Origin of the sequence: Arthrobacter sp. NPDC093139, assembly GCF_044754165.1 — a bacterium.
GTDB lineage: Bacteria > Actinomycetota > Actinomycetes > Actinomycetales > Micrococcaceae > Arthrobacter.
On sequence record NZ_JBIVOO010000002.1, the window covers coordinates 1 to 56,660 of the forward strand.

57 protein-coding genes are annotated in these 56,660 nt (G+C 65.2%); 21 read left to right on the forward strand and 36 right to left on the reverse strand.

The window, feature by feature from the left end:
- The coding region (locus tag ACIP90_RS03035; RefSeq protein ID WP_400576791.1) for an integrase core domain-containing protein at positions 1–229 on the forward strand (229 nt) is incomplete at its 5' end.
- Positions 230–251: 22 nt separating this feature from the next.
- Here the strand turns inward: ACIP90_RS03035 and ACIP90_RS03040 are convergent.
- Complete coding sequence (locus tag ACIP90_RS03040; RefSeq protein ID WP_400576794.1) at positions 252–1,994, reverse strand: alpha-glucosidase; 1,743 nt, start codon at positions 1,992–1,994, stop codon at positions 252–254.
- 240 nt (positions 1,995–2,234) lie between these two features.
- Here ACIP90_RS03040 and ACIP90_RS03045 point away from each other — a divergent pair, with 240 nt between their 5' ends.
- Positions 2,235–2,471: a hypothetical protein gene (locus ACIP90_RS03045; RefSeq protein ID WP_400576795.1), complete on the forward strand. Its 237-nt coding sequence runs from the start codon at positions 2,235–2,237 to the stop codon at positions 2,469–2,471.
- Between the two features lie 5 nt (positions 2,472–2,476).
- On the opposite strand, the gene ACIP90_RS03050 is transcribed toward ACIP90_RS03045, so the two are convergent.
- The 3 genes from ACIP90_RS03050 to ACIP90_RS03060 all read right to left on the reverse strand — a co-directional run bounded on the left by ACIP90_RS03050 (position 2,477) and on the right by ACIP90_RS03060 (position 4,296).
- Complete coding sequence (locus ACIP90_RS03050; protein WP_400576798.1) at positions 2,477–2,764, reverse strand: MoaD/ThiS family protein; 288 nt, start codon at positions 2,762–2,764, stop codon at positions 2,477–2,479.
- Positions 2,765–2,773: 9 nt separating this feature from the next.
- Positions 2,774–3,925, reverse strand: coding sequence for a WD40/YVTN/BNR-like repeat-containing protein (locus ACIP90_RS03055; RefSeq protein ID WP_400577692.1), 1,152 nt, complete (start codon positions 3,923–3,925; stop codon positions 2,774–2,776).
- A gap of 77 nt (positions 3,926–4,002) precedes the next feature.
- On the reverse strand, positions 4,003–4,296 hold the full coding sequence (locus ACIP90_RS03060) for a hypothetical protein (RefSeq protein ID WP_400576800.1): 294 nt from the start codon (positions 4,294–4,296) through the stop codon (positions 4,003–4,005).
- 245 nt (positions 4,297–4,541) lie between these two features.
- Here ACIP90_RS03060 and ACIP90_RS03065 point away from each other — a divergent pair, with 245 nt between their 5' ends.
- A complete protein-coding gene (locus ACIP90_RS03065) occupies positions 4,542–5,441 on the forward strand; it encodes a helix-turn-helix domain-containing protein (RefSeq protein WP_400576803.1) in 900 nt (299 codons plus the stop codon).
- 30 nt (positions 5,442–5,471) lie between these two features.
- Here ACIP90_RS03065 and ACIP90_RS03070 read toward each other — a convergent pair whose 3' ends face one another.
- Together ACIP90_RS03070 and ACIP90_RS03075 are read right to left on the reverse strand one after the other, a co-directional pair.
- A complete protein-coding gene (locus tag ACIP90_RS03070; RefSeq protein WP_400576805.1) occupies positions 5,472–6,656 on the reverse strand; it encodes a pyridoxal phosphate-dependent aminotransferase in 1,185 nt (394 codons plus the stop codon).
- 45 nt (positions 6,657–6,701) lie between these two features.
- Positions 6,702–6,902 carry a hypothetical protein gene (locus tag ACIP90_RS03075; protein ID WP_400576808.1) on the reverse strand — a complete coding sequence of 67 codons (201 nt, stop codon included), beginning with the start codon at positions 6,900–6,902 and terminating at the stop codon, positions 6,702–6,704.
- A gap of 165 nt (positions 6,903–7,067) precedes the next feature.
- Between ACIP90_RS03075 and ACIP90_RS03080 the strand changes: the two genes are divergently transcribed.
- From ACIP90_RS03080 to ACIP90_RS03095, 4 genes are all read left to right on the forward strand, one after another.
- Entirely contained in the window at positions 7,068–7,577 is a 510-nt protein-coding gene (locus ACIP90_RS03080; protein ID WP_400576810.1) for a universal stress protein, read from the forward strand.
- Positions 7,578–7,860: 283 nt separating this feature from the next.
- Positions 7,861–8,220 (forward strand): metal-sensitive transcriptional regulator, encoded by a 360-nt coding sequence (locus ACIP90_RS03085; RefSeq protein ID WP_400576813.1) that lies wholly within the window; start codon positions 7,861–7,863, stop codon positions 8,218–8,220.
- Positions 8,221–8,279: 59 nt separating this feature from the next.
- Complete coding sequence (locus tag ACIP90_RS03090) at positions 8,280–8,510, forward strand: heavy-metal-associated domain-containing protein (RefSeq protein WP_400576815.1); 231 nt, start codon at positions 8,280–8,282, stop codon at positions 8,508–8,510.
- A gap of 59 nt (positions 8,511–8,569) precedes the next feature.
- Positions 8,570–10,903 carry a heavy metal translocating P-type ATPase gene (locus ACIP90_RS03095; protein ID WP_400576817.1) on the forward strand — a complete coding sequence of 778 codons (2,334 nt, stop codon included), beginning with the start codon at positions 8,570–8,572 and terminating at the stop codon, positions 10,901–10,903.
- 30 nt (positions 10,904–10,933) lie between these two features.
- Here ACIP90_RS03095 and ACIP90_RS03100 read toward each other — a convergent pair whose 3' ends face one another.
- Positions 10,934–11,206, reverse strand: a complete 273-nt coding sequence (locus ACIP90_RS03100) for a DUF2277 domain-containing protein (RefSeq protein ID WP_400576819.1) — start codon at positions 11,204–11,206, stop codon at positions 10,934–10,936.
- A 209-nt stretch (positions 11,207–11,415) separates the two neighbouring features.
- Between ACIP90_RS03100 and ACIP90_RS03105 the strand changes: the two genes are divergently transcribed.
- Complete coding sequence (locus tag ACIP90_RS03105) at positions 11,416–11,679, forward strand: hypothetical protein (RefSeq protein WP_400576823.1); 264 nt, start codon at positions 11,416–11,418, stop codon at positions 11,677–11,679.
- Positions 11,680–11,764: 85 nt separating this feature from the next.
- Here ACIP90_RS03105 and ACIP90_RS03110 read toward each other — a convergent pair whose 3' ends face one another.
- On the reverse strand, positions 11,765–12,829 hold the full coding sequence (locus tag ACIP90_RS03110; protein ID WP_400576826.1) for an EamA family transporter: 1,065 nt from the start codon (positions 12,827–12,829) through the stop codon (positions 11,765–11,767).
- Positions 12,830–12,899: 70 nt separating this feature from the next.
- Between ACIP90_RS03110 and ACIP90_RS03115 the strand changes: the two genes are divergently transcribed.
- Positions 12,900–13,445, forward strand: a complete 546-nt coding sequence (locus ACIP90_RS03115; protein ID WP_400576829.1) for a CGNR zinc finger domain-containing protein — start codon at positions 12,900–12,902, stop codon at positions 13,443–13,445.
- A 48-nt stretch (positions 13,446–13,493) separates the two neighbouring features.
- On the opposite strand, the gene ACIP90_RS03120 is transcribed toward ACIP90_RS03115, so the two are convergent.
- The 3 genes from ACIP90_RS03120 to ACIP90_RS03130 all read right to left on the reverse strand — a co-directional run bounded on the left by ACIP90_RS03120 (position 13,494) and on the right by ACIP90_RS03130 (position 15,968).
- Positions 13,494–13,865 (reverse strand): hypothetical protein, encoded by a 372-nt coding sequence (locus ACIP90_RS03120; RefSeq protein ID WP_400576832.1) that lies wholly within the window; start codon positions 13,863–13,865, stop codon positions 13,494–13,496.
- Between the two features lie 85 nt (positions 13,866–13,950).
- On the reverse strand, positions 13,951–14,547 hold the full coding sequence (locus tag ACIP90_RS03125) for a hypothetical protein (protein ID WP_400576834.1): 597 nt from the start codon (positions 14,545–14,547) through the stop codon (positions 13,951–13,953).
- 68 nt (positions 14,548–14,615) lie between these two features.
- Complete coding sequence (locus ACIP90_RS03130; RefSeq protein WP_400576836.1) at positions 14,616–15,968, reverse strand: MATE family efflux transporter; 1,353 nt, start codon at positions 15,966–15,968, stop codon at positions 14,616–14,618.
- Between the two features lie 211 nt (positions 15,969–16,179).
- Between ACIP90_RS03130 and ACIP90_RS03135 the strand changes: the two genes are divergently transcribed.
- On the forward strand, positions 16,180–16,614 hold the full coding sequence (locus tag ACIP90_RS03135; protein WP_400576837.1) for a DoxX family protein: 435 nt from the start codon (positions 16,180–16,182) through the stop codon (positions 16,612–16,614).
- A gap of 115 nt (positions 16,615–16,729) precedes the next feature.
- On the forward strand, positions 16,730–17,713 hold the full coding sequence (locus ACIP90_RS03140; RefSeq protein WP_400576838.1) for an acyl-CoA thioesterase: 984 nt from the start codon (positions 16,730–16,732) through the stop codon (positions 17,711–17,713).
- Positions 17,714–17,722: 9 nt separating this feature from the next.
- Here the strand turns inward: ACIP90_RS03140 and dnaB are convergent, their stop codons facing one another.
- Positions 17,723–19,102, reverse strand: a complete 1,380-nt coding sequence (gene dnaB, locus ACIP90_RS03145) for a replicative DNA helicase (protein WP_400576841.1) — start codon at positions 19,100–19,102, stop codon at positions 17,723–17,725.
- 696 nt (positions 19,103–19,798) lie between these two features.
- Here dnaB and ACIP90_RS03150 point away from each other — a divergent pair.
- Both ACIP90_RS03150 and ACIP90_RS03155 read left to right on the forward strand, forming a co-directional pair.
- Entirely contained in the window at positions 19,799–20,236 is a 438-nt protein-coding gene (locus tag ACIP90_RS03150; protein ID WP_400576843.1) for a hypothetical protein, read from the forward strand.
- Between the two features lie 4 nt (positions 20,237–20,240).
- The gene (locus ACIP90_RS03155) at positions 20,241–20,807 is read left to right on the forward strand and encodes a hypothetical protein (RefSeq protein ID WP_400576846.1); all 567 of its coding nucleotides are present in this window, start codon (positions 20,241–20,243) and stop codon (positions 20,805–20,807) included.
- Positions 20,808–20,839: 32 nt separating this feature from the next.
- Here ACIP90_RS03155 and ACIP90_RS03160 read toward each other — a convergent pair whose 3' ends face one another.
- The 3 genes from ACIP90_RS03160 to ACIP90_RS03170 form a co-directional block, all read right to left on the reverse strand.
- The gene (locus ACIP90_RS03160; RefSeq protein ID WP_400577694.1) at positions 20,840–21,184 is read right to left on the reverse strand and encodes a zf-TFIIB domain-containing protein; all 345 of its coding nucleotides are present in this window, start codon (positions 21,182–21,184) and stop codon (positions 20,840–20,842) included.
- 47 nt (positions 21,185–21,231) lie between these two features.
- A complete protein-coding gene (locus ACIP90_RS03165) occupies positions 21,232–21,858 on the reverse strand; it encodes an FMN reductase (protein WP_400576849.1) in 627 nt (208 codons plus the stop codon).
- Between the two features lie 88 nt (positions 21,859–21,946).
- Positions 21,947–22,807, reverse strand: coding sequence for a PhzF family phenazine biosynthesis protein (locus ACIP90_RS03170; protein ID WP_400576851.1), 861 nt, complete (start codon positions 22,805–22,807; stop codon positions 21,947–21,949).
- Between the two features lie 50 nt (positions 22,808–22,857).
- Between ACIP90_RS03170 and ACIP90_RS03175 the strand changes: the two genes are divergently transcribed.
- Positions 22,858–23,280: a DUF1801 domain-containing protein gene (locus tag ACIP90_RS03175; protein WP_400576853.1), complete on the forward strand. Its 423-nt coding sequence runs from the start codon at positions 22,858–22,860 to the stop codon at positions 23,278–23,280.
- Between the two features lie 144 nt (positions 23,281–23,424).
- On the opposite strand, the gene rplI is transcribed toward ACIP90_RS03175, so the two are convergent.
- From rplI to ACIP90_RS03200, 5 genes are all read right to left on the reverse strand, one after another.
- Positions 23,425–23,877, reverse strand: a complete 453-nt coding sequence (gene rplI / locus ACIP90_RS03180) for a 50S ribosomal protein L9 (protein ID WP_400576855.1) — start codon at positions 23,875–23,877, stop codon at positions 23,425–23,427.
- Between the two features lie 17 nt (positions 23,878–23,894).
- Positions 23,895–24,134, reverse strand: a complete 240-nt coding sequence (gene rpsR, locus ACIP90_RS03185) for a 30S ribosomal protein S18 (RefSeq protein ID WP_003800144.1) — start codon at positions 24,132–24,134, stop codon at positions 23,895–23,897.
- A 127-nt stretch (positions 24,135–24,261) separates the two neighbouring features.
- On the reverse strand, positions 24,262–24,849 hold the full coding sequence (locus ACIP90_RS03190; protein ID WP_400576857.1) for a single-stranded DNA-binding protein: 588 nt from the start codon (positions 24,847–24,849) through the stop codon (positions 24,262–24,264).
- A gap of 55 nt (positions 24,850–24,904) precedes the next feature.
- Positions 24,905–25,210: a 30S ribosomal protein S6 gene (gene rpsF / locus ACIP90_RS03195; RefSeq protein WP_050683795.1), complete on the reverse strand. Its 306-nt coding sequence runs from the start codon at positions 25,208–25,210 to the stop codon at positions 24,905–24,907.
- A gap of 273 nt (positions 25,211–25,483) precedes the next feature.
- A complete protein-coding gene (locus ACIP90_RS03200; RefSeq protein WP_400576859.1) occupies positions 25,484–27,940 on the reverse strand; it encodes a hypothetical protein in 2,457 nt (818 codons plus the stop codon).
- A 209-nt stretch (positions 27,941–28,149) separates the two neighbouring features.
- Here ACIP90_RS03200 and ACIP90_RS03205 point away from each other — a divergent pair, with 209 nt between their 5' ends.
- The gene (locus tag ACIP90_RS03205) at positions 28,150–28,485 is read left to right on the forward strand and encodes a YnfA family protein (protein ID WP_400576862.1); all 336 of its coding nucleotides are present in this window, start codon (positions 28,150–28,152) and stop codon (positions 28,483–28,485) included.
- Between the two features lie 98 nt (positions 28,486–28,583).
- Here the strand turns inward: ACIP90_RS03205 and ACIP90_RS03210 are convergent, their stop codons facing one another.
- The 16 genes from ACIP90_RS03210 to ACIP90_RS03285 form a co-directional block, all read right to left on the reverse strand.
- Positions 28,584–28,745 (reverse strand): hypothetical protein, encoded by a 162-nt coding sequence (locus ACIP90_RS03210; RefSeq protein ID WP_400576865.1) that lies wholly within the window; start codon positions 28,743–28,745, stop codon positions 28,584–28,586.
- Between the two features lie 71 nt (positions 28,746–28,816).
- Positions 28,817–30,139 (reverse strand): M18 family aminopeptidase, encoded by a 1,323-nt coding sequence (locus ACIP90_RS03215; protein ID WP_400576868.1) that lies wholly within the window; start codon positions 30,137–30,139, stop codon positions 28,817–28,819.
- Positions 30,140–30,160: 21 nt separating this feature from the next.
- The gene (locus ACIP90_RS03220) at positions 30,161–31,072 is read right to left on the reverse strand and encodes an intradiol ring-cleavage dioxygenase (protein WP_400576870.1); all 912 of its coding nucleotides are present in this window, start codon (positions 31,070–31,072) and stop codon (positions 30,161–30,163) included.
- 92 nt (positions 31,073–31,164) lie between these two features.
- Complete coding sequence (locus tag ACIP90_RS03225; RefSeq protein WP_400576873.1) at positions 31,165–31,869, reverse strand: response regulator; 705 nt, start codon at positions 31,867–31,869, stop codon at positions 31,165–31,167.
- On the reverse strand, positions 31,866–33,188 hold the full coding sequence (locus ACIP90_RS03230; protein WP_400576876.1) for a sensor histidine kinase: 1,323 nt from the start codon (positions 33,186–33,188) through the stop codon (positions 31,866–31,868). Before ACIP90_RS03230 ends, ACIP90_RS03225 begins: the two co-directional genes overlap by 4 nt.
- Positions 33,189–33,209: 21 nt before the next feature.
- Positions 33,210–34,085, reverse strand: coding sequence for an ABC transporter permease (locus ACIP90_RS03235; protein ID WP_400576879.1), 876 nt, complete (start codon positions 34,083–34,085; stop codon positions 33,210–33,212).
- Positions 34,086–34,089: 4 nt separating this feature from the next.
- Positions 34,090–35,034: an ABC transporter ATP-binding protein gene (locus ACIP90_RS03240; RefSeq protein WP_400576881.1), complete on the reverse strand. Its 945-nt coding sequence runs from the start codon at positions 35,032–35,034 to the stop codon at positions 34,090–34,092.
- 141 nt (positions 35,035–35,175) lie between these two features.
- A complete protein-coding gene (locus tag ACIP90_RS03245) occupies positions 35,176–36,678 on the reverse strand; it encodes a bifunctional phosphatase PAP2/diacylglycerol kinase family protein (RefSeq protein WP_400576884.1) in 1,503 nt (500 codons plus the stop codon).
- Between the two features lie 53 nt (positions 36,679–36,731).
- The gene (locus ACIP90_RS03250; RefSeq protein WP_400576886.1) at positions 36,732–37,931 is read right to left on the reverse strand and encodes an MFS transporter; all 1,200 of its coding nucleotides are present in this window, start codon (positions 37,929–37,931) and stop codon (positions 36,732–36,734) included.
- Positions 37,932–37,977: 46 nt separating this feature from the next.
- Positions 37,978–39,660: an ABC-F family ATP-binding cassette domain-containing protein gene (locus tag ACIP90_RS03255; protein ID WP_400576887.1), complete on the reverse strand. Its 1,683-nt coding sequence runs from the start codon at positions 39,658–39,660 to the stop codon at positions 37,978–37,980.
- 135 nt (positions 39,661–39,795) lie between these two features.
- Positions 39,796–41,799, reverse strand: coding sequence for a penicillin-binding transpeptidase domain-containing protein (locus tag ACIP90_RS03260; protein WP_400576890.1), 2,004 nt, complete (start codon positions 41,797–41,799; stop codon positions 39,796–39,798).
- Between the two features lie 77 nt (positions 41,800–41,876).
- A complete protein-coding gene (locus tag ACIP90_RS03265) occupies positions 41,877–43,316 on the reverse strand; it encodes a phytoene desaturase family protein (protein ID WP_400576893.1) in 1,440 nt (479 codons plus the stop codon).
- Complete coding sequence (locus tag ACIP90_RS03270; protein WP_400576894.1) at positions 43,309–44,778, reverse strand: glycosyltransferase family 87 protein; 1,470 nt, start codon at positions 44,776–44,778, stop codon at positions 43,309–43,311. Before ACIP90_RS03270 ends, ACIP90_RS03265 begins: the two co-directional genes overlap by 8 nt.
- Positions 44,779–44,924: 146 nt before the next feature.
- Positions 44,925–45,065, reverse strand: a complete 141-nt coding sequence (locus ACIP90_RS03275) for a hypothetical protein (RefSeq protein WP_400576895.1) — start codon at positions 45,063–45,065, stop codon at positions 44,925–44,927.
- A 583-nt stretch (positions 45,066–45,648) separates the two neighbouring features.
- The gene (locus ACIP90_RS03280; protein ID WP_400576897.1) at positions 45,649–46,230 is read right to left on the reverse strand and encodes a histidine phosphatase family protein; all 582 of its coding nucleotides are present in this window, start codon (positions 46,228–46,230) and stop codon (positions 45,649–45,651) included.
- Entirely contained in the window at positions 46,231–47,748 is a 1,518-nt protein-coding gene (locus tag ACIP90_RS03285; protein WP_400576899.1) for a CCA tRNA nucleotidyltransferase, read from the reverse strand.
- Between the two features lie 195 nt (positions 47,749–47,943).
- Here ACIP90_RS03285 and ACIP90_RS03290 point away from each other — a divergent pair, with 195 nt between their 5' ends.
- The 6 genes from ACIP90_RS03290 (at position 47,944) to ACIP90_RS03315 (ending at position 55,735) form a co-directional block, all read left to right on the forward strand.
- Positions 47,944–48,444, forward strand: coding sequence for an NUDIX hydrolase (locus ACIP90_RS03290; protein WP_400577695.1), 501 nt, complete (start codon positions 47,944–47,946; stop codon positions 48,442–48,444).
- 86 nt (positions 48,445–48,530) lie between these two features.
- Positions 48,531–50,669 carry a murein biosynthesis integral membrane protein MurJ gene (gene murJ, locus ACIP90_RS03295; protein ID WP_400576902.1) on the forward strand — a complete coding sequence of 713 codons (2,139 nt, stop codon included), beginning with the start codon at positions 48,531–48,533 and terminating at the stop codon, positions 50,667–50,669.
- 173 nt (positions 50,670–50,842) lie between these two features.
- The gene (locus ACIP90_RS03300; protein WP_400576904.1) at positions 50,843–52,504 is read left to right on the forward strand and encodes an ABC transporter substrate-binding protein; all 1,662 of its coding nucleotides are present in this window, start codon (positions 50,843–50,845) and stop codon (positions 52,502–52,504) included.
- A gap of 251 nt (positions 52,505–52,755) precedes the next feature.
- Positions 52,756–53,712 (forward strand): thioredoxin-disulfide reductase, encoded by a 957-nt coding sequence (trxB, locus tag ACIP90_RS03305; protein WP_400576906.1) that lies wholly within the window; start codon positions 52,756–52,758, stop codon positions 53,710–53,712.
- 35 nt (positions 53,713–53,747) lie between these two features.
- Positions 53,748–54,074 (forward strand): thioredoxin, encoded by a 327-nt coding sequence (gene trxA / locus ACIP90_RS03310; RefSeq protein WP_400478385.1) that lies wholly within the window; start codon positions 53,748–53,750, stop codon positions 54,072–54,074.
- A 1,415-nt stretch (positions 54,075–55,489) separates the two neighbouring features.
- Positions 55,490–55,735: a hypothetical protein gene (locus tag ACIP90_RS03315; protein ID WP_400576907.1), complete on the forward strand. Its 246-nt coding sequence runs from the start codon at positions 55,490–55,492 to the stop codon at positions 55,733–55,735.
- The last annotated feature ends 925 nt before the right edge of the window (positions 55,736–56,660 follow it).

Below are 56,660 nucleotides of genomic sequence, written 5' to 3' on the forward strand. Positions count from 1 at the left end.
CGGAATCAGCCACAAACGCACCAGACCCTATAGGCCCCAGACCAACGGCAAGGTCGAGCGTTTCAACCGCATCCTCCTCGAGGAATGGGCCTACGCCAAACCCTACAGATCCGAGGCCGAACGCCAAGCCTGTTACCAGCACTTCATCGAGCACTACAATCAGCGCAGGCCCCACACCGCACTCAAAGGCGCCTCACCCGTCAGCCGCGTCATCAACCAACCGGGTTAGTACACCTAGCGGTGCGGCGCGCCTATGGCGTGCGGCGCAGCACCTTCACTTCCCAGGGCCGCAGCCGGAGTCCGGGCTCGGGCGGATAGTTCCCCAGCACGAGCTCTGCGCCCTCCCAGTCGGCGAGGTCCACGCGGGCGACGTCCACATGCTGGTCGCTGCCCGAAAAGTTGCCCAGGACCAGCAGTTCGGCGTCCGGGAGTGAGCGCCGGAATGCGTAGACGTGTTCGTCGTCGGGCAGCAGCATGGTGAAGTCACCGTAGGCCACCACGGGGTCCGTATGGCGCAGCGCGATCACCTGACGGTAGAAGCTGAAGACCGACGCGGGGTCGTCCACCTGCGCTGCGGCGTTGATGGTGTTGGCGTTGGGATTGACTGCGATCCACGGTGCGCCCGTGGTGAAGCCGCCGTGACGGCTCGCATCCCACTGCACCGGGGTCCGGGCGTTGTCCCGGTTCAGCGGAGCCAGCGCGGCGAGGACCTCGGCGTCCGTGTGGCCGAGGTGCGTGGTCGCCTCCCGGTGGTGGTTCAGGACCTCGATGTCGCGGTAGTCGCTGATGGCGCCGAATGCCATGTTTGTCATGCCCAGCTCTTCGCCCTGGTACACGTACGGGGTGCCGCGGTGCAGGTGGAGGACGGCCGCCAGCATCTTGGCGGACTGCTCGCGGTATTCTCCGTCGTCGCCGAAACGGGAAACGGCGCGGGCCTGGTCGTGGTTGCCCCAGTAGAGGCTGTTCCAGCCACGCTCCCCCAGGGCTTCCTGCCAGCGGCCGAGCGACTGCTTCAGGTCGGTGAGCAGGAGTTTCTTGGGCCGCCATTTGTTGCCGCCCTCCTGGTCGAGGGCCACGTGCTCGAACTGGAACACCATGTCCACTTCCCGGCGCCCCTGGTCGGTGAACAGCACGGCATCATCCACCGTCACCCCCGGCATCTCACCCACGGTGAGCAGTTCCTTGTCGCGCCCGGCAAACACTTCCCGGTGCATCTCCTGCAGGAATTCATGGATGCGGGGGCCACAGATGTAGTGGGGCCCGCCGTCGCCGTAGAGCATGCCCTCGGCGATGGGGCCGTCCGGCAGGGACTGCTCCTTGGAGATGAAGTTGATGACGTCCATCCGGAAGCCGTCCACGCCGCGGTCCAGCCACCAGTTCATCATGTCGTACACCGCTGCCCGCACGTCCGGGTTTTCCCAGTTGAGGTCCGGCTGCTTCCTCGAAAAAAGGTGGAGGTAGTATTCGCCGGTCGCGGCGTCGTACTCCCAGGCAGGGCCGGAGAACGCTGACCCCCAGTTGTTGGGCTCTGCCCCTGCGGTGCCGGGCTCCACGCCATCCCGCGGCGGCCGCCACCAGTACCAGTCCCTCTTCGGGTTGTCCTTGCTCGAGTGCGACTCCACGAACCAGGGGTGCTCGTCGGAGGTGTGGTTGACGACGAGGTCCATGACCAGCTTCATGCCGCGGGCGTGCAGGCCCTCGAGCAGTTCATCCAGGGTGTCCAGACTGCCGAAGACGGGGTCGATCTCGCGGTAGTCGCTGATGTCATAGCCGTTGTCATCCTGCGGCGAGCGGTACACCGGTGAAAGCCAGACGACGTCGACCCCGAGTTTTTGCAGGTAATCCAGCTTGCCGATGATCCCCTTCAGGTCCCCCACGCCGTCGCCGTCGGAGTCGGCGAAGCTGCGCGGGTAGATCTGGTACACCACCGCGCTCTTGAACCATTCCCTGCCGGCGCGGTAGGCCGTTTCTGCCTCGGTCTCCTCGATGGTCATCGCTGGTTCCTCCCGGTCGGCGGCATGGCGGGCTTGGGGCCCAGTGAAAGTCTTGTCGGGGAAGATTCCCCGGTCAATCCCTGCCTGTGGAGTGACCAGATACGGTTTACCCCGCGAAACCGGCCCGGCGCCTGAAACTAACCGGGCCCTAACGGGCAGGAAACGAAGGCGCAACAATGTCCCGCCAGACTGGTGGTGCCGGCAAGAGCAGGCACCAGCTCCAGCTCAGGAGGCCATTCCATGTTGAAGGAAGCCAAACCCCATGCAAGGCGCGTCCGCGCCCTGGACCAGCTCCACCGCGGGGATGAGATCGAAGCCCGCCTCTCGGTGGGCCCGAATTACGATGACGTCATCATCCGCCGCGGCAGCGTCGAGGAGACAGCGCCCGGGATCGGCGTCGTCTGGATCATGGACCATCACACGGGCATGCGCAAGGCAATCAATGCCGATGAGTGCAGCGTTTGGCGCGTCGCCTGAGCCAGCTATCCCCCGGCCACCGACTGGATGATCAGCACTTCCTGGCCGGCAGCAACTTCCGTGTCCAGGCCCTGGAGACGCCGGACCTCGTCGCCGTGCACGTAAATATTCACGTAGCGGCGGAGGGCCCCGGTTTCGTCCCGCAGACGCCTGGCAAGCACCGGGTAGTCCCCGGTCACGGCATCCAGCAACCAGCCCACAGTCACCGTCCCGTCGGCGGGCGCAGTCAGCAAGGACTGCCCGCCGGCGAGCGGCTGGAGGACACTGGGAAGCACCACGCTGATCTCAGCCACAGGCCGACCTCATGCCGGGGCCGCCACCGTGGCATCCGACACGTCATCCGATGCAGTGGCATCCGACACGACAGCAGCGCGGACGCACAGGACGTCAGGCAGGTGCGAAGCCACTTCCGTGAAGGTTTCGCCCTCGTCGTCGCTGGCGTACACGGCACCCCCGCGCGTGCCGAAGTACACGCCAACCGGCTCGGCAGCATCCACCGCTGCGGCGTCACGGAGCACCGCGTTGAATTCGGACTGCGGCAGGCCCGCATCCAGCCGCTTCCAGGTTCCGCCGGCGTCATCCGTGCGGTGCACGGCGAGTTTGCCCTCGGGCGGGATCCGCTCGCCGTCGGCCTTTAGCGGAACCACCCACGCTGTGCCGGCCCTCCGCGGATGGGTCAGCATCACAAACCCGAAATCGGCGGGCAGGCCTTCGGCGATGGATTGCCAGCTTTCGGCGTTGTCGTCACTGCGGTAGACGCCGTGGTGGTTCTGCGCATAGAGGCGGCCCTCGACGGCGGCATCCGCGGCGATCTTGTGCACGCACTGGCCGAATTCCGGGTTGGGGTCCGGCATGAAATAGGCCGAAATGCCCCTGTTCCGGGGCTCCCAGGACGTGCCGCCGTCCAGCGACCGGTATACGCCGCCGGTGCTCATGGCCACATGGACGTTGTCGCCGGAGGGGTTGACGACGATCGAGTGTGCGGCGGCGCCGCCGTAGCCTGCGCCCCATTCACTGCGGTGCGGGTGGTCCCACAGTCCGCGGTTGAGTTCAAAGTGTTCGCCGCCGTCGGTGGACTTCCAGACGGAGATCGGCTCGGCGCCGGCCCACACCACGCCGGGCCGCGACTCGGCATCAGGGTGGATCTGCCACACGCGTTCCACGGCGGCGTCGGTGCCTTCGGGAAACTTTATGGCGCCCTGTTCCGGTTCGGTCCAGGTTGCGCCGAGATCATCGGAGTGGGCAACTGTTGGCCCCCAGTGTTCGGACCGCACCCCCACCATGATCCTGGTTCGGCCGTCCCGCGTGTCGATTCCGATGCTCGGTATCTCACTCATCAGGAAGTGCGGGCCGGAGAAGGACCATTGCCTCCGGTCCGGGCTGGTCGCCAGCCAGAGTCCTTTTTTGGTCCCGATCGCTAACAGATACGTCTCTGGGGTAGCCATGAAGCCCATCGAACCACTCCGGCCGGGCGGCCGCAATGGTTTTGCCGGCATCAGTGGACAGTGCAGGCATCAGTTGACAGGACGGCTCAGCCCTTTGGGGCCCGGCTCCTGGAACGGAAGCGCGTGCGGGCCTCGGCACGCAGCGCACCGCGCCGCCGCTTGCGCCACCAGCGGCGGACCAGATCAACGGCGGCCAGCAGCCCGGCCATCGGTGACAGCACAGCGACGGCGTACACGAACAGCAGCCAGGTCAGTGTCGCCAGGGGCGGCTGGCTCCTGCTCAACAGCGAGAGGCCACCGAATAAACCCGCGGTCCAAAACAGCACCACAAACGCCAGCACGGCTGCCGCGGGAAAGTACTCATTCCGCACGACTCTCATCAGGCTCCTCATGCCCGTGCCCCACCCTTTCCCCACAAACGGCTTCTTCGTTCCAGTATGCGGCGCGCCGGGCGGACTTTATGCCGCGCCACGGTTGAATGTGGGCAAAGAGACCTGGCCGGCGGGTGGTCAGCTCCGGACCGGGCACATCAGGCGTAGAGACCGGCGAGGAAACCGATGATCCTGCTTATCGGGGGTTCTGACGGTACCTCCCTCCTGCCTGCTGCTGCGGGTAGCGTTGAGGAGTGGACAACAGGATGGAAGTGCGGGAGTTCCTCGCCTCGCGGCGGGCCAGGATCACCCCGGAGATGGCCGGTCTTACGTTCGTGCATGGCCGACGCCGGGTCCCCGGCCTGCGCCGTGAAGAGGTTGCGATGCTTGCCGGGGTGAGCGTGGACTACTACACCAAGCTTGAGCGAGGGAATCTGGCCGGGACCTCCGAAAGTGTTCTGGACGCCATCGCCGGGGCGCTGAGGCTCGATGACTCCGAACGCGAGCACCTCTACAACCTTGCCCGTGCAGCCGGACCTTCCGCCAGGACCCGGCAACGCCCCCTTCAAAGCGGAACGGTCCGTCCTACCCTGCAATTCATGCTCGACTCCATCACAACGTCGCCGGCCATCATCGGCAACCACTACCTCGACATCGTGGCGGCCAACCAGCTCGGCTATGCCCTGTACTCGGAGATGTACCGCGGATCCGCAAAGCCTGCCAACCACGCCCGGTTCATCTTCCTCGACCCCCTGGCCCGGGACTTTTACCCCGACTGGGAGCTGGCGGCCAATACCACTGTGGCATTGTTGCGCACGCAGAGCGGACGCAACCCCTTCGACAAGCGCCTGGCCGACCTTGTTGGGGAACTGTCCATGCGCAGCGAAGATTTCCGTAAGCGCTGGGCAGCCCACAATGTACGGAGCCATCACGCCGGGACGAAAGTTTTCCGCCACCCGGTGGTAGGAGAGCTAGAACTTGCGTACGAATCCATGGAGCTCGCCATGGATCCTGGCTTGAGTCTGATCATCTACCCCGCTGTACCCGGATCCCCCTCGGATGAACGGCTCCGCCTGCTTGCCAGCTGGGCCGCAACCGAACGGATCCAGGATCATGCTGGCGCAACGCGCCCACACGACGTGCACCGCCCCTGAACCCTGGCACTCGTGCCGGGGCCGGGCACTTTAGCCGGGCAGCCCATTCTTGTGTGTGACGTCGCTCATTGCGGCGCGGAACCTCTCACCCAGCAGCTCGAGCCGTTCCACCGGCTCGTTGCTGAAGACCAGCCGAAGGTGGCGGTTCGCGATTTCCCCTCCCCAGCCCGTCATGGCGGTCGCAGCGACGCCGTGCCGCAGCAGGGCCCGGGAAACGTCCGCCGGGTTCGCGCCGTGCTGCACAGTGTCCACGATCTGAGACCAGCCACCGGCCGCCGGGACCATCGCATAGCCCTCAAGAGCCGCGGTGACGGCGTCTCGGCGGTGCTGCCATTCAATAACACAGTCGGCCAGACCGTCGTCGGGCGCCTCCAGCGCTGCGATCAGTCCGGCCTGCGCAATTCCGCCCGGCGTGATGCCGTTGTAGATATGCACCACGGAGAGGTCGGGCATGACGGCGGCAGGTGCCACGATCCATCCAAGCCGCCACCCGATCATCCGCTGCTCCATCGAAGCAGCTCCCAGGATGACGGTGCGTTCCCGCATCCCCGCAAACGACACCGGGCTGACCACCTTCCGGCCGTCGTACAGGATTCCCTCCATAAACGACCAGTACAGCAGCCACAGGTCATTCTCGATGCAGAGTGAGGTGACCGCGGACCATTCTTCGTCATTCAGGACGTAGCCGGAAGGGAACGACGGGTTCTGTAGGAAGATGGCACGAGTGCGCGGTGAAACGGACGCGCGCAGGGCATCGATATCCATGCGCCATTCGCCGTCGCGAACCGCCATGGGGACCAGGCGCGGCACGCCACCGGCCAGACGTACACGGTTGAGCATGCCCGCGTAGGTGGGATCCGTGAGGATGACTTCGTCGCCAGGATCACTGAGGGCAAGAAGCGCGTCCAGGAGGCAGTCGCCGTCGCTCGCTGTGACGACGACCTCCGTTTCGGGATCGTAGCTGATGCCGCTTCGTGCAAGGATCCGGCCGGCGACCGCCTTCCTTGCGGCCAGCTGGCCGGTGAAGGGCAGGTACGAATTGGCGAAGTCGACGCCCACGGCGGCGCGTGACGCCGCGATGGCGGGAGTGGGCGGCCCAAGGTCCGTGTCGAGGTTCTCCAGCCGGAGCATTTCGGGATTTTGGTCCGCAGCCGCAGCCACGGCGTCAATGCTGAATCCCGCCACATGCTCAAGGCGGGCTGGCCTGGTCCTCATGATTTGCCCCGTTTACCGAAGAAACCTCGCCGTCAGCGGTGGGGGTCAGTCCACGAATTCCGACTGGGTCTCGATGAAATCCCACTCGGCTTCGGTCAGGACGCTCTTCGGAGAGTCCGGATGCGGACCACCGGCTTCTGCGATTCCCTGCATGACAAAGAGCGGGAGCTCCTCGGCACGCAGGTGTTCCCGGAGCCACTCCTTGCTCTTCAGGTCCAGATCAAGCCACCACATGTAAATTTGCATGTCCGCCGCCTCTCTACGACTCCACGCTATGCGTGCGGCACTCCGGATTCAAGGGATCCGCGGCATTCGGCCCTCCCGCCAGCCGGAGTCCCCGCCCGGCCTGCTCGGGTACAAACGCCCAGTTCAAAGGCTAGTCATTACCCACAGTGGGGAACACAATTGAGTATGCCTCCAGAGCGATTCAGTGGCCAATCTCCCCTGCTCGTCGGCGTCGTTCCCGGCCAGCATCCCGAAGTACTTCAGACGGCCGTCGCACTCGCCCAACGGCTGACAGCCCCACTGCTCTTTGCCTACGTGGATGAGGCCAGCTACCTCGTGGAGTGGGATCCTGCACGGTCCACGCACCGCCTTTCCCTTCATCCGGACAAGAACGACGACGAGATCAGGTCGGTGACCGAGGACCTCAAGTCAGTCATTGCCTCCGCCGTCCGGCCCGGGACACCCACGGAGTGGACCCTCCGCACGCTTGCCGGCGATCCAGCCAGGGCGCTCGGCAGGCTCGCTGCGGAGGTGGACGCCCCCATGATTGTCGTGGGAACCCCGGAACGAGGATTCGGGCACCGCATTACGGAGCTCCTCAACGGCTCAGTCGCCGCCTGGCTCACCCACCATCAAAGCCGTCCGGTCCTGGTCGTGCCGTACCGGAAGCCCGCCCACCAGGAGGAGCCCGAGTGACGGTTTGCCCGAGGAAACCCGGCAATTTTTCCGTGTCGTGGCCGTTCCGTAAGTAAAGTGAAAGTAGTTATTCGAGGTGGTGGCACACACCGCCAGGCCCAAGTAAGCTGGTGACCGCAGGTTGAGTCGAAAGCCTGCCAAAGACCGCTCCGGAGTGCGTATCCCCCAATAACGCACTCCGGAGCTTTTTTGTGCCCGCATGCGGCCGGCAGCCCTGCCTCCGCCGGGAAGCCGGGGTAGAGTCCTCGTTGACGGATACCCCCTAGGGGTATATCGTGGAGGTATGAACACTCCCGAAGGACCGTCATCGGCAGTGACCGAAGAACCGGTCGGCGAAGAATCACCGCCCCAGCACGGCTACACCGCAGACAAGGACGCCTACTTGCGCAGGCTCCGCCGCATCGAAGGACAAGTGCGGGGAATCGCGCGCATGGTGGAGGAGGACAAGTACTGCATCGACATCCTGACCCAGGTCGCCGCCGTCACCAAAGCGCTGCATGCGGTCAGCCTTGGCCTCGTCGAGGAGCACATCGGCCACTGTGTCATCGGTGCAGCCTCCGAACCCGACCCCGGCCTGCGGGCCGAGGCCATCGACCTCAAAGTGAAAGAAGCCGCGGACGCCATCGGACGCCTGCTGCGGTAGCGGCAAAACCAACCACCCATGCAGCCGGCCTACCGCCGGCCAATCCCAAGGAGCCACGAATGAGCACCATCTCCACCACCGTCCACGTTTCCGGCATGACCTGCGGACACTGCGTGTCGGCCGTCAGTGAAGAGCTTGAATCGCTCGACGGCGTCGAGGAGATCGACATCGATCTCAACGCCGGCGGGCTTTCCAGGGTCACCATCACCTCAACGCAGGAACTCTCGCCGTCCGAAATCGGCGAAGCCGTGGCCGAGGCCGGCTACCTTGTTGTCGCCAACGAGGCCTAACTCCACTTTCCGCAACCGACAAAAGACGCACAACCGACCCACACCGCCCAGGAGCCGAGATGAGCACAGATCAACTGCCCCACCACCCACACAACAGGGTGCTGGAACTCGACATCGAGGGCATGACCTGCGCATCGTGCGTCAACCGCGTGGAAAAAAAGCTCGGAAAGCTCGAGGGCGTCCAGGCCACGGTCAACCTTCCGCTGGAATCGGCCCATGTCACGGTTCCGGCCGGCATCACGGACCAACAGATCACGGACCAGGTGGCGTCAGCAGGCTATAAGGCCAGGATCAAACCGGTCCAGCACCCTTCGGGCGGCGACGCCGGAGGCATCCGGCATGCCAATCAGGCAGACACCGCAGGAGACCACGAAGACCACCTGGCGCACGGCGGCACCGCCCAGTCACTCAGGCCCCGCCTGATCGCCGCGGCCATCCTGACGGTTCCCGTCTTCCTGATCTCGATGATTCCGGCCTTCCAGTTCCCGAACTGGGGATGGGTTGCCGCCGCTTTGGCCCTCCCCGTGGTCAGCTGGGCCGCGTGGCCTTTCCACCGCGCGGCGGCCATAAACGCCCGGCACCTGGCATCCACGATGGACACGCTGGTGTCCCTCGGCGTTATCGCCGCCTACGCCTTCTCGGCGGGGCAGCTGCTCGCTGATCCGCGGCTGACGGAGCATCCAGGCATGGAAGGGATGAACGGTTCGGGCGGCCTGTACTTCGAGGTCGCCGCCGTCGTCACCACTTTCCTGCTGCTGGGCCGCTTCCTCGAGGCAAACGCCAAGGCGAAGGCAGGCGATGCCCTCAAGGCGCTGGTCAACCTCGGGGCCAAGGACGCCACCGTACTGGTCAACGAAGCCGAAATGAAGATCCCTGCTGACCAGCTCGCGGTCGGCGACGTCATCGTGGTCCGCCCCGGCGAGAAAATCGCCACGGACGGCGTCGTCGTGGACGGTTCATCCGCCGTCGACGCCTCCCTGGTGACCGGTGAAGCTGTTCCCGTAGAAGTAGGCCCGGGCAGCCCCGTCACGGGTGCCACCATCAACACCTCCGGCCGGCTGCTGGTCCGCGCCACGCGTGTCGGCGCCGAAACAACGCTGGCCCAGATGGGGCGCCTGGTGGCCCAGGCACAGACCGGCAAGGCCCCGATAGCGCGACTCGCGGACCGCATCAGTGCGGTCTTCGTCCCCATCGTTCTCGCCATCGCAGTCCTCACCTTTGCGGCCTGGCTGCTGCTCGCGGGTCCGGACATCACGGATCCGGAGTTGCGCGCGGCGTTCACCGCGGCGGTCGCGGTGCTCGTAATCGCCTGCCCCTGCGCGTTGGGACTGGCCACTCCGGTGGGCCTCCTGACCGGCACAGGCCGGGGCGCCCAGCTCGGCATCCTGATCCGTGGCCCGCAGGTGCTGGAGGATACCCGCACAGCGGACACCATCCTGCTGGACAAAACGGGCACCGTCACGAGCGGCCACCTGGCCGTCGATTCCACAGTTGCCTTCGAACCGTTCAGCGATGCCGACGTCCTGCGGTTCGCCGGTGCCGTGGAAGCCGCCTCCGAGCACCCGATCGCGCACGCCATCGCCGCAGCCGCGCGCGCTGCCGTCCCTGCGGCAATTGCAGCCGACGGCGGGCGCCTCCCCGCCGTCGTCGGCTTCCGTTCCGCTCCCGGTGGCGGAGTGGCGGGAACCGTGGAAGGGCGTCCGGTGGTTGCCGGGCGGACCGGCTGGCTCCACGAGAACGGCGTGTCCCCGGCGCCGGCGCTGCTCGACGCCCTGGCGGCCGCCGAGGATTCAGGGGCCACCGCCATCTGGGTGGCCGTCGACGGCAAGGCCGCGGGCATCATCTCCCTGCGGGACACGATTAAGCCGGGATCCGAAGCCGGGATCAGCCGGCTCAGGCGGCTGGGCCTGCGGCCCATCCTGCTGACCGGTGACAACGCCGCCGTGGCCGCCCATGTGGCTGCCGCCGTCGGAATCCCCGCGGAGGATGTCTTTGCGGGCGTGCTGCCCGAAGGCAAGGTGGACGCGGTCCGGCGGCTGCAGGCCGGCGGTGCCACCGTGGCCATGGCCGGCGACGGCGTGAACGACGCTCCTGCCCTGGCACAGGCGGACCTTGGCATCGCCATGGGCTCCGGCACGGACGTGGCCATTGAGGCTGCGGACCTCACCGTCATGGGCAGCGACCTCGGCCAGGTGGCAACCGCTATCGAACTGTCCCGCCGCACACTGGCCACCATCAAGACCAACCTCTTCTGGGCGTTCTTCTACAACGCCGTGGGCATCCCGGTGGCCGCGCTTGGGCTGCTCAACCCGATGATCGCGGGCGTGGCCATGGCAGCCAGTTCCGTGCTGGTGGTGGCGAACTCCCTGCGGCTGCGCGGCTTCGGCAGGTAGATACCCGCGAGTCGGTTCCCAGGCCGCCGTTCAGGCGGCGCCGAAGCGGACGGCTGCCCTGGCCTTTGCCTTCGCGGCTTCCTCGGCCCGGTCCTTCGCCGGGGCGTGCGTCACGAGCGATTCCAGCAGGTGCTGCGTCGCGTGCGCTATCTCATGCACTGCACGGTCGAACGCTTCCTCGTTGGCCTTGGAGGGCTTGGTGCTGCCGCTGACCTTGCGCACATACTGGAGCGCGGCAGCATAGACCTCCTCGGACGTGGCGTGCGGTTCATAGTTGTGGAGGGTTCGGATGTTCCGGCACATACCCCCATGCTAGGCTCTGGATCGCCTGCGATCGACCCTCCGGACCGTTCGGCAGGGGCTCCGCCGCCATGGGGGGCTGCATGGGGAGCGGTGCCCATCGACACCTTTTTGTGTTGGGGGATAGCTTGTAGGCAATGGATCTTCCGGACGAGCCGGAGGCCGCTGGGGATGCCGACTGGATCGGGTCCGTTGATTAGAGGAGATATCGAATGGCTATTTGGGGTGCAGACATTGCTCAGCTGAAAGACCTGGGCACCAAGCTTCAGGCTGGTTCAGCTGAGATCGAGAAGCAGAAGAACATGCTGGGCCGCGTCCTCCAGAACACCGACTGGAAGGGACCGGACGCCGACAAGTTCCGCAGCGAGTGGAACGGCCAGCACGCCAACGCCCTTGCCAAGGTTGCGCAGGCGCTCGAGGAAGCCGGGAAGCAGGCTTCCCGCAACGCCACCCAGCAGGAGGAAGCTTCCCGCTAGGGAACCCACCGGGAGGGCCGGACGCTAGGGCGTCCGGCCCTGCCGGCGTTTAAGGAGTGCAGACGAGTGCCTCGGCGGAAAGCGCCTAGGGAACGGGTTCGACGTCGTTTGCGTGGTCAAGCGGTGCGCCCACTTGGGTCCCCGGTTCCGTCCCCCGCTTGGAGCTTCTCAACTCGTCCAGCCTGACAAGCACAACGCCGCCCACGATAAGGGCGCCGCCTGCCAGCTGGATGACCGCCGGCAGCTCCCCCAGCAACAGCCAGGCCCAGATCACGGCGAACAGCACCTCGGTCAGCGAAACGAAGGAGGCCACCTTCGAACCCAGGGCGCGGGCGGCCATGATTCCGGAAACGTAGGCCAGGACCGTGGCAAGGACCACGAGTCCGGCAAGGGCAACCCACCAAGGCGTGGTCCATGGCCCAAGTTTGGTGTCCGCGGTGCTGAAGGCCATGGGAAGGAGGCCGGTGGCCGCCGTCAGCCATATCACCGCGGCGCCTACCATGAGTCCGCCCGAGGCTAGGACGATCGGCGGAAGGGTGTCGTTTTCCTTGGCCGTGATGAAGAAGTAGATGGCCAGGCAGACGGCCGCCGCCACGCCCCACAGCACACCTACGAAGTCCACCTTCACAGCGCCCGTCAGGTCCAGGACCAGCACCAGGCCGCCCAGCGACAACAGAGTCCCGGCGACGGTCAGCGGCCGCGGCCGCTTCCTGCTGGCCACCCAGAGCCACAGCACGATCAGAACCGGGGCGAGGTACTCCAGCAGCAACGCAACGCCCACTGACAGCAGGGAAACAGCGTTGAAATAGAACAGCTGGCAGGCTGCCACGCCGATCAGGCCGAACAGCACGATGGTCAGCCAGTTCGACCGCAGCTGGTGCCAGCGTCCGCGAAGGGCGGGAACGGCCGGAACCGCCAGGATGACTGCGGCGCCGGTCAGCCGGACGGCCACAGCTGCGCCGGGGGTCCAGCCCGTTTCGAGGAGAGCCTTGGCAAAGGAACCCGAAAGCCCGAACACGGCAGAGGAAAAGAGGGCAATCCCAAGGCCGGACGCCAGGAAACTCCGCGCAGAAGCGGTTTTTGGGGCAGCCGCAACCGAGACCTGCCCGGTCCGGGGCGAAATGCTGGCGCGGTTGCTGGCTGCAGACACGGCATTCTCCTGTCAGGAGTAAAGTGGGGTATTGGTCATGACAGTACGCTTGGCCAAGTAAGGAGTCAAGATGGTCTTTGCCCCTGACACTGAGATTGCATTGCGCACGGTGGTGGACCTCATCAACAGCGCCGCGAACGGGGAGGAAAAACTGGCCACCGTGGCGGACCTCGACCGGTTCCTCGAGACGGAGGGCCTCAGCGGATCACGGACCAGGGACGCGGCCGAACTGGCCAGCGTCCACGCCCTCAGGGCGGAGCTCGCGCGGCTTTGGACCGCCGATGAGGACACGGCCGTGGAAGGGGTCAACCGGCTCCTGCGCGAGGCCCATGCCCTCCCACAGCTCCTCAAGCATGATGAGTGGGACTGGCACTTTCACGCCACTACCCGCGACGCTCCGCTGGCTGACCGCATGGGCACCGAAGCCGCGATGGCACTCGCCGACGTGATCCGCAGCAAGGAAATGGACAGAATGCTGGTCTGCGCAGCGGACGACTGTGAGGCGGTGGTGCTGGATCTCAGCCGCAACCGGTCAAAGCGGTACTGCGACACCGGAAACTGCGCCAACCGTGCACACGTGGCGGCGTACCGGGCCCGCCGCGCCGCAGGCGAGTAGCCGCCGGTGAGCAGGCTCGGCGAGCAGCGCTGACGAGCGGCGCCGGCGCTAGGACTTGCCGCCGTCGGGAGTTGATCCGTCGGAGGAGCCGGAAGGGCCCGGAGGCGTCTGGGTTCCTCCGCCGCTGTATCCGTGCGGGGGCCGCTTGGCCGAGCTGAGGTTCACGCCGGATCCCTTGCCCAGGTGTTCGGCGTTGTCCTTGTAGCTCATGGACAGCATGGCCGCGATGACCAGCGTGACGATGAAGGCGATGCCGGCGCCGGTGAACGCGAGGTCGAAGCGCGGGACGCGGGAGCTGCCGCCGGAGGCGAAGATCAGCACGGCGAAGAACGCCACCACGGCCCAGAAGGCGGAGAACATCAGCGGTCCCTTAACCGAGGTCCGCAGATTGCGCGGTTCTCCTGGTTTCTGGTTTGCCACGGCGTGTCCTCTCATGCGGGCGGCGACGGTCAGGCCAGCCCGTTGTGATGTGTGTTTGTTCTACAAGGAGTAGAACCCTTGCCTTCTAGTTTACGGCCTTCGCAGGGCCCGTCCGCGCATCATGCCTGAGCGAAAGGCCAGCAAGGATCCAGAGCACGCCGGAGATAATGGCACCTCCGCCGGCAACCCCCAACAGGGCATGCGGGCCGAGCGGAACGAAGAACGGCAGGGCCACCGCCGTCCCCACCCCGATGACGCCCGAGGCGAGCCAGTCGCGGGCGAGGACGTGCCGGCCCCGGAAGCGCCAGCCCAAGTACAGTTCAACTGCGGCGAGCAGGCCGATTCCCAGCGCCGCGATGACGGCGAACAGCAGGTTCCCCTGCAGGACCATCAGCGTCACGCCCGCACCGATGAGGATGGATGCCGCCGCCGACATGGCCCTGCCGGGGTACCCGTCGCGGCGGAGGCCGTTCAGGGGGATACCCCGGAAAAGCGCGGCGCCGGTGGCCAGCAGGTACAACCCTCCGGCAAATCCCATGCCGGCCACCGACGGCGCCGCCCAAAATATGGTCACGGCGCCGAACACCAGGGCGGCCGCAGCCCGGAGCAGTACGGGCTTCCACAGCTCCGCTTGATGGGCAGCAGCAGAGGCCGGCTCGGCAGGGTTCACGGGGAAAGTCACCGCTCCAGTTTAGTGCCGCCGCCTGCGTCGTCGAATTCGGCGCTTCCCTCAATTCGCAACAACCTGCTTCAGGAGCCGAGCACCATCCAGCGGTCCGTCCGCGCCCTCAGTCCCAGGGTCACTGCCCGGGCCAGCATGTAGCCCAGCGAAAAGGCAACCCACACCCACACGAGGGCCGCCGCGCCGGTTGTCCCGGCGAGCGGGACCGCAATGAGCAGCGGCAGGTACACCGCCAGGTTCACGAGGCCGGCAAGCGCCAGGTACTTCGCGTCACCTGCTCCGATCAGGACGCCGTCAAGGACGAACACGTATCCGGCGATCGGCTGCCCGGCGGCCAGCGCCCAGAGCGCGAGCGTCAGTACGGACTGCACACCGACGTCGGAGGTGAACAGCGCGCCCGTGAAGGGCGCCGCAACGGCGAGCAGCACTCCCGTCACCACGCCAAAACCCGTGCCCCAGTGGATCATGGTGCGGGTCAGCAGCCGCGCCTTCTCCGGATTGGAGGCGCCCAACTCCTTGCCGATGAGGGCCTGGGCAGCGATCGCCAGGGCGTCCAGCGCAAAGGCAAAGAAGGTGAACATGGTCATGGCCAACTGGTGCGCGGCGAGGTTTACCGCCCCCTGGCCGGTGACCACCAGCACCGTGGCCAGGATGCCGATCCGCAGGCTGAGCGTGCGGAGCATCAGCCAGGAGCCCACCCTGCTCAGCGCCCGGATCCCGTGCCAGTCCGGCAGGAGGGAAACGCCGTGGCGCCGGGCGCTGCGCTGCACCATCACCAGGTAGACGGCTGCCATGGCCCACTGGGCGATGCTCGTGCCTACAGCCGATCCGGTCACGGACCAGTTCAGCCCGTAGACCAGCACTACGTTGAGCACGATGTTGAGGGTGAAGCCCGCGGTGGCCACCACCAGCGGGGTGCGCGTGTCCTGCAGGCCCCGCAGCACGCCTGTTCCGGCGAAGATCAGGAGCATGGCCACCAACCCGGGCATGGACCAGCGCAGGTAGTCCACAGCGAAGGAGCGGACGTCGCCGCCGGCGCCCATCAGGCCCACCAGGGGCTCCGCGGCAAACCAACCCGCCGCGGCCAGCACGATCCCGAGCAGCAGGGCGAGCCAGACGCCGTCGCGCCCGGCGGCGAGGGCCTTGGCGAACTGGCCGTCGCCCACAGCCCGCGCCACTGCGGGTGTGGTGGAGTAGGCGAGGAAAACCATCAGGCCAACCGCCGTGTGCAGCACCGCGGATGCCAGTCCGACGCCGGCGAGCTGCGCCACGCCGAGGTGACCAACGATGGCGGAGTCGGCCAGCAGGAAGAGCGGCTCGGCGATCAAGGCGCCGAAAGCCGGAACGGCGAGGCGCAGGATGTCGCGGGCATGGCCCGCAGGCTTCACGGCCGGCAGAGCGGCGGCAGGGGAATCAGGCACGGTTTCAGCCTAGCTGCCGGCCCGGCGGGCAGTCCCTTCGCGGGGCACCCGGTCACCGAGGGACCCCGCGTGCTCATACACGTGGAAGCGTGCGGATCGTCACAATTAGTTGACTCTTCAACTATTGTGCGCAACAGTGGAATGGAAGCATCAGGCGGCGACCGTCGTCCGACCACAAGACCGATTGCAACCGACCCGAACGGTAACCTCCATGAACCAGTCCCCCCTGACCACTGCCGCATTGACCGTCCTGCGCGTTATTGCAGGCTTCCTGTTCGCTGCACACGGCTGGCAGAAGTTTAACGAATTCACCATCGCAGGCACCCAGGCGGCCTTCGCGAAGATGGGTGTTCCCGCAGCCGAGGCGGTGGCCCCCATCGTCGCCACGCTTGAGTTGGTCGGCGGCATCGCGTTGATCCTTGGCGTGCTGGCCCGCGTCTTTTCCGCCCTCCTGGCGCTGAACATGCTCGGCGCCTTCTTCCTGGTGCACGCCCCGGCCGGCGTCTTCGCCACGAATGGCGGCTACGAACTGGTCCTCCTGCTGGCCGCCGCCGGCCTTGCTGTTGCCCTGACGGGAGCAGGCCGCCTCTCCGTGGACCGCGCCCTTTTCGGCCGCCCGGGCTCCAAGCTGGGCGTCCTCGCCTAGCCTTCCCACCGGGCAGTCTTCTCCGGTACACACGGACGACGGCGGCTGTGCACCTTTGGTGCGCAGCCGCCGTTTTTCGTTGGGCCAGTTCGCCGCTTGGCCATAAACTCGCAGCATGAGCGAACGCCCCGCCAATTCCGTCACCCTCCGCTTCCTGGCCGCTCCCACCGACATCGGCCACAGCGGCTCGGTGGATGCCGGCACCGTCCTGGAGTGGGTGGACAAGGCTGCGTACGCAGCCGCCGTCGGATGGGCCAAGTCCTATTGCGTCACTGCCTATGTGGGGAACATCCACTTCGCGGACCCGGTCAACAGCGGGGACATGGTGGAAGTCACCGCCACCATCGTCTACACAGGCCGCTCCTCCATGCACATCCGCACCGTGGTGTCCTCCGGAGACCCCAAGGGCGGGGCCGCCACGATGCGGAGCCAGTGCATGGTGATCTTTGTGGCCGTGGGTGAAGACGGCAGGCCTACCCCGGTGCAGCAGTTTGAGCCCTCCACCCCCGAGGAGCTGGAGCAGCGCGACCACGCCTTGGCCCGCATCCGGATCCGCGAACAGATTGTGGAAGCCATGAACGCCCAGGAATATACCGACGCCGGCACCGCCGAACGCGTGGTGCTCCGCTTCATGGCGGCGCCCACGGACGTCAACTGGGGCGGAAAGGTTCACGGCGGCATCGTGATGAAGTGGATCGACGAGGCGGCGTACGTCTGCGCATCGCGCTACTGCGGCAAGGACACCGTGGCCGTGTTTTCCGGCGGCGTCCGGTTCTACCGCCCGCTCCTGATCGGACACGTGGTGGAGGTGGAGGCGCGGCTCGTCTACACCGGCGCTAAAAGCATGCACGTGGCGGTACATGTCCGCTCCGGGGACCCCAAAGGCGGTGAGCTTAGCCTGACCACGTACTGCCTCACGGTCATGGTTGCCCGGGACGCCGAGGGCACGTCGGTTCCGATTCCCCAATGGGTGCCGGTTTCAGACGAGGACAAGCGCCTCCACGCCCATGCGCGGCACCTCCTGGAAATCCGCGCAGCCGCGCCGGGAAACCGGCTCCCCAACCACCTGCTGCAGGCGCGGCAACAGGCCGCCGGTTAGAAGTGCAGGTTAGAAGCCGCCGCCTCCAGCGTCCGCTGCCATGTTGGCGAAGCGGGAGTAGTGGCCCTGGAAGGCAACCACGATGTCCTTGGTGGGGCCATTACGGTGCTTGGCGACAAGGATGTCCGCTTCGCCGGCACGCGGCGACTCCTTGTCGTAGACATCCTCGCGGTGCAGCAGAATGACCATGTCGGCATCCTGCTCGATTGATCCGGATTCCCGGAGGTCCGAGACCATGGGCCTCTTGTCCTGGCGCTGCTCGGAACCACGGTTCAGCTGGGAGAGGGCAATGACCGGAACCTGCAGTTCTTTGGCCAGCAGCTTGAGGGCACGGGAGAACTCAGACACTTCCTGCTGACGCGACTCCACCTTCTTGCCGGAACTCATGAGCTGCAGGTAGTCAAGGATCACGAGTTTCAGGTCGTGCTGCTGCTTCAGGCGGCGGCACTTGGCGCGGATTTCCATCAGGGACATATTGGGGCTGTCGTCGATGAACAGCGGGGCATCATTCATGCGGCCCATGGTGGTGGCGATCTTGGACCACTGCTCATCCTTGATGGTGCCCTTGCGGAGGTCCTGTAGGCCGATGGTGGCTTCGGCCGACAAGAGCCTCATGGCGATCTCGTTCCGGCCCATTTCCAGCGAGAACATAACAGTCGCGAGATTGTTCTTGATGGCTGCGGAACGGGCGAAGTCCAGGGCGAAGGTGGACTTGCCCACGGCGGGGCGCGCCGCTATGACGATCATCTGGCCCGGGTGAAGGCCGTGCGTCAATTCGTCCAGCTCGTAGAAGCCGGTTGGAACGCCCACCATGCCTTCACCGCGGTGGCCGGAGGCCTCAATCTCGTCCACGGTGGACTCCATGACGTCCTTCAGGACCACGTAGTCTTCCGCAGTCCGACGCTCGGCCACCGCATAGACCTCCGCCTGGGCCTGGTTGACGAGGTCTTCGACTTCGCCGTCCTGGCCGTACCCAAGCTGCACAATCTTGGTTCCGGCGTTGACCAGCCGCCTGAGGACGGCGCGCTCGGCGACGATTTCGGCGTAGTAGCCGGCGTTGGCCGCTGTAGGGACTGTCTGGATGAGCTCGTGCAGGTAGGCGGGTCCGCCAATCCTGTTGATCTCGCCGCGTTTGGTCAGTTCGTCCGAAACAGTCACCGCATCGGCGGGTTCACCACGGCCGTAGAGGTCAATCACCGCCTCGTAGATGGTCTCGTGGGCGGGACGGTAGAAGTCCTGGCCCCGGAGGATCTCGACGACGTCAGCAATGGCGTCCTTGGAGAGCATCATGCCGCCCAGGACGGACTGCTCGGCCGGAATATCCTGCGGAGGCTTGCGGCTGCCCTCGGTGCGGGTGCCCTCAATTGAGTCCAGGTGCGTAACTGACAAAACTGCCGTCCTCCATAGTGTCCGCAGTCCCTCAAGAGGCCTGCGGCAAGTCTGCCTGTGCCGTTTGGATGCGCCCCGCCGTGGAAGCTGCTGCGCCGGCTAAGGCAACTTCTACCAGCCGGCCCCGACAATTTCCGCGGAGGCCCGCGAGTCCAAGGCGACGCCTCATCCACAGGTTTTCCACAGGGCATAACCCATCAACGGAAGCCCTGAAAACGAGCCCCCAGATCCGGTTGGCTGTTGTGGCCCGCATGTCCTGAATCGGTGTCTCCGCTACGTTAGCGCCCGCCGGGCAACGCACAAAGCGGCGGGTTTTGCACGTCTGTGGATAACCTGTGCACAATGCCTCCCTGCTTGTGCACAGTCTGTGGGCGAAGCTGTGGATATCAAATATCTTTCACCCAACTATGGGGTTTGACCTGCGGAAACGTTCTTCCCGGCCTGTGGACTAAAAATTCTTTTCTTGAACCTTCATCCACAGGCTCAACCCTTGCGCTGGGGATACCGGCCGGTAGGTTCACGGTTTTCGGCGTCCAATATGCCCGCGGTGTGATCAATCTCGCTGGCATGGGGCGGGGATGCCGCGCTGCTCCCGTTCCTCCCGGCGCCAAGCGCCGAGCGTGGCTCGCTTTGGGAAGCCGCATGCGCATACCTGCATATGCTGTGGATAACGCATAACTGGCCTAAGCTCTAGATATGGGCGACGCATTGATAGTCATACTGCCTGTCCTCGTTCTCGGTGCGGTCCTGTGGGCCCTGTCTACCGCGCTCAGGCCGCGCGATTCCGGAATGTCGGAGGCGGAACGCTATCAGTTGGACCTGGCCATGCGGTCACAGGCCCACTACGCAGCCCAAGTCCAGGCTGCCACCGCGGCGCGTGCCCGGGTGGACGCGGCCACACGTCCCAGCCAGAACGAACAGCAACATACGCAGCAGCAGGACCACGCCCGGGAGGCGGTCCTGGCCCAGGCCTACCGCGGGGCAGCTTTGCCCGGCGGCCAGCTGGACCCACAGCTGGCTCTCCAGCTGCAGTCGATGGTGCGTAACGGGCAGAAAGTCCAGGCAATCAGGCTCCTGCGCCAGGCAACCCGTTCGGACCTCTTAACCGCCAAGCATTATGTAGATCGGCTTTAGAACCATGGAATCGCTTGTGATCCCCCTCCTGATCCTCGTGGCCGTCACCGTCGCAGTGACCCTGGCCGCCCGCGCATGGAACCGCCGGCAGAAGCCTGCCGACGGTCCCGCCCAGGCGCCGCCGGAGTCCGCTGAGCTGGCCAGGATGGCCGCTGCCAGGCTTTCCGAGGACGAGCACCGCAGGCTCTATGCCCTGATTGCCCAGGGCCAGGCGATGGCCGCGATCAAGCTCTACTACGAGGTTTCCGGACTCGGCCTGCGGGCCTCCCGGGATGCCGTTGCCGCGCTGGCCGCCCACCCACAGCCTTACCGTGCCGACCCGGCGGCGGCCACTGAACCGGACCCCGACGACGAACCTCCCCAGCGGTTCCCCTACCGGTACCGGGCGATCGCCAGCAAGGGCGATGTCACACGCGAAGTCAGCAGCAACATGCTCAATGACGAGATTTACGGCCGCATCCGCACCTTGGCCAAAAGTGGCAACACCGAGGCTGCCGCCACCGCCCTCACGAAGCATTCGGACATCACCATGAAGCAGGCACGTGAATTCATCGCCCTGCTGGATGACTAGCCCCAGCTGTCTGCTGGTCCGAAGGACGCCCGTCAGAAGTCGAAGAGCTCGCCCAGAAAGCCTTCCTTCTTCTTCGGCCGGCGCCGGTCGTAGTCGCGGTCATAGCCTTTGCCGTAGCCGCGGTCGTCATACCGCGGCTTGTCGTAGCGCGGCTGCTCCCGCCGCAGGTCCGGGTTCGGATACAGGGGAGGCGGGACCATGCCCGGCGCGGGCGGGGGAGACGCCGCCGCGGCTCCCCCCAACGAGTCCACACGGTCTATGATCTTGTCCAGCTCGCCGCGGTCAAGCCACACCCCGCGGCACTGGGGACAGTAGTCAATCTCCACACCGCTGCGTTCGCTCATGATCAGGTCAACAGAATCCAGAGGACATTTCATGTCCCGCACAACGAGCGGGTGCCGCGAATAGTTCACGGGGCGACCCCTCAGCGCCCGGTGCTGATTCCGGCCAGCAGCTGTTCAAACGGCAGGGACTCCAGCGGCGCCTGCCTCCTGCCTGGCTGTGCGCCGTCGAGAAGCCGGAAAAACTCATCCGCCGCACGCCCGATGCGGGCCGAAAGGGGGTTTCCGCCGTCGTCCGTATTTCCCCAGTCCTGGGGGCCGGCGAAGACGGCCGTCGCGGCCACGCGGGCGCGCAGGTAGCTGAAGAGCGGGCGCATGGCGTAGTCGAGCACCATCTGGTGCCGGTCGGTTCCGCCGGTGGCGCCCAGCAGCACGGCCTTTCCATCGAGCGCCTTGGGATCGAGCACGTCGATGAAGGACTTGAAGAGCCCGCTGTACGAGGCGCTGAAGACGGGCGTCACGGCGATGATGCCGTCTGAAGCCTCCACTCCTGCGATGACCTCGGCGAGGCGGGGGCCCGCGTACCCCGTAACGAAGTTGTTGGCCACGTCCACGGCCAGGTCACGGAGTTCCACCACATCGACCGTGACCTCGTAGCCGGCCGCCGAAAGCTTCCGGCGCGCCTCGTCTGCCAACTGGTCGGCCAGCAGCCTGCTCGACGACGGCACTCCCAGGCCGGCGGACAGAACGGTAATGCGGCGGGTCTCCACAGTGGTCTCCTCAGGGTCGGACCGTCTTCACGGTACATGCGTTTGCATCTAGTGAGTCCAACCGGGCGCGTCCGGTGTTTATTCCGGCTCAGAGATCGACGGCTCCCCGGATGCAGGTCACGGCATTCCCACCCACCCAGATGTCGTCCCCCTCGGATTCAATGTGGATGAGCCCCTTCCGTCCCAGCACAGTCCCCTGGGAGGCAACATACGACGCCGGTGCGCGCCCCGTGCCGGTCAGCCACTGGGCCGCGCCGGCATTGAAGCTTCCCGTCACGGGATCCTCGGGGGCGGCATCCCCGGGTATGAAGGTGCGGACCTCAAAGGTGGCGGGCGCTCCCTCGTCATACGGGCCTATGACGCCCACGGTGAGCCCCTCCATTGCGGCGTAGTCGGGCCTTAGTGCCAATACCTGCTCAGCGGACTCCAGCAGCACGCCGATCCACTCGGGGCCGTTGACGAGCCAGGAGGCATCCAGCAGCGCCTCCCGCGGCAACCCGAGGCCCGCAGCGATCCGCTGCAGGTCCTGCTCAACCACGGGACCTGACCGTGTCAGGGGCGGAGCGGCGAAAGCCAGCCTGCCGCCGTCGTATCTGACCCGCACCAGGCCCGCTCCGCATTCCTGGACCAGCACCCCGCTCTGCTGAGGCACGCCGCCGGAGTCCAGCCAGGCGTGGGCGGAGCCAAGCGTGGGGTGGCCTGCAAACGGGAATTCCTCGCTGCCGGTAAAGATGCGTACGCGGTAATCGGCCTCCGGCACGGTGGGCGTCAGCAGGAACGTGGTTTCCGACAGGTTGGTCCAGTTCGCGAACCGCTGCATGTGTTCAGCGGTGAGCTCCTCGGCGTCCATCACGACGGCGAGGGGATTTCCCCGGTACGGCTCGCGGGTGAAGACGTCCACCTGGGCAAAAGGACGACGGCGGACGGCTGTTCCGGTTTCTGGGGTCACCGGAGCAGGCTACCAGCCAGCCCCCATGGCGATGGACGTACACTGCGTCCATGGCAGAAAACAAGACACAGGTGACGGGTGCCTCGGCGGACGAATTCCTGGCAGCCGTGGAACACCCTGTCCGGCGCCAGGATGCACTCCGGCTCCGCGAACTCATGGCCAGGCTCACGGGGGAGGAACCAGAGATGTGGGGTCCGTCCATCGTGGGATTTGGCCGTTACCACTACAAGTACGGCAGCGGGCGCGAAGGGGACGCGGCGGCGGTGGGCTTCTCGCCGCGGAAGGCCGGCCTGTCCCTCTATGGCCTGAGCGCCGCGCCGGAGGCGGCTGAACTGCTCGCCCGGCTGGGCAAGCACAAGGTCGGCGCTGGCTGCGTCTACGTCAACAAGCTCGCGGACGTTGATGAAGACGCCCTGGCTGCGCTGATCCGCGCGGGCTACAGGTACTACACCACCGTGGTCCACCACGTCTGAGCCTGTCGGCGGCTTAGTCGTCACTGGCTCGAACGTCGTCGGTTTAACACGAAAGCCCCCGCTGCCGAATTCCCGGAGGAATCCGACAGCGGGGGCCGTCAGCAGTTCAGGGCTGCGCAGCAATCAGGCGAGAGGCCGGAAAGACTACTTGCCTGCGACTACGTCGAGTTCGATCACAGCGGCAACGTCGTCGTGCAGACGGACGTTGGCCTGGTAGGAACCAACCGACTTGATGTGCGTCGGCAGTTCAACCTTGCGCTTGTCGATGCGGCCAAGGCCAGCAGCCTCAACAGCGTCGGCGACGTCGGCCTGCTTGACCGTGCCGAACAGGCGGCCGCTTTCGCCGGCCTTGACGACCAGCTTGACCGGCTTGGCGGACAGAGCGGAGGCCTGCTTCTGAGCATCTTCCAGGGAAGCGTGCTCGCGGGCGACGCGGGCAGCCTTGATGGACTCAACCTGCTTCTCGCCACCCTTGGTCCAGGTCAGGGCGAAGCCGCGGGGCAGCAGGAAGTTACGTGCGTAACCGTCCTTGACCTCGATGACGTCGCCTGCAGCACCGAGACCGGTGACTTCGTGGGTCAGAATGAGCTTTGCCATGTTAGTTAATCCCTTCCTTAGCCGCGGCCAGCGCCGGAGTAAGGCAGCAGAGCAACTTCGCGGGCGTTCTTGATTGCCTGGGCGATCTTGCGCTGTTCCTGCACCGTGACGCCGGTGACGCGACGGGCGCGGATCTTTCCGCGGTCGGAGATGAACTTGCGCAGCAATGCTACGTCCTTGTAGTCGATGACGGTGATGTCAGCGGCCTTCAAGGGGTTGGACTTTGGTTTGGGCTTACGGAGTTCAGCCTTAGCCATCGTGGAGCTCCTTTTCTATGGAGCCCGTGGATATTGATCCACGGGATGGTGGTGGTCCGACGGCGGCAGTCACCTCGGTGCCTCAGGCACCCGGGCGGTCCCGGCGTCGGGCCTTTAATATGTTGTTTTAGAAGGGAGGTTCGGAATCCGGGCCGTTGCCCCAGCCGCCGCCCGCGTTGCTGACCCCGGGCGTTGCCCAAGGGTCTTCCTGCGCTGCGGGCTGGTTGCCGCCCCATGCTCCGCCGGTGTTGCCGCCCTGGTTTCCACCCTGGCCGCCACCGAACCCACCGCCGCTGTTGCCGCCGCCAAAGCCGCCCTGCGCGCCGTTTCCGGCACCCCCACCGCCGGAGCGCTGGGTGCGGTTGACCTTGGCGTTGGCGTAGCGCAGGCTCGGGCCGATTTCATCGACTTCGAGCTCGATAACGGTGCGCTTTTCGCCTTCTTTTGTTTCGTAGGAACGGCTCTTCAGCCGGCCGGAAACGATGACGCGCATGCCCTTTGTCAGGGATTCGGCAACGTTCTCGGCTGCTTCCCGCCACACCGACGCGCGGAGGAACAGGGTTTCCCCGTCCTTCCACTCATTGGACTGGCGGTCGAACGTGCGGGGCGTAGAAGCGATGGTGAAGTTCGCTACTGCCGAACCTGACGGGGTGAACCTCAGCTCGGGGTCATTGGTGAGATTACCGATGACCGTAATAGTCGTTTCGCCTGCCATCTACTGCCTCCTTGTTCGTTCCTGCGGGGTAAAGAATGAAAGCCGGGAGCTGAAATTACTCAGCAACGACCTTCTGCTCTTCGGGGCGGGTGATCTTGGTGCGCATGATGGTCTCGTTGAGACTCAGCTGGCGGTCAAGTTCCTTGGCGGTGTCCGGCTTGGCGGTGAAGTTCACCACGGCGTAGATACCTTCGGACTTCTTCTTGATGTCGTAAGCCAGGCGACGGCGGCCCCAGATGTCAACCTTTTCGATGGTTCCACCATCGTTGGTGATGACATTCAGGAACTTCTGAAGCGACGGCTCTACGGTACGCTCTTCGACCTCGGGGTCGATGATTACCATCAATTCGTAAGGACGCATATGTGAACCCACCTCCTTTGGGCTAAGCGGTTACGGCATTTCCGTAACAGGAGGTTCATTTGCGGTGCTGTGCATGCCCTTCTCCAAATTGGAGGCAGGACGCAGCACAGACTTCACTATCTTAGTGCATCGGGGAGGAATTCCGCGATTCGTGCGCTGTCTCGAGGCTAGCGCGGGAGTGACCCGGAAGGGAGCAGCGGAGACTCCTATGTGGAAAACCGGACCGCCTGGAAATCCAGCGCACTTGCGGCCTCCGCTGCCGTGAACGGGACGTCAGAAGGCCGAGAGCTTTACCTGCACCGTGTCCGAAGCTACGGAGACGCTGCCACGGAGGTAGAAATCCACCTGGTCACTCTCCTTCTCCCACTCGGGGCTGGTCCTGCTGAAGGACGCATTCCGCTCGTACGTCACGGACGCTTCCCCAGGCGTGGCACCGCTGAGCCGCCACGTGCCGTCGAAGGACCGTTGCAGCGTGTAGTCCGGTTCGGAGCTGATGGACCACTTCACGTTCCGGACGTCACCGAAGGCAAACCCCGAAAACGGGCAGCCCTGGGGATCCATCTCCGTGGATTTCGCGCAGGCAGCCAAGGCGGCGTCCACCTGGCGGGATGTCTCGGCCTGGAGGTGCTCCGAAGCCGTCACAGTGAGTTTCGCATCCTCCGCAGCCTGGGGTCCAGAGCCGACGGCCACCAGCACTTCCTGTTTGGCGGCCGCAAGGTACTTTTCATCTTCGGGAAGGCCGACGGAGTACGAGCCAGGGAAAGCCGGAACGCTGAAGTACGTGGAGAAAGCGTTCTCGTTCTCCTGCCCTGTCGGCACGGTGACACCGTTGATTGAGAGAGACTTCACGGCGGCATCGGCGGTGACGGCGACGCGCTGCAGCGGAGTGCTGCCGAGCGTCCAGTTGTCATCGAGGAGTTCCGGCTGGTTTTTGCGCAGGCTGAACGCCTGCTCGTGCTTCCGCCCGCCCTGCCTGAGCTCGACGTGTACCACCGCTGACTCGCCGGACACCTTGCTTGACAGCACCTCGAAGCCCTCCACCCGGTTCCCGGCCGCCCGGAAGACCTCGTTGGTCAGCAGGACCCTCTCCTCATTGGGAATGTCGGGGTCCAGAATGCCCAGGGCCTTCTCGGCATCTCCATCCACCAAGGCCTGAACGTATTCCCGCACCAGCTGGTCCGGACCGGCCTTGACGGCGTTGACCGCCACCACAGAACCGACAGCCAACACAACGACCGCTCCGACAGCGGACAGCGCCACCAGCGCGCGCTTCTTTCCCTTGGCCGAAAGCTCCCGGGCCATGCCGGACTCCTGGGCGGGACCGGATAGCGGGCTGCCGGGACCGTCCGCTTCCGGGCTGGCCGGGCCCGGCCCCGAGGGCGCCGTCGGTGCCTCTGCGGACCGGGCCGGAACAACGCGGGCAAGCCGCTGCAGCCGGGCCGGCACGAAAGGCAGCAGGTAAGGGGCCAGGAAGCGGGCCACGACTTCCGCCAGCAGCCCCCATGCCAGGAAGACCGCCGGCGACCACCAGGCCGGGGCCAGAAGAAACTGCCCCGAAGCGAGTCCCGGGACGTCGAAACCTGCCTGCGCGGTGAGCAGCGGGATCAGGAGCAGTCCCAGGACAAGGAACGCCGCGGGCACAGGAATCCACGACAGAATGTCGGTGGTCGTCGCGCGGCCCCTGCGAAGCAGAACAGCAAGGCCTGTAACAACCGTGCAGGCCAAGGCCAGCGCCAGGGCGGCCCACGCGCCGGCTGCCGCATCACTGCCGGCCACATCCGCTCCGAACCCGTACACCATGTGATCATCGCTCCGGCTCTCCCGTCCGCCCAGGATCTGTGACGTCTCCGTGAGTACACGCAGGCCTCCGAGATGCCCGGCCACGAGGCCGTAACCCACCGCGTTGCCGATCCACAGGGGACCGGACAGCAGGGCGCTCCAGCCCCCGGACACCGCGGCTGTGATCCATACAGCGGGAACGGCGACGGCAGCAAAGCAGGAAGCATGGAACGCAACCGCGGCGAGGGGCAGATTCAGTGCGCCAAGAACGCGCGCCGGACGAGCTGGCGGGGTGCGGCGGGCAAGGACGCCGCTTCGGGCCACCGCGGACATCCCCGCGCCGATGACGAAGGCCACGACAACCGACCAGGGACTGCCGGCGGACACTGGCTCGACAGTGAACGCTTCGGTGTCGGGATACCGGATGGGGGCTACCGCCGCCACACCATTGACCAGCAGGGAATAGACCACCCCGGTAACAACAGACTGGAGCAGGAGCTGAGGCCTGCCAGCCGAGGGGAGTCTCTGTTCGGCGACGCGGCTGCCGAAATAGACACTCAACGCGCTGGCCAACAGCAACGTCACGGGAACCACATAGGCCATCCCGTCCCCGCGGATCGTTCCGAAGAAGGGCACAGCACCCTGGACCACAGTATCGACGGCGCCCAAGTGCGCCATGGCAACGAGTTGTGCGCTGAGCTGGCCCAGCTGTGACCAGGCATCCGGCGTTTCCTCCGCGGGCAAGGCTCCGTCAAGCGCCGGGACCAGGGTGCCCTGGCTCGCGGCAATGCCGGCAAGCGTGAGCACCAGCAAGGCTAGGCTGGAGATCAACACCGCCAGATAGGACGCTACGGATACAGCGGCACCTGCCCAGAGCCGGCCGATATCCAGGGCGGCGGAATCCCGGGGCGGCTCGGGAGCCGTTCCGGGCTGAAGGTACTCGGGAGCCATTCCGGGTTGAAGAGCTTCCGGAGGTGTTCCCGGCTGGTTCGGCGGCAGTTGCGGCGCGGCGTGCGCGGAAACAGGTGGTTGATGCGACATTTTCCCCAATTTTCTGTCGGACTCCGAGTGTCGCTGTGAATCTAGAGGGAAAACTGCCGGGGTGCCAGTCATATGACGGCCAGATGTGGATAAGTTCCACAGAACGAAATACTGGAGCCATGACGATTTTGAAGTCGGTTCTGCTTTTCGCCCTTGCCGCTGCCGCCGAAATCGGCGGTGCCTGGCTCATATGGCAGGCGGTGCGGGAAGACAGGGCGTGGTGGTGGGCCGGGCTCGGCGTCATTGCCCTGGGAATCTACGGCTTTATGGCCGCCTTCCAGCCCGATGCCAATTTCGGGCGCGTCCTGGCTGCGTACGGCGGGGTGTTCATCGTGGGTTCGCTGCTATGGGGCATCATCTTGGATGGCTTCAGGCCGGACCGCTGGGACCTCATCGGCGCAGCCGTGTGCTTGGCCGGGGTTGCGCTGATCATGTTCGCGCCCCGCCAGGGCTGACGTCCAGGGTCAGTCTGCCGGGCCCATCCGGCGGGCGGGCCGCTGCGGTCCGCCTGCCGGATGGTTCACTTCAGAGGTACAGCCTGTTCAGGCGGAAACTACGACGCCGGCCCTGCCCCCACCTTGGCGGGTTCCGTTTCAGGGGCGGTCCCCGCGGAGTGTCCGGCACCGGGAACGTCCTTGCGGTAGCGCCAGATGCCGACGCCGAACAACCCTGCCCCAATGACGCCTGCGATGGCGATCATGGACAGGTGAGGCACCGAGGGACAACGACAGGTTACTGCTGTGCACTTTTGTAACGGGCCGGTAATGTTCGCGCGGAAAGGCAGAACTACGCCGCTGCCCCGAAGAAGCGCTCGGCCACCTTAGCAAGGCCAAATGGATCCTCCACGCCGCACAATTCCCTGGCGGAGTGCATGGACAGGAGGGGCACGCCCACGTCTACGGTCCTGATACCGAGCCGCGTGGCCGTCAGCGGTCCGATTGTGGAGCCACATGGCATCACGTTGTTGGACACGAACTCTTGGTACGGGACGCCGGCCTCACCGCTGAGCCGCGCCCAGAGGGCCGCACCCTCAGCGTCCGTCGCGTACCGCTGGTTCGCGTTGATCTTCAGCAGTGGCCCCCCGTTCAAGATGGGGCGGTTGACAGGATCGTGGCGTTCCGGATAGTTCGGGTGGACCGCGTGGCCGGCGTCGGCGGAAACGCAGAACGACGCCGCAAACGCCTGCCGCCGCTGGCTTGCCGAGGCTCCGAGGCCGTCGGAAATGCGGGTCAGGATGTCCTCGAGGACCGGTCCGGAGGCACCCGAGCGTGATGCCGACCCGATTTCCTCGTGGTCGAAGGCGGCCAGCACCGCGATCGGGGCGGTTCCGCCTTCATGAGTGCCGCTTGAGCTGGCCGAGGAGTGCGCGGCTAGGGCCGCCAGTCCGGCATGCGTTGCCGAAAGGTTGTCCAGGCGGCCGGACGCAAAAAGCTCACTCTTCGCCCCGAAAACCGCAGGTGGCTGGGTGTCCGCAACGACGACGTCGTATCCGCCGATCTGCGCAGGGTCAACAGGGCCGGTGCCCATGACGCGTTCGGCCAGCAGCCCCAGCAGGTCCTCGCCGGCGGGGTCGCCGAGTCCGAAGACCGGGTTCATGTGCTGCTGCTTGTCCAGGGTGAGGCCCTCGTTCACCGCCCGGTCCAGGTGGATGGCCAGCTGGGGAAAGCGCAGAAGCGGGCCCGTGGCAGTGAGGTGCTGGGTCCCGTCCAGCAGAACGAGGCGCCCGGCGAGCTGCAGTTCACGGTCAAGCCATGAGTTCAGCAGGGGTCCGCCGTAGATTTCCACGCCCGCCTGCAGCCAGCCGAACTTGCCGGTGGTCGGCTTGGGCTTGAGCTTGAACGACGGGGAGTCCGTGTGCGTGCCCAGGATGTTGAATCCCGTGGTCGGGCCTGCGCCTTCCGGGGTGACCCACGCGATCAGGGCGCCGTCCCGGATCACGTAGAACTTGCCGGACACCTCATTCCAGGATTCCCGCTCGGCCAACGCGGAGAAGCCTGCCTCATCGAGCCGTCGCGCCGCTTCGTGGACTGCGTGGAAGCTCGACGGCGAGGCGCTGACGTAGTCGCCGAGGTCCCGGATGTGGTCTGCGGCTGAGGAGTGGAGAGGCATGGCTCCGAGTCTAGCGCTGCCCTAGATGGTGACGTTGAGGCCAGCGGTGTACCCGGCCGATGCCGACCCTGACATGGTGGCCAGCTGGTAGATGCCGCCGTCATCACCGAAGACGTTGTCCGACTGCAGCGTGGTGTTGGGAAAGTTCCGGGCGCTGGTTTCATATCCCGCGGACGCGTAGACGTCCTTGCAGGCGGCGTCTGTCATGGCGATCTGCGAGACGGCCAGGACTTGCCCGGCCGCCGTGGCGTTGTTCATGGATTCGAAGACTTCGAAATGGATATGCGGCCAGCGGCCGTTGTAGGCTCCCGGGTAAATGGTCTTGAACGTGACCTGCCCGTTGGCGTCCGCCTCCTGCACCCCGCGGAGGTAGTTCTCGTTTTCCAGCCCGGAATCGTACAGGGAGTACCTGCCCTCGCGGTCGCAGTGCCAGGCGTAGACGGCTGCGCCGGCCAGGGGCACGCAGCCGTTGGCGTTGTCGAGCAGGGTCAGCGTGACTGTCAGCGGCACGCCGTCGGCCTTGGTGCTGGACGTGCCGAAGCTGGACGTCATGTCCTGCCGCACCACACCGGACGCTTCCAGGACGTTTGGCCCGTTGGACCCGTCGCCCCGGTACGGTCCGGCCGTTTCCTTGGGAATCTCCACACCGCACTCGGCGATGGCGCGGGTTACGGTGGGAGAAGCCGCGGGCGCCGTCGTCGTTGCCCTGGACCCCGGGGCGGCGGACGTTGTTCCGGCAGGGGACGAAGGGCCGGAGCCGGATCCACCCGGCGTGCACGCCGCCAAGGCGGCGGCTGCTGTCCCGGCGCCGAAGAACATGCCCAGGGAGCGGCGGGTCATGAGCGTGGAAAGGTCGAATTCGAGACCGCGGTCATGGTTGGGATGTGGTTCGTGCGGGGGCTGCTGCCCGGCCGGGGTGCGTGATGTGCTCATGGATCCATGAAACGCCACTCAGCGTTGGCCGGGATAGGGCAATCCTGTGGAAAGAAGCTGTGAGCGCAGCGCACTCACGGCCAACAGCCGGCTCAGTAGTCCGGATTGGTCGGCGTCACGAGCCCCGTTTCGTACGCGTAGACCACTGCCTGGACGCGGTCCCGCAAGTGCAGCTTCGTGAGGATCCGCCGGACGTGGGTCTTGACCGTGGCCTCCGAGAGGAAGTACCTGTGCGCGATCTCAGCGTTGGACAGTCCCTCGGCCATGGCCTCCAGCATTTCCGTTTCCCGCGGAGTGAGGTCCTCCAGCAGCGGATCCCGGCGGGCAGGCGCACCGGCGGCGGACGGGGCAGCGGCACCGCCGCCGCGGACGTACATCTCCAGGAGGCGCTGCGTGACGCGCGGCGCCACCACGGCGTCGCCGCTGGCCACCACCCGCACGGCCTGGACGAGCTCGGACGGGGCCACGTCCTTGAGCAGGAACGCCGATGCTCCGGCCTGCAGCCCGGCGAAGGCGTACTCGTCGATGTCGAAGGTGGTGAGAATGATGATCCTGGCCCGCGAACCGGAGCCGGTGATGGCGCGGGTGGCCTCGATCCCGTCAAGGACCGGCATCCGCACATCCATGAGCACGACGTCCGGCTGGAGTTGGCTGACCTGCCTGACGGCGTCCGCCCCGTCGGAGGCCTCGCCCACGACGCGGAAACCGTGTTCTCCCTCCAGAATGAGCCGGAAGCCCATCCGCAGCAGTGGTTGGTCATCCGCCAGCAGGACCCGGACCTGTCCGGTATCACTCATTCTTCCCCCTTGGTGCTGTTCAGCGTCAGGACGGCCCGCACCCGCCAGCCGCCGTTTGCGGTCCGCCCCGCCTCCACCGTACCCCCGTAAATCCCCGCCCGTTCCTTCATCCCGGTCAGGCCCTGCCCGCTGCCCAATGTGCTGCCCGGACTACCTGTGCCGGCGGCTCCGGCGCTGCCGGCGGAGGTTTCCGCATTGCCGCGGCCGTCGTCAACCACTTCGATGCTGACCGTGGAACCTTCCCGCAGCACCATGACGTCCACGCGGCTCAGCGCCCGGCCGTAGCGCAGCACGTTGGTCAGCGACTCCTGCACTATCCGGTAGACCGTCAGCTGGAAGGCCGCATCCGAGGGCAGGGCAGGCCCCGTATGGGAATAGTGCACAGGAAGGCCGGCCGTACGGAAGCCCTCAAGAAGCGAAGCGAGGCTGTCGGAGGCCAGCGGCTGGCGCGGCGCCTTCCCGGCTGAGCCGTCGTCACGCAGGACGCCGAGGACCCGTCGCATGTCGGCCAGGGCTGTCCGCCCCGTCCTGGATAATTCGGCAAGCACGTCCGCGGCGCGGTCAGGGTTTTTGCCGACCACGACGGCGGCCCCGTCCGACAGCGTGACCATGACGGTCAGCGAATGGGCCACGATGTCGTGCATTTCCCGTGCGATACGGTTCCGCTCATTGACTGAACCCAGGCTGGCTGCCTGGGCAGCCCACGCCGCGACTTCCTGTTCATGTTCGCGGCGCTGGCGGACCGAGATCCCGATGCCGGTGGCGACGATGTTGGAAAGCGCGATGCTCGTTCCCGCGGCAATGCTGGAAACCACCTGAAACTCTTCGGCTGACGCCGCATGGGCCGGCAGTTGCCTCTCCAGCGGCCCCACAGTAGCGAAGAAGTACAGCAACGCCAGCGGGGCGGTCGCAAGGGCAAGGGTGACCAGCGCAAAGCGCCGGGTGTGCACCACGGCCACGGCGTAGAGCGAGAACCACAGCCCCGCCGAAACATTAGAGCCCCACGGATGCAGCAAAGTGACGGCCACTTCCACCAGCGCGATAAACGCGACGAGGGCAACCGGATGGCTCCGCCGGAAAAACAGGGACAGTGCGACGGCAACGAGCAGGCCCGCCGCCAGCCAACCGCCGTCGCGCACTGCATCAACCATTGTCGGTGTCACCAGCAGCAGGTAGCTGGCGGTCACCACCGCATCCATGAGCCGCGGATGCCGGTGCAGGTAGCGGCGGACACGGCCGCGGCGCCGGGCAGAAATCTCGGCGAAGGACGCGCCGGCCAGGCCGCCCGGCGCGTCCCTCACGCGAACAGCATCAGTCATGGATGGAGGGCGGGTGCGGGCCTACACATCACGCTTTTTCAGCAGGACCATGGCGATGGCCAGCGGCACCACAACCCAGGCGCCCAGCACCAGGGCCGCCTGCCAGGCTTCGAGCGTGTCCGGGACGTGCTCCACAGCGGTCAGCGGATTGATGGTGTTGCCCGGCAGGTACTTGCGGGCCTCCTCGAAGAACTCGCCGGGAATCAGCTGGAAGGCGATGGGGGCCACGAAGAACAGTCCCACAAGGCTCATAATGCCGCCGGCCGAGTTGCGGACCAGGGTCCCCATTGCCATGCCGATGGCTGCCACGGCCGCCACGTACGCACTGTTGACGAGCAGCAGCTTGACGGACTGCGAGCTGCCCAGGTCCAGTGTGAGTCCGTAGTTGTCCAGGATCGGAACAGATACCAGGCCGGCAATATACGTGGACACGGCCGTCAGGACGAAAGCACTGACCATCACGACGACGAGTTTCGCGACGAACGCCGGAATCCGCTTGGGGACGGCGGCGAAAGTGGAACGTGCCATTCCGGTCGTGAACTCCGAGCTCATCAGCAGCACACCCAGTGACCCGAGGATCAGCTGGGCGAACGCAATGCCGGACGTGGGAACGGTGACCGCCAGGTCCCCGCCCTGGGCCGCAATGGCCTCCGCGGCCTGGGGATCGGACGCCGCCGCATCAGCGAACTGCCCGGTTCCCCACGCGGAGAGCGCGCCGAATCCCACCATGACCACGGCGGTTGAGGCGAGCAGGATCAGGGTGGACAGTAGGGTGCGGAACTTGATGAATTCAGAGTTCAGGACGCGGACGAAGCTGGGGCCGGGTCCGGGACGCACGGCGTTGTTGACGGGGCCGGCACTGCCGGATCCGGGCTGGGCGAAGGTTGATGTGCTCATGGCTCTAGTTGCCTCCGGGCTGGGCGGGAACCGGGGCCCCCGTGGTGATCAGCGAGTGGTATTCGACCTCATCCTTGGTCAGTTCCATGTAGGCCTCCTCAAGGCTGGCCTGCAGGGGAGTGAGTTCGTAGATCATGACGCGGTTGTCGAGCGCCGCGCGTGCGATCCTGCGGGGGTCAAGGCCCTTGACCTCGAGGAGCTCGTGGTCCTGCACTTCAATGGACACCCCATCTCCGGCGAGGACGTTCATGAGCTGCTCCGGCTGGTCCGTGCGGACTCGGGTCCTGCGCTGCCCGTTGCCGGTGATGATGTCCTTGATGGGGGCGTCGGCGATGATCTTGCCGCGTCCGATCACGATCAGGTGATCTGCCGTCAGGGCCATCTCGCTCATGAGATGGCTGGACAGGAACACCGTGCGGCCCTCGGAGGCCAGGAACCTGACGAGATTCCGGACCCAGACGACGCCTTCGGGGTCGAGGCCGTTGACGGGTTCGTCCAGGATGATGGTCTGCGGGTCGCCCAGGAGCGCGGCGGCGATGCCGAGGCGCTGCCCCATGCCGAGGGAGAAACCCTTGACCTTCTTCTTGGCGACGTCGCCCAAGCCCGTCATCTCGATGACCTCGCGGACGCGTTTCTTGGGGATGCTGTGGGTGGCGGCCATCGCCAGCAGGTGGTTGTAGGCCGACCGTCCCGTGTGGACGGCCTTGGCGTCCAGCAGGGCGCCGATCTCACGCAGGGGAGCCGCGTGCCGGGCGAAGGGCTCACCGTTTACGGTGACCGTTCCCGCCGTCGGGCTGTCCAGCCCCATGATCATGCGCATGGTGGTCGATTTGCCAGCCCCGTTGGGGCCCAGGAATCCGGTTACCCGTCCGGCCTGGACGGTGAAGTTGACGCTGTCGACGGCGGTTTTGTTGCCGTAGACCTTGGTCAGGCCTTGTGCCTCAATCATGGAAGCGGTCCTTTGCGTGCTGCGGAGTGCCGGTTGGGTGTGCACGTTCCACGCTACCGACGCCCCCGGCCGATTTCGCCGGTCTCAGGGATGATTCAGGGTCGATTCAGGGTTCGGCAGTGTCATCCGGACGGATGAGCCTCAGTCCTCATCCAGTGGCGAGTAGTACGTCAAAGCGCCCCGTTTGAGGGCGAACTCGGCCACCCTGACGCCGGGGATGGTTTCGCCGTCTACCGCGAGCACCATGGGTGCGGAGCCGGCCTCAATCCGCACGTGCGTGGCCTCCCTCAGATGCGTGATCCTGGACGTCGCCACGGTGCCTGTCAGCACGGACCACAGCATGCGGATGCGGGCGAAGGACTCATCCGCCGTGATCATCCTGACGTCCAGCACCCCGTCATCCAGCACCGGGCGGAGCAGCGGGGCGTGGTCCCTGGGGTAATGGCGGCCCCGGCCGAGGTACATGATCCACACTTTGTGCCGCACGCCATCCACCATGATCGTGATGGGCTTTTCGACGGCAAATGTCCGGAACATCGCCACCACCCCGGCCAGTGGCTTTCCCAGTGCTGGCTGGAGCTGCTCGCGCCGGCGGACCAGATTCGGGTAGAGGCCGATGCTCGCGGTGTTCAGCATGATGAGCTCGGTCTTTTCGGGGTCCTCCGCCAGCCCCCGTTCGACCGAGACGATGCCAACGTCCGCCCGCGCTGCCTGGCCTTCAGTGGCGGCTGCCACCGCTTCCCTGAGTGAAGGCGTGCCGGCGTCGCGGGCAAAGTGGTTCAGCGTTCCGCCGGCGAGTACCAGGAGGGGAAGGTTAAGCTGGATGGCGGCCGCAGCAGCAGTGCCGACGGTTCCGTCCCCTCCCCAAACGCCGAGTGCTCGGATGCCGGGGCTGGCAGCGGCAACCCCCATCTGTTCTGCCACATCATGGTCAGGTTCGATGATCGTTATATGCGCCCGAGGGAATACTTCTTGGAGCGCAGCTGCGGTCTCCTCAGTGAATGAGCCGCCGAGTGTGTTGACGGCGATGCTGAGGCCTTCGCCCTGGGGCAGCTTCGCCACTTCGACCCGGCTCCTGGTCGTGGGCGGAAACGGCGGACGGACGGGCCACCAGGTCCTGGTCACGAGCGCGGCACAGGCCCCGATGGCCGACCCGAAAAGGACATCGGAGGGCCAGTGTGCCCCTGTATGCACCCGGGAGTATGCGACGCCTGCGGCGACTGGCGCCACCGCCGCTCCCAGTGCCGGCTGCACGAATCCTGTGCCCAGCGCGAAGGCAACCGCCGATGCCGAATGCCCCGACGGCATCGAGGAACTTGTCGGTTGCGGATGTACGAAGCGGAACACCGGCAGGTGCTCCGGCAGGGGCCGTGTGCGTGGCAGCAGTGTTTTGAAGCCCAGGTTGGTTATGGCGGATGCCACGCCCTGGGCAAGAAGGCCGTGTACGGCAGCCCGGCGGGTGCGTCCGGGAACAAGGGCGGCCAGGGCGGCGACGCCGAACCATAATTTGCCCTTGTTGGCGGAAGCGGACAGTCTGCGGAAGAAAGTGTCGTGGTGGCCTCCCGGGAATCCCGAGACCAACCGCAGCAGGGCGCGGTCCATGCCGGCCACCCAGCCCGGGCCCCTTCGCAGCATTCTTCGCATTTCCCCACCCTACCGCCGGCTCCCTTGGAGGAAAGGGTACCGCCCCGGCGGACTTACTTCCGGGAAGAAAGCGGCTTGGCGACGCCGGCAAGCAGCAGTGCCACCAGGATCGGGGCACCGATCGCCAGGAGCGCGAGGTGGATTCCGGTGAGGTCGCCCAGATAGCCGAGCAGCGGCGGACCGGCCAGGAAGGCCACGTAACCGATCGTGGACACAACCGATACCCGTGCTGCCGCATGGTTCGGGTCGTCCGCTGCGGCGGACATGCCCATGGGGAACGCCAAGGCGGCTCCGACTCCCCACAGTGCCGCCCCCACTGCGGCCAGCCAGACGTTGCCGGCGAAGACGAACAACCCAAGTCCGGCAGCGGCCGCTGCCATGCTGGACCGCAGCACTGCCACGCGTCCGTACCGGTCGATGACGCTGCCTCCGACGAACCGCATGCCCGTCATGGCCAGGACAAACAGGGCAAACAGCAGCGCGCCGGTGGATTCTGATGTGCCAAGGCCGTCAACGGCGGCCTTCGCGATCCAGTCGTTGCCCGCACCCTCTGTCAGTGTGGCACCGAGCACCACCACGCCGATGAGCAGGGTCCGTGAGTCACGCCAGGCGGAGGGACCGCGGTCCGGCTTGGCCTCCTCGGCGGGGGACTGCTGTGCCGCCGCCTCATGCGGAATAAAATAGCGCGGCGTAATGAACGTCAGGACGGCAACGACCGCGGCGATGACCAGCAGGTGCTGCGGCAGTCCGACTCCCAGCCCGGAAAGACCCGCGCCGATGAGTGCCCCCACGAAGGCGCCGCCACTGAAGGCCGCATGAAACTTGGGCATGATCGTCCGCCTGAGGCGATGTTCGACGTCGGCGCCTTCAACATTTTGCGAAACATCCCACAGCCCGATTCCGATGCCGAAGAAGAACAGCCCCACGGCAGTGCCCGGCACCGACTCCGCCAGCAGTGACATGGCGATTGCCACCCCGGCCAACGCGGCCAGAAAGCCGCCTGCCCGGACGCTGTTCGAGGTGCCGATCCGCCCGATGACGTGTCCTGCGGTGGGCAGCGCAATCAGTGAGCCGACCGCCGTGCACAGCAGGAGCGTCCCCATCTGGCCGGACGAAATATGGAGCATCTCCGTGACCGCCGGAATACGGGCCGCCCAGCTGGCGAAAATCAGGCCGTTCGCACCAAAAATGATGAACGTGGCTATGGCTGCGGCGGATACCTGGCGCTCGGCGATCTGCTGGGTGGTAGTCATTCGACAACTCTAGCGATGCCTGCCGCCCGGCAGCTCACCCCATGGCCTACCGGGCGCGTTCTACCCGCTTTTCGTCCCACACGGGCTCGGGGGATTCATAGACCCGGCCGTCGGAGCCGAACACCAGGAAGCGGTCGAAGGTTCGGGCGAACCAGCGGTCGTGCGTCACCGCAAGGACTGTGCCCTCGAATTGGTCGATGGCCCGCTCAAGCGCTTCGGCTGAATGCAGGTCCAGGTTGTCCGTGGGCTCGTCGAGAAGGAGGAGCGTGGCTCCGGAGAGCTGCAGCAGCAGGATCTGGAACCGCGCCTGCTGGCCACCGGAAAGCGACTCATATTTCTGCTCGGACTGGCCTGCCAGCCCGTAACCGTCCAGGGCTCCGGCGGCGGCCTCACGGGCGAGCCCGGAGCGGTGTTCGTCGCCGCGGTGCAGGATTTCCAGCAGCGTTTTGCCCAGCAGATCGGGGCGGACATGGGTCTGCGCGAAGAATCCCGGACGGATGCGGGCGCCGAGTTTCACGGTCCCCTCGTGGGGCACTTCGGCGATCTCGACGTCGGACACCGGCAGGTGCTCCCGCTCCGGATCGGTGCCGCCGGTGGCGAGCAGGCGCAGGAAGTGGGACTTGCCGGAGCCGTTTGAGCCCAGCACACCCACCCGGTCCCCAAACCAGATTTCGGTGGAGAACGGCTTCATGAGGCCGGTCAGCTCGAGCTTTTCCGCCACCACGGCGCGCTTGGCGGTGCGTCCGCCCTTGAGCCGCATCCGCACGTTCTGTTCGATGGGCAGCGCCTCAGGGGGCCCGACCTCCAGAAACTTCGCGAGGCGCGTCTGCGCCGCGTGGTAGCGGTTGGCCATGTCCGAGCGGAACGCCGCCTTGTTCTTGTACATGTTGACGAGTTCCTTGAGCTTCACGTGCTCCTCGTCCCAGCGTTTACGCAGCTCCTCAAAGCGGGCGTTGCGGTCGGCCCGCGCCTCGACGTAAGAGCCGAAGCCGCCGCCGTGCACCCAGGCCCCGGCGCCGTTGATGCCGGGTTCGAGGGTAACGATGCGGCCCGCGGCGTTGTTCAGCAGCTCACGGTCGTGGCTGATGAAGAACACGGTCTTTTTGGATTCGTTGAGCTTGGCTTCGAGCCAGCGTTTGCCCGGGACGTCGAGGTAGTTGTCTGGTTCGTCGAGGAGCAGCAGCTCGTCGGGGCCGGCGAAGAGCGCCTCGAGCACCAGCCGTTTCTGCTCGCCGCCGGAAAGGCTCGACGCCGGGCGGTGCTGTGCGCGGTCGAACGGGAGTCCCAGCGCGGCCATGCAGACTTCGTCCCACACGGTCTCGACGTCATAGCCGCCGGCGTCTCCCCAGTCCACGATTGCTTGCGCATACTGCATCTGGGTGGGCTCGTCGTCGTGCTCCAGCATGGCGAGTTCGGCGTCGTCCACCGCACGGGCAGCGGCAGCCAGCGGTGCCGGGGCTGCCGAGACCAGGAGGTCCTTGACCGTAGAGTCGTCCCGGACCTGGCCGACGAACTGGCGCATGATGCCCATGTTCCCGGACCGTCCTATGACGCCTTCGTCCGGGGTGAGGTCGCCGGCGATGATGCGGAACAGGGTGGTCTTGCCGGTGCCGTTTGGTCCGATCAGCGCGGTCTTGGTGCCGTCAGGGACTTTGAAGGTCACCCCGTTCAGCAGCTGGGTGCCGTCGGAGAGGAAGTAGTCGATGCCGGAAACGTCAATATGGGCCACTGATCTATCTTCCCACGGCAGCATCCACCCCTCCCTCACGTGCCGCCGACGGACCCCGGACCCTCCCGCGGTATCAACAGTTCAGTGCGTGCGGGAGGGTCGGCTGGAAGGCTGAGTAACAGCAGGATGGTTCGCTCAGCCCGCTGCGGTGAGGAACTTCTTCAGCAGCGGCCCGGACGTCGTGGCTCCGAGGCCGCCGTCCTCCACGAAAACGGCCACAGCCAGGTCGCCGTGCGTCGCGATGATCCACGCGTGGGTCTTCGGCGGGTTTTCGGTGCCGAATTCGGCAGTGCCGGTTTTCGCACCCACGGGCTCGCCGGGCACGTCAGCCAGGAAACCCGCGTGCCCTGACGTCACCACGGCGCGCATCATGTCAGCCAAGGACGCGGCTTCGGCCTTCGTCAGCGGTTTTTCCGCTGCCGGGGCGGGCGCCTCAGCCGTGACGGTCGACGACGGCGCCGCCCCATCTGCGGGCGGCGCACTGGCCGTCTCGGTCGCCGATGGGGACGCCCCCGGGGCCGCATCAGGGTTGAGGACCAGCACCGGCGAGACGGGCGCGCCCTTTGCCACCGATCCTGCCATGATGGCGGCCGCCAGCGGCGACATCAGCACCCTGCCCTGGCCGATCATGGCTGCGGCGTGCTCGGTTCCTTCTGCTTCACCGGGAACGGATCCAAGGAACGCGTCAGCTCCCAGTTTCGGCGCCTCAACGGCCACGCCGAGGGAGGTGGCCGCCGACTCCAGCTGGGCTTGGGTCACCTTGTCCCGTGCGGCAATGAACGCTGTGTTGCACGAGTGCGCAAAGGCGTCGCGCAGGGTCACCGACCCCAGCGATTCCTTGGGGTAGCCCTCGGCGTTCTTGAACGTGCGCCCGTCCACCGTGAGCGTGGGTGTGCATTCCACCTTCGAATCCGGGGTGAGCCCGTTGCGCAGCATGGCCAGCGAATCCACCACCTTGAAAGTGGAGCCGGGTGCGTATTGCCCCAGCATGGCGGTGTTGTAGCCGTTGCTTCCCTCACCCGACGCCGCGGCCAGAACGGCCCCCGTGGAGGGACGGAGCGCCACGATGGCGGAGGCAGGCTTGACGTCGGCGAGGGTGTCCTCGGCAATCTGCTGCAGCTTGGGATCAAGGGTGGTCTTGAGCGGTGTTCCGGCCGTGGCCTGGATCTCGAAGACCGTCCGGCGCGGGTCGGTGGGGGCGTCCCGGATCTCGGCAGCGGTGAGGTCGGCGCGCTGGACCCGGATCACAATGCCGTCCGTGCCGCGGAGCTGGGCGTCGTACTGCTGCTGCAGGCCGCCGGTTCCGATAACGTCACCGGCGGTCAGGGCGCCGTCGGACTTTTCGATCTGTTCCGCGCTGGCCTCGCCCACGGTCCCAAGAACGGCCCGTGCGAAGGTGCGCGTGGGGGCGAGGGGCAGTTTGTCGGCGATGGCCCGGCCGCCCGGAATGGCAGCGATCTCTGCGTCGGTCACGGAGCGGCCGGGGGTGTCTCTCAGCGTGATGGCGGGAACGAAGGCCTCTGGCCCCGAAGCCTCGACCTGCTGGGCATAGGCGGCGGGGTCGACGCCCACGAGTTTGGCCAGTTTCGTGGCCGAATCTGCTGCGTCGGCGTTGCCAAGCTTCGGTTTGTCGATGCCGACGTTCACCACGGGCCGGTATGTGACGAGCTGGACATCCTGGGCGCCCAGAATGTCTGCCCGCTGCGGGGACTGCGTGGCTTTGCTGAGGATCTCCCCTTCCGCGAGGTCCGGCACGAGCATCCCCGGGGACCAGACCGTCAGCCACTTATCGCCCGACTTCCGCAACTGGGCCTTGACCGTGTACTTCCACTCGCTGGTCTCAATTTTCCAGCTGTAGTTCAGCGGAACGCTGGCCGTGTCCCCGTCGAGCTGGAGCTCGCCCGTTTCGACGGTCGGCTTCACCGGCTGGAGCGCCTTGAAGACCTGGTTCAGGTGGTCGTTCGCGACGGCGGAGTCCCGGCCGTCGAACGCCACGGGACGCACATCCAGCCCGGCGACCGCGGATGCCAGTTGCTTCGCGGCAGCCTCGGCACCGCCGCGGCCGTCGTCGCAGGCGACCAAAGCCGTGCCAAGTATCAGACCTATAAGAGCGAGCGAAAGATTTTTGTAGTTCCCCATCGCGCCATTATCCCCCGCGGAAAGACCACTTCCGGCCACATCGGCGGGGGTCTAAATGCCCGTTAGCTCTCTTGGGGTCAGATTCCGAGCACCGGGACACCGAGGCCGAATATGTCTTTTAGAGCATATTTAGCCGCATGGAATCCGGGCATGCCAGTGACGCCGGGACCAGGAGGAGTCGATGAAGAACACAGGTACACGCCGCGGGCAGGCGTCCGCCACGGCACCGTGGACACAACGGGGCGCTGGAGCAGGCCGCGCACGTGCAGCAGGCCCGCGCTGAAGTCGCCGCCGATGTAGTTTTCGTTGTACTCCGCCAGCTGGGCGGCGGTGGTCACCCTGTAGTTGAGCACCACGTCCCTGAAGCCCGGCGCGAAGCGTTCCAGCTGGTCAATGACGGACTCGCCCATATCCACTGTGGAGCCCGGCGGAACGTGGCAATAGCTCCAGAGGATGTGCCTTCCATTGGGCGCCCTGCTGGAATCGACAGGGGAGGGCTGGGACACCAGCACATACGGGCGCTCGGGGTGCCGGCCCTCCGCAACCTCATGTTCGGCCTGCGCGATCTCGGCACGCGTGCCTCCAACGTGGACCGTGCCGGCGTCGGCGAGTCCGGGGGCTGCCCAGGGCACCGGGCCGGACAGGATGAAGTCCACCTTGCAGGCCGCACTCCCGAAACGGTAGGACTCCAATGACCGGCGGTAGGAGGTGGGCAGCCTGCTTCCTGCAATCCGGGAAAGCGCCGGCGGTGCCACATCCAGCAGGACAGCCTTGGCGGGCTCGAGCTCGGCCAGGGACGTCACCCTGATTCCGGGCTGGATTGCCCCCCCGTGTGCCTCAATATCCTTCACCATTGCCGCTGCAATCGACGACGATCCGCCCACAGGAATGGGCCAGCCGTCCCCGTGCGCGAGGGCATTCAGGAGGAGCCCTGCTCCTGCCGCCGCAAGGGAGGGAAGACGCCCCACAGCGTGGGCGGCCACGCCGCTGATGAGGGCCGGGGCCCGATCCCCCCGGAACCTGAGGTTCCAGAGCGGCGAGCCCTGTTCAAGGGTCCGGATGCCCAGGAGAGCAGCGGACAACGGGTCAGCCGGCATCCGCAGCAGTTGGTCCGATGAGGTCTCGACAATGCCGTCCAGGCGCCGGACCAGCGGTGCCATGAGCCTGCGGTAGGCATGGCCGTCTCGGCCCAGTTCATCAGCGGTACGGTCAAGGGAGCGGTAGGCAAGGGCCGACCGCGCACCGTCCAGCGGTGACCCAAACTGGATCTTGGGCAGGGCAAGGCTGATACGCCGGCGCAGTTCGAACGCCTTGAAGAACGGCGAGGCCAGCGCCATGGGGTGCACAGCGGAACACACGTCGTGCCAGTGGTTCTCCTCGATGAGCTGCAAGGTCCGGGTGCCGCCGCCGATCTCTGCTGCCGCCTCGTAAACATGCACCTTCAGTCCCGCGCGGGCCAGGATCACAGCCGCGGCGAGGCCGTTGGGTCCGGATCCGACGACCGCGACGTCAGGCACGGCGGGCGGCCGTCCGCCAGGGGAGTACTGATGCCGACGGGCGCAGGGGATCCAGCCGGAGGCGGTCCGGCGCACCATCGAACGGTCCGCCATGGGGATCGTCGAGGAAGTGGCGGCGGATGGGGTCGTACGTCGGGTCCCAGATGTCAAGGGCCACGCGCAGCATGAGGTATGCCGTCACGAGCATATGTGCGCCCACAGCCAGAACGTAGTACGGCATGTCGATGTTGTGCTGTGGAACACCGCCGCTGGTCACTTGGCCAAGATACATCCAGATGGCGGCCCAGTGCAGCCCTTCAAGGCCTTGCCAGATCAGGAAGTCCCGCCAGCGCGGGCGTGCCAGGGCGAGCAGGGGGACCAGCCAGATGACGAACTGCGGGGAGTACACCTTGTTGGTCAGGATGAAGGCTGCCACGATGAGGAAGGTCAGTTGTGCGAGCCGCGGCCGCGTGGGTGCCGTCAATGCCAGCACGGCGATGAGGACGCAGGCCAGCAGGAAGACATTGAGGGCGAGAGTGTTGATGGCTTCCGGTGTAAGGAGTGTCCACCGCACCCGCTCCGCCACGAGGTTGTAGGCGTACCACGGCGAGCTGAATCCTGCCGGACGGTCCTGCGTGAACTCGAAAAAGTACTTCCAGCCGGTCAGGTCCCTCAACGCAAAGGGGAGGTTGACGGCCAACCATGTACTGGCGGCCGCCACCGCAGGGACGAGGAAAGCCCTGATTTTTCCGGTGCGCAGGGCCAGCAGGAAGATCGCCCCGAAAACCAGGACAGGGTAGAGCTTTGTGGCAGTTCCCAGCCCTATCAGGACGCCCGCCAGCACAAGCCGCTCCCGTGAGAAGAAGTACATGCCAAGGGCCAGCAGGGCCACTGCCCACATGTCCCAGTTGATCACTCCGGCCAGGACGATGCCCGGGGCCAGCGCCACCATCGCGGCGTCCCACGGGCGGCGCCGGGTCATCCGGGCCGTTGCCAGCACAGTGACGATCCAGACGGCGGCTATCAGCGTGGCATTGACGTCGAAGTAGCCCAGTACCCGAGCCTCAGTGGCCCCTGTCCCCGGGACTAACCATGCCGTGGCGCCGGCAATAAGGCCCATCAGGACCGGATACTCGAAAAGGGTGCCCTCGGTAAAGAAGGGGAACGCTCCGTCACCCAGGCCGCGGCTGCGGAAAAGCTCCGGAAAGTCGGAGTAGCAGGTGGAGTAGAACTGGGACGGCGTTGCCCAGCCATTGACGCGGCAGTAGCCCTTGATGACGATCCCGGCCAGAGCCGCAAGCACGGTGAGGATGATCAGTACCCGTTCCACCGTGAAGAAACCCGGGGCAACGATCCCCGGCGCCGAGTGCCTTCCCAAGGGGCCGCCGACGAGCTCTGTGAAGTTCCTGAGCAGGCGGTCGCTCCGGCTCGGCACCACCAGGCGCGCACGCTGACGAGGGGGCGGCGGCTGAGTTTCCTGCATGGCTCCGAGCTTACCGGGGCACTGCTCCACGGCGGGAGCCCGCGCACACCTGCACGGGCTCCCGGGGCGATGCTGTGGCCGGTACGGCGCATCAGGCCTCCTTGTAAGATGCCAACGCGTCAAAAAAGCAAGCGCGCTGATCGGTTTCAGCGCAGGATGCTCATTTGCTGGTGCATCCGGGCATATACGTCTTCCCGGTTCTGGTCCAGCAGCTGGCTGTTGAACTGTTGCTGCCGGTCCCTCGCAGGAATTCGGCTCAGGAGAAGGGCTTGGAGTTTGCGAAGCATGGGGCTCACCTCCTTTCGGGTGGGTCGCAACAGGACAAAGCGCAAGGAATTTGTGGCATGCCAATAAGGCCATTTGTATTCGCCCGAAATGGCACAAATGGACAGAGGGATGCCCGGCTGGAATAGGAAATGCGGCAAAGCCGAAATAGTCCAGAAAACGGAAGCGCTGCGGAGCCCCACCAAGAAGCAGGTTCTGAAATATGGGGAGCTGCGAAACCGCCAGGACTCCGCCGGATCAGGCCGCTGGCTCAGGAATCCGCCAAGAAGGCGCGATTATCGTCCTGATAACCCTACGCCGCTAGGAACACGCGAAGAGCAGGGTCAGCCAGCAAGTCTGCGATAACGGCGCAGGCCAGCAACGGAAGCGGGAAACGCGGTGATGGTCATCTTCCATCCGCTAGTCAAAGTAATCATTTTCCCAACCTCCTTTTCTGCTCTGCCGTGTTCCGGCTGACTGGCCGGCCAACGTGCGCCGATGACCCCGGCAAGATCGCTCTGGGGTCAGAAACAAAAGTACACCAGGAATGCTGCGGTTGACTACCTAATTCTCAAACAATTTTCGGAATTAGCAAACAAAGTATTGTTAGAGGCCCCAGCGGACAATGGCCGGTGTCCTTTTATCCCAGCCCAGGGTGCAGACTTTGGCGGTTCCGAGAATGAAGTGCCGGCCCTCTTCCGGGGCGAGCTCCAGCCACCGGGCCGTGAGGATGCGCGAGAAATGTCCATGCGCCACGATCAATACGTTGTCAAGGCCCGATTCCAGGACCCGGGCCACGATCTTGTCCGCGCGGGCCGCCACGTCCTGCAGTGTCTCGCCGTTCGGAACCCCGTGGGTCCAGATCAGGTAGTCCGGGTTGTCCTTGCGGATCAGGTCCGAGCTGATGCCCTCGTAGTCGCCGTAGTCCCATTCGACGGCCAGCGGTTCGTGAACGGCGTCGGGGAACCCCGCGAGTTCGGCCGTCCTGCGGGCGCGGCGCAGCGGGGAGGTCAGCACGAGGTCGAAATCCACACCGTCCAGCACTTTGCGGGCTTCCACCGCCTGCTGTTCGCCTTCCACCGTCAGCGGGAGGTCGGTCAACCCCGTGTACTGGCCGCTCTTGGACCACTCAGTTTCACCATGCCGCAGGATCCAAAGCTGGGGACGGGCGATGTAGGCGGAATTCACTTAAGACTCCTCAGTTGGGGAAGTTTCGGCGGCGGGAGGCGTTGCGGGACCGGACGGCGAGGGCTGCGGTGCTTCAGGCGCAGACTCGGGCTGCCGCGCCCACCACGCACGCAACGCCGACTCCGCGACTGAGGGCTCCATGGGGCCGTTTTCCATCCGTTCCTCCAGCAGGAATTTGTAGGCCCTTCCCACGACGGGCCCCGGCTTCAGATCCAGGAGTGCCATGATCTGGGCGCCGTTGAGGTCCGGCCGCACGGCATCCAGGGACTCCTGCTCACGCAGCGCCGCAATCCGGTCCTCGAGGTCGTCATAGGCGAATGCCAGCCGCTCGGCCTTGCGCTGGTTGCGGGTGGTGACGTCCGAGCGGGTCAGGCGGTGCAGGCGCTCCAGCAAGGGCCCGGCGTCGGTGATGTACCGGCGGACAGCGGAATCGGTCCACCCGGCGTCGCCGTATCCGTAAAAGCGCATGTGCAGCTCCACGAGGCGCGCAACCGCCTTGATGGTGTCGTTGTCGAAACGGAGGGTCCTCATCCGCTTCGCGGTGAGTTTGGCGCCCACCATGTCATGGTGGCGGAAGCTGACCGCGCCGCCCGGTTCGAAACGGCGAGTAGCCGGCTTCCCGACGTCGTGCATCAGTGCTGCGAACCGCAGCACGAAATCGGGTCCGGGCACGGGGCCGTCTTCGTCTGTCTCCAGGGTGGCCGCCTGTTCCAGCACCTGGAGCGAGTGCTGGTACACGTCCTTGTGGCGGTGGTGCTCGTCGGACTCGAGGCGCAGCGCGGACACCTCAGGCAACACGAACTCGGCCAGGCCGGTGTCCACCAGCAGATCCACGCCCACCCGTGGGTGCCGGCCACAGATGAGTTTCACGAGTTCATCGCGGACGCGCTCGGAGGAGATGATGGCGATCCGGTCGGCCATCTGTGTCATGGCCAGCCGAACGTCATCGTGGACGGCCACCCCTAGCTGGGACGCGAAGCGGGCGGCGCGCATCATGCGCAGCGGATCGTCCGAAAAGGACGCCTCGGGGGCGCCGGGAGTGGCCAGCACGGCGGCATGGAGGTCGCGGATTCCGCCGAAGGGATCCACGAGCTCCATGGAGGGCAGCCGCAGCGCCATGGCGTTGATGGTGAAGTCGCGCCGCAGCAGGTCATCGGTCAGCGAGGTTCCGAAAGCCACCACGGGCTTGCGGGATTCCGGATCGTAGGCCTCGGCGCGGTACGTGGTGATTTCGATCTGGAATCCGGCTTTCCGCATGCCGATCGTTCCGAAGGCGCGCCCGATTTCCCAGAAGTTGTCAGCCCACTTCTTAATCAGCGCCACGGTCTGGTCAGGCGTGGCGTCGGTGGTGAAATCGAGGTCGGGAGAGGTGCGGCCCAGGAAGAGGTCGCGGACAGGGCCGCCGACGAGCGAGAGCTCATGCCCCGCGTCCACGAAGCGCTGGCCGAGCTCCAGGACCACCGGGTCCACCTGGAAATCGACGGTGTGGAGATCAGTCTTTTGATGTGCGTGCGCCATAGTTACTTAAGCTTGTCAGAAAACCCTGCCCAACCACACCAATCACAGTGATCGCGGGCGCTTGGGGGCAAACCGCGTCATATGCAGGACACCTTGAAGCCATGTTCCAGTCATCATCACGGGACAAGAGTCGTTAGAGTGGACTGCATGGCCCATCCAGTACCGAGCGCCCCCGGCAGGAGGACAAACCCACCGTTGCCGTCGGCAATTGGTGCACACGTCGCGCCTGCACCGCACTCGGCTCCGGCCTCCCTCCCGACTGTCGAGGAGATCTCCGCCGGCGGCGTCGTGGTGGACACGTCCGACGACGAATTGAGGGTTGCGATCATCGCCCGACTTAATAGGGGCGGACGCCTGGAATGGTGCCTGCCGAAAGGCCATCCGGAGGGGCGGGAAAACAACGAGCAGGCCGCTGTGCGCGAGATCGCGGAAGAGACCGGCATTGACGGGAAAATCCTGGCTCCGCTGGGCAGCATCGATTACTGGTTCACGGTGAGTGGCCACCGGGTCCACAAGACCGTTCACCACTACCTGCTGCGCGCAACCGGCGGCGAGCTCACCATCGAAAACGATCCTGACAAGGAAGCGGTGGACGTTGCCTGGATCCCCATCCACGAACTCGCCCGCAAACTCTCCTTTCCCAACGAGCGCCGGATTGCGGATCTTGCCCGCGAGGTCCTGCCCGAACACCTCTGAGGTCCGTGCGGCCCGGACAGGGCCGCCGCGGGTTACGGCAACGTGGGTTACGGCAATTTGCCCGCCCGGGTGAGACGATGAAGACGATGTCAGCAGCCAATCCACCATCCGAGCAGCCCGCACAGCCGGGCGAACCGCCCTCGGGCGTCACGCCTGCCGGCGAGGCTGCCTCCAGCGCGGCCCAGCCCGGCGAAGCCCGGTCCAGCGCCATCATGGCGGCCGGGACCCTGGTCTCGCGCATCCTGGGCTTCGGCAAAACGTGGATGCTCGGCGCCGCCCTGGGACTGGGTTCCACGGTCAATGACACGTTCATCAACGCCAACAACCTGCCGAACCTGATCTTCCTGCTCGTGGCCGGCGGTGTCTTCAACGCCGTGCTCGTGCCGCAGATCATCAAGGCAAGCAAGGCGCCCGACAGGGGAGCGGACTACATCAGCCGGCTCCTGACGCTGGCGGTGCTGGTGCTGCTGTCCCTGACACTGCTGGTGACGCTGCTGGCTCCCTTCGTCATCGAACTGACCACACAGGGCTATTCTCCGCAGCAGCGGGCCCTTGCCGTTACGTTCGCCTTCTGGTGCCTGCCGCAGATCTTCTTCTACGGCCTCTATGCCCTCCTGACCCAGGTCCTCAACGCCAATGGAGCCTTCGGCCCGGCCATGTGGGCACCCATCCTGAACAATGTCGTGGCCATCGCCGGCCTGGGTATGTTCATCTGGATTTTCGGCGCCAACGTGGCCAATCCTCATACGCTGGACAACTGGGGTGACACCCAGACCTTCTTCGTGGCCGGTTTCTCCACAATCGGCGTCATCGCCCAGACGGCCATCCTGCTCATCCCCGTTTTCCGCCTGAAGCTGGGCCTGCGGCCGCGTTTTGGCTGGCGCGGAGTGGGGCTTGGCCACGCCGCAAAGCTGAGCGTTTGGACGCTCCTCACCGCCGCCGTCGGCCAGCTCGCCTTCCTCTACGTGATGCGCATCGCCACCATTCCGGGTGCGGAGCGGCTCCGCCTCCAGAAAGCCGGCGACTTTGACTCTGCCGCGTTGCTTCCCGGCAACGCAGTGCTGGAGGTTGCCAGCCAGCTGTACCTGCTGCCGCACTCGATCATCGCGCTCTCACTCGCCACCGTGCTGTTTAACCGCATGACACGAGCCTCGCAGGAGGGAAACCGCGACGAACTCCGCAATGCACTGTCGCAGGGGCTGCGCACGATGGCAGTCGCGACCGTGTTCGGTGCCCTCGCCCTCTTCGCTTTGGCCGGGCCACTGGGCATGTTCTTCTCCGGCGGGCTGCGGACTGACGGGATCATGCTGGCGCAGACCCTCACCATCCTGGCGCTCTCCACGCCGTTCATGAGCGCGAACTTCATGATGTCCCGGGTCTTCTATGCCAATGAGGATGCCCGGACACCGTTCTACATCCAGTTGGTCCTGGCCCTGGTGAACGTCGTGGCGGCGTTCTTCATCCAGTTCCTCCCGTTCAACCAGATCATCTTTGCCATCGCCATTCTCTATACGGGCGGCAACATTCTCTCGGTGATCGTCAGCGCGTTCTTCCTGCGCCGGCTCCTGGGGCATCTGGACGGGCCGCGGATCGCCAACTCGTATATACGCATGGGTTACGCCGCGCTCGGTTCCGCCATTGCCGGCGTCGGCGCCCTCTGGCTGCTGGGTAACTACAGTCCGGTGGGCTTCGCCTGGACCAACCGATTGACGGCACTGGTGACCATCATCGTCGTCGGGCCCGTCATGCTGGCCGCATACCTGTTGCTCCTGAAACTGTTCCGCGTTACCGAACTGCGCGACCTGCTCCGTCCGCTGCTCGGACGGCTGGGCCGCGGCGCCGGGCCTACGGCACCGGCAGCCGGTGATTCTGCCGGTACCATCACGGAGGGGGCGCGGAGAGCCGCCGCCGCGCCCGGGTCAGGTTCCCATTCTGCGCAGCGGCCGACGGCGGAACGCGCCACGGTCTCGCTGGACACCGGATTGATTCCGCGGATCTCGGGCGAATTCGATGCCGCTTCCTTCCGTGCCGGACCGGCTCCCAGGCCGGAACGAGAGGATGCCGGACGTTCCGGCAAGCCAGCATACCTGCCGGAGGAGGAGACACCCAGCACCGCCCGCGGCAGCATACTGCGCGAGGAGATCCCGCTACCGGGCCGGAGGACGTTCCAAGGCAAGCCAGGTCAGAACCCGTACTTCAGGACCAGGCGCAAGAAGAAAAAATAAGACACCGGGTCCGGCTTATCCAGCCCGTCTCACCCGGCCGTTGCACAGCATCGGCTAGGATCGAAAAAGAACAAGGGTAGTTGCGGGTCAGGTGTCAGCCGGCTTGCCGGAGGTCTTTCCGCGGTGACGGCACACCAGGCCCGCGCAATTCCCGGACAGCCTAGGAGGAACACGTGTCCCACCCGATCGATGTCGGATCAGTACTTGGCGGCCGCTACAAGGTCACGGCCACAGTACTGACCTCGCATGACCAGGATCTGGTGCTGGATGGTACGGACCAGGTGCTCAACAGGCCGGTCAGCATCCTGGTGGCCGGCCCCCACAACGCTGACCAAGTGGCTCAGAGCGCCCGTGAAGTGGCCACCGGGGAACGCCCCGGCAGCGTTCAGATCCTTGATCTCGGCGTCAGCGATGCCACCACGTACCTCATCACCAACCACACGTCCGCGGCTGACCTGCTGGACCTCGTGGTTGCGTCCAACCCTCCGTATGTTGAACCATTCTTCACGGACACGCTGGGCAGTGAGATTTTCGGGCAGGCACGGTCCCATGAACCGGAACTGTACGACGACGAGGAAGAGGTTGACGCCGGCTACATCGATTACAGCGCAGCCCATCAGGGTGACTCCTACCCGGCTCACAGTGGCGGCCGCAGCTCCGGCCAGCAGTCGCCGGAGCAGCATGCCGGTGCCAGCGCACCGGCTGCTCCAGTCCGCAGGGCCCCCATCGTCCCTCCGCTTCCGCCGAGCCGTCCGGGCGTTCCGGCTGCAGGCGCCGCCGCAGGCCCCGGCGAGTCTTCAGGTGCCGGCGCGGCAGCCCCTGCGGGCAGGCCGCGGACTGAGGTTCCGGAGAACACGGCACCACAGCCCGTCCAGCGCGAGAACGTAGAGCAGGCCCTGCTCCAGCGTGAACGCAACAGCTCCGCGAACTCCACTGAAGGCTCGCACGAGCGTGGCGCAGCGGGGGCCCATGGCGGGGATGATCACCCGAAGGTATCGCTGTGGTCGCAGAACGACTATGGCTACGCACCCGATGATCGCTATGCCAACGACCAATACACCGACGACGAGGTGGACGGCCACCACTCGGACCGGCAGGCCAGCAGCTTCCCTGCGGCCGCCGGAACTGGCCTCGCTTCGGCTGGCGCCAGCTACGACGATGACGATGAAGATGAAACCCGGCAGGAGCCGCGCTCCATGCGGTGGCTGGTGGGCGGTTTGCTGGCCGCAGTGCTGGTTGTCGGACTGATCTTTGCCGTCACCAACCTTGGCAGCCTCATCAAGCCTGCGCCTCAGTCCCAGGAAACGCCGGGATCCGTGGCGACTGCGCCTGAGAAGGCCGGCACCGGAAGCCCGTCGCCCAGTCCAAGCACCGCACCCGCGGCCGGACCGCCGGCAGTAGAGGGTGTCACTCGGTTGGGTGTCTTTGATTTTGCCTCCAACTACGACAATGACCTCGCCAAGACGTTCGACGGCAACGCCGCCAGCTACTGGTCAGACATGGAGTTTGCGACCGACAACTGGGGTGGCCTGGCTCCTGATGGTGTATCACTCGCGGTCAAGCTGAAGGACCCGTCCAAGATCTCCTCCATCACGTTGAACCAGCTGGGTGCCTCGGGCGGTAACATCAGCGTCTTCACGAATGACAGGCCGTCCCTGGATGGTGCCAAGCAGGTGGGCACCAACAGCTTCACCTCGCCTGACCTGACCATGCCGCTCGCTGAGCCGGTCACTGCGGAGTACGTCATCGTGTCCATCAAGAACCTGCCCCGGCTGGCGGCGCCGAAGACCCGCTACGGTTTCGGTCTCCGGCTCGCGGAAATCAAGGTCCAGTAGCGGAGCGCATCCTTTTCCGGTCACCTTGCCGGCTGCACGTTTTCGGCCTGATGCCATGACATGTAACGGGCATGCTCTGATGGATCCGAACCGGTACCCTTGGGGGACGTCTTGTGATGGCGTGGGTGTGCAGGCTTCACGCGCCTTAGCGGGCCTCCACTACGTCTGGAATATTCGGCACCGCTAATCAGTTGTGCCATGTGGCCGGCCGAAAGCTGGCTCATCGATTAAGGGAAGAGGTTCACCGTTCAGTGAGCAACGCAGAAAACGGCGCGTCAGAAGTACGTGATGTCATCATCGTCGGCTCCGGCCCGGCAGGGTACACGGCGGCTGTCTATACGGCACGTGCCAACCTTAAGCCGCTGCTTCTGGCCGGTTCCGTCACTGCTGGCGGCGAACTGATGAACACCACGGACGTCGAGAACTACCCAGGCTTTCCCGACGGCATCATGGGTCCGGACCTGATGGAGAACTTTGAAAAGCAGGCCGCCCGTTTCGGAACGGAAATCCAGTTTGAAGACGTCACGGCGTTGGACCTCGACGGCGACATAAAGACGGTCACCATCGCCACGGGGGAGACCTTCCGCGCGCGGGCCATCATTCTCTCCACCGGCTCCGCTTACCGTGAGCTTGGCTTGGCCAATGAAAAGCGTCTCTCCGGCCACGGAGTCAGCTGGTGTGCAACCTGCGATGGTTTCTTTTTCAAGGACCAGGACATCGCCGTCATTGGCGGTGGCGACTCCGCGATGGAAGAGGCACTGTTCCTCACCAAGTTCGCCAAGTCCGTAACCGTTGTCCACCGCCGCGACACACTGAAGGCTTCCAAAATCATGGGTGACCGCGCCCAGGCTCACGAGAAGATTAACTTCATCTGGAACACGGCCGTGGAGGACGTGCTCGGCGATGACAAGGTGACAGGCCTGAAGCTGAAAAACGTCCTGGACGGTGCCGAGTCGGAACTGGCAGTCACGGGCGTCTTTGTGGCCATCGGAAACGATCCCCGCACGGAGCTTGTCAAGGACACCCTTAAGATGACGGACGCGGGAACTATCGCGGTGGAGGGCCGCAGCTCCCGGACGAGCATCCCCGGAGTCTTCGCAGCAGGTGATGTCGTCGATCCCACCTACCGCCAGGCCATTACGGCGTCGGGCTCCGGCTGTGTAGCCGCAATCGACGTCGAACACTACCTTGCAGACCTTCACGCCTGAACGGCGCTGAAACACTTCGAAAGAGAGACAGGATTATGAGCAACGCTAAAGATGTGACCGACGCAAGCTTCAGCACGGACGTTCTGGCAGCCGACAAGCCGGTAATCGTGGACTTCTGGGCCGAATGGTGCGGTCCCTGCCGCAAGCTCGGCCCCATCCTGGACGAGATCTCCGTGGAATACAGCGAAAAGGTCGAGGTGGTCAAGGTGAACGTCGACGATAACCCGTCCATTGCCGCCGAGTACGGTATCACCTCGATTCCTGCCGTGTACCTGTTCCAGGGCGGCGAAGTGAAGAGCACAGTCATCGGTGCAAAGCCGAAGCAGTTCTTCGAAAAGGAATTTGCAGACGTCCTGTCCTAACCAAGAGAACGAACCTGCCCCTATTAGGCGGCGGGACGTGGCCACCACTCCGAAAGAGTGGTGGCCACTTTTTTATGGGCAGGGTCTTCTGGGACGAACGCACGGTGGCAACAGGTCAATGCGGGTTTGGTAACTGCCGGGATGGCTTCAGCGGGATACTTCCCGTGGAGGACACCGAAAGGATCACAGCGAATCACTACACTGGGCAAATCTTCGGCTAAATGAACCGCAAGTTGTTTCGAAGTCCTGCTTTCTTCACTGAGATGGACTCAGGCAGAATTCGACCCTGGATGACGTGCGGTTAGGGTGCTGCTGCAGTCGTGGAACGTCCCCACCGATTGACCTAGACGATGCCCCTCGGGCTCGTCGTTGGCGTACTGTGCTCGTGAACTCTATGTTCGGCCGCGGCGACCTTCAACGGCGTTTCACGTGAAACAGCGCTGGCAATTCAGCGCGCGACATCACCGTGGCAAACCATGCGGCACCGGAAGTAGCCTCCCATGGCACGGCACGGCACGGCGTCATCGAAGGAAGCGGCACCGTAACCAACCGCACCGACCGCTAACTGCACCGATGACCGTTTGGTCGGTTCCCAGAAGGTGCTTCCCCTCTCTGGCTGCCGATCACTTTGGTCGCTTCTCACGCTGTGGATCTGCACGGAGCATGCGCTCACTTTCTAGTCCAGCCGGTTGCCGGGCCAACTGTCGTTCAGTCTCGTGACGGTCTGTTGTCTGATCTCGCGACAGATGGCCCTGTTCAGGACCGTATACCGCTGGACAGATTCATGTCAGCCCAACACCAACTTCAGGGCGGCTCCTCAGAGCGATGTCGCGTTCCTCGCCTCGACAACGAGGCGAGTAGCAATTGGGCGCAACGATACCCAGGGCCGCTCAGCGCGCCTGTCCGCCATTGCGCGAGGACTGGCACTTATAGCGGTATTGCCATCTGTCATCTAAAGTTCCCAGCTGGAAGTTCACCTGCGAGCAGCTCCAACCAAGGCGTCCGAGCGGTGCGCAGGCGCGGCAGTTTCACGTGAAACGCTACCGGATATGCAATCGCCCCATGTCGACAACGCTAGATGCCAAGAACCGGCGCCGTACACAGGGAGGGGATCTTCTCATCGTCGACACGCTCTACAGACTTGGGGCGACGTTTCACGTGAAACATAAAGCTACAACTGCAGGCTGACATGACTCGCCGCCGGGGAGCACCCTGCACTGCAAGCGGCCCACGATTAGGCACCTAATTTCGGGTGAACGCCATCAAAGAACAACGTGAAGCAGCGAAAGTACCGCCGCCGAGACCTCAGGTCGGTATGTGTTTTTCCATACCTCTGTAAGGGCACGGACGAAGCCCCGCCGTCTGCGCGGCAACCACATGTCTCCTGGCACGCAACGGGCCGTAAAGTCCGCCGTATGAGCAAACCCAAAGCATCGTTTCACCCGGGCAGCTCAGCCGATCCGCCCCTCCTCGAACCGAAGAAGCGAACTGGCCGGGATCGAGTTGTCCAAAAGCTCACACAAATGAGCACATTTCCATGGGCTACCGATTACGCAACAAGCCTGAAGGAGAATTTTGAGCGCCAACCTGAAATCGGCGTGATGAATTCCACGACAACGATGAGTTGCCACACCATAAAAGACCTTCTAATCCGTAGATAGGCGTCCGGACTCCGTGATTAACAACCACAGCTTGGCGATTCCGGAGCCGTTTCCCGGCGCATGAAGCTTAGAGCTGGACTACGGTGCTAACCGGACTCGAAATCAGTATGCGTGAGGGATCTAGTCTCCGTTGCCGGTACAACAACTAGTGACGCTCTCCGTCTGAACTACATGCCCCTTCGCCCGCTGGTGCTTCAGGCGCTTCTTTGCCAGCGCCAAGTCTTTCCAAGACAGGTATGGACATGGTTTCACGTGAAACAGGCTGACGGTCGTTCTTCCGAGAGACATCGCAGAGCAGAGACGGTGCCCTAACGTTCCAAATCCTTGTTCCATCCTTGACCATAGACAACTTGCCGATTCCGTGGGGCCCGGCCTCTGAAGGGCATCAGCCACCTTGAAGTTGCGTTGCTAGACTCCACATCAAGCCACGGAGATCCGTGCGCACCACCACCCGTCCGCACACTCGGCTTGAATCGATACTTGAACGAACACAGCCGGCGGTCCCAGGCGCCGCCCTTTCAATTCCGGAGTTGCCCGCCCCTCGCGAACGAACTTCCCCGGTAGTTGCGTGTAGTCCCGCATGCCGCCAGTTTTCTCGGCTGCATCAGTGATAGTCGGAGGTTCTGATCAAACACCTAAACCTTGGCTGCGGCTCTGCTCCCAATCCCACAGCCGCTCAAGCCCACGGCCATTCGGCGGCGAACCAGGTCCTCAACCGTGCCACGTCTGCAGAGGCCAACTACCAGCGGCGCCCTTCCGCGGCATACGCGGAAGTCATCCCTCAACCGTTCGGCCAGTCGACTACGAGCCCGGTCGGCTTTAAGCCGGGCCATGGGTATTCATGTTTCACGTGAAACGTGCGAACCGCGTTCAGTATTGCTTCGAGCGCCGACCTGTCCCAATTCAGCTACCGTTCGCTAGTCAT

Coding starts and splice junctions, on each gene's coding strand:
- ACIP90_RS03090 (WP_400576815.1), top strand. CDS start 8,280: ATGAGCACCATCTCCACCACCGTCCACGTTTCCGGCATGACCTGCGGA.
- ACIP90_RS03150 (WP_400576843.1), top strand. CDS start 19,799: ATGGGCGACGCATTGATAGTCATACTGCCTGTCCTCGTTCTCGGTGCG.
- ACIP90_RS03275 (WP_400576895.1), bottom strand. CDS start 45,065: ATGCTTCGCAAACTCCAAGCCCTTCTCCTGAGCCGAATTCCTGCGAGG.
- ACIP90_RS03220 (WP_400576870.1), bottom strand. CDS start 31,072: ATGAGCACATCACGCACCCCGGCCGGGCAGCAGCCCCCGCACGAACCA.
- ACIP90_RS03135 (WP_400576837.1), top strand. CDS start 16,180: ATGAACCAGTCCCCCCTGACCACTGCCGCATTGACCGTCCTGCGCGTT.
- ACIP90_RS03040 (WP_400576794.1), bottom strand. CDS start 1,994: ATGACCATCGAGGAGACCGAGGCAGAAACGGCCTACCGCGCCGGCAGG.
- ACIP90_RS03080 (WP_400576810.1), top strand. CDS start 7,068: ATGCCTCCAGAGCGATTCAGTGGCCAATCTCCCCTGCTCGTCGGCGTC.
- rplI (WP_400576855.1), bottom strand. CDS start 23,877: ATGGCAAAGCTCATTCTGACCCACGAAGTCACCGGTCTCGGTGCTGCA.
- ACIP90_RS03245 (WP_400576884.1), bottom strand. CDS start 36,678: ATGCGAAGAATGCTGCGAAGGGGCCCGGGCTGGGTGGCCGGCATGGAC.
- ACIP90_RS03250 (WP_400576886.1), bottom strand. CDS start 37,931: ATGACTACCACCCAGCAGATCGCCGAGCGCCAGGTATCCGCCGCAGCC.
- ACIP90_RS03315 (WP_400576907.1), top strand. CDS start 55,490: ATGAGCAAACCCAAAGCATCGTTTCACCCGGGCAGCTCAGCCGATCCG.
- ACIP90_RS03045 (WP_400576795.1), top strand. CDS start 2,235: ATGTTGAAGGAAGCCAAACCCCATGCAAGGCGCGTCCGCGCCCTGGAC.
- murJ (WP_400576902.1), top strand. CDS start 48,531: ATGTCAGCAGCCAATCCACCATCCGAGCAGCCCGCACAGCCGGGCGAA.
- rpsF (WP_050683795.1), bottom strand. CDS start 25,210: ATGCGTCCTTACGAATTGATGGTAATCATCGACCCCGAGGTCGAAGAG.
- rpsR (WP_003800144.1), bottom strand. CDS start 24,134: ATGGCTAAGGCTGAACTCCGTAAGCCCAAACCAAAGTCCAACCCCTTG.
- ACIP90_RS03270 (WP_400576894.1), bottom strand. CDS start 44,778: ATGCAGGAAACTCAGCCGCCGCCCCCTCGTCAGCGTGCGCGCCTGGTG.
- ACIP90_RS03055 (WP_400577692.1), bottom strand. CDS start 3,925: ATGGGCTTCATGGCTACCCCAGAGACGTATCTGTTAGCGATCGGGACC.
- ACIP90_RS03225 (WP_400576873.1), bottom strand. CDS start 31,869: ATGAGTGATACCGGACAGGTCCGGGTCCTGCTGGCGGATGACCAACCA.
- ACIP90_RS03190 (WP_400576857.1), bottom strand. CDS start 24,849: ATGGCAGGCGAAACGACTATTACGGTCATCGGTAATCTCACCAATGAC.
- ACIP90_RS03205 (WP_400576862.1), top strand. CDS start 28,150: ATGACGATTTTGAAGTCGGTTCTGCTTTTCGCCCTTGCCGCTGCCGCC.
- ACIP90_RS03155 (WP_400576846.1), top strand. CDS start 20,241: ATGGAATCGCTTGTGATCCCCCTCCTGATCCTCGTGGCCGTCACCGTC.
- ACIP90_RS03240 (WP_400576881.1), bottom strand. CDS start 35,034: ATGATTGAGGCACAAGGCCTGACCAAGGTCTACGGCAACAAAACCGCC.
- ACIP90_RS03200 (WP_400576859.1), bottom strand. CDS start 27,940: ATGGCTCCCGAGTACCTTCAGCCCGGAACGGCTCCCGAGCCGCCCCGG.
- ACIP90_RS03070 (WP_400576805.1), bottom strand. CDS start 6,656: ATGAGGACCAGGCCAGCCCGCCTTGAGCATGTGGCGGGATTCAGCATT.
- ACIP90_RS03215 (WP_400576868.1), bottom strand. CDS start 30,139: ATGCCTCTCCACTCCTCAGCCGCAGACCACATCCGGGACCTCGGCGAC.
- ACIP90_RS03075 (WP_400576808.1), bottom strand. CDS start 6,902: ATGCAAATTTACATGTGGTGGCTTGATCTGGACCTGAAGAGCAAGGAG.
- ACIP90_RS03235 (WP_400576879.1), bottom strand. CDS start 34,085: ATGAGCACATCAACCTTCGCCCAGCCCGGATCCGGCAGTGCCGGCCCC.
- ACIP90_RS03085 (WP_400576813.1), top strand. CDS start 7,861: ATGAACACTCCCGAAGGACCGTCATCGGCAGTGACCGAAGAACCGGTC.
- ACIP90_RS03100 (WP_400576819.1), bottom strand. CDS start 11,206: ATGTGCCGGAACATCCGAACCCTCCACAACTATGAACCGCACGCCACG.
- ACIP90_RS03095 (WP_400576817.1), top strand. CDS start 8,570: ATGAGCACAGATCAACTGCCCCACCACCCACACAACAGGGTGCTGGAA.
- ACIP90_RS03285 (WP_400576899.1), bottom strand. CDS start 47,748: ATGGCGCACGCACATCAAAAGACTGATCTCCACACCGTCGATTTCCAG.
- ACIP90_RS03230 (WP_400576876.1), bottom strand. CDS start 33,188: ATGACTGATGCTGTTCGCGTGAGGGACGCGCCGGGCGGCCTGGCCGGC.
- ACIP90_RS03260 (WP_400576890.1), bottom strand. CDS start 41,799: ATGGGGAACTACAAAAATCTTTCGCTCGCTCTTATAGGTCTGATACTT.
- ACIP90_RS03115 (WP_400576829.1), top strand. CDS start 12,900: ATGGTCTTTGCCCCTGACACTGAGATTGCATTGCGCACGGTGGTGGAC.
- ACIP90_RS03060 (WP_400576800.1), bottom strand. CDS start 4,296: ATGAGAGTCGTGCGGAATGAGTACTTTCCCGCGGCAGCCGTGCTGGCG.
- ACIP90_RS03105 (WP_400576823.1), top strand. CDS start 11,416: ATGGCTATTTGGGGTGCAGACATTGCTCAGCTGAAAGACCTGGGCACC.
- ACIP90_RS03160 (WP_400577694.1), bottom strand. CDS start 21,184: ATGAAATGTCCTCTGGATTCTGTTGACCTGATCATGAGCGAACGCAGC.
- ACIP90_RS03175 (WP_400576853.1), top strand. CDS start 22,858: ATGGCAGAAAACAAGACACAGGTGACGGGTGCCTCGGCGGACGAATTC.
- trxA (WP_400478385.1), top strand. CDS start 53,748: ATGAGCAACGCTAAAGATGTGACCGACGCAAGCTTCAGCACGGACGTT.
- ACIP90_RS03140 (WP_400576838.1), top strand. CDS start 16,730: ATGAGCGAACGCCCCGCCAATTCCGTCACCCTCCGCTTCCTGGCCGCT.